Annotated in this window: 61 protein-coding genes, 1 tRNA gene and 1 pseudogene (2 of these 63 cut by a window edge); 17 read left to right on the forward strand and 46 right to left on the reverse strand. The window is 58.8% G+C overall.

Annotated features, from left to right (window positions below):
* Positions 1-571, reverse strand: partial view of an ORF6N domain-containing protein gene (locus ACG97_RS18220; RefSeq protein ID WP_369793020.1) — the 5' portion only. Its footprint begins 29 nt before the window's first position; only the first 571 of its 600 coding nucleotides appear in the window; the start codon lies at positions 569-571; the stop codon falls past the left edge of the window.
* A 45-nt stretch (positions 572-616) separates the two neighbouring features.
* Positions 617-1,108: pseudogene (locus tag ACG97_RS18225) on the reverse strand (Bro-N domain-containing protein); the annotation flags it as partial.
* A 224-nt stretch (positions 1,109-1,332) separates the two neighbouring features.
* Here ACG97_RS18225 and ACG97_RS17065 point away from each other — a divergent pair.
* Positions 1,333-3,099 (forward strand): ATP-binding protein, encoded by a 1,767-nt coding sequence (locus ACG97_RS17065; RefSeq protein WP_082133596.1) that lies wholly within the window; start codon positions 1,333-1,335, stop codon positions 3,097-3,099.
* A gap of 4 nt (positions 3,100-3,103) precedes the next feature.
* Here ACG97_RS17065 and ACG97_RS01065 read toward each other — a convergent pair whose 3' ends face one another.
* From ACG97_RS01065 to ACG97_RS01075, 3 genes are all read right to left on the reverse strand, one after another.
* Complete coding sequence (locus tag ACG97_RS01065; RefSeq protein WP_047965446.1) at positions 3,104-3,373, reverse strand: hypothetical protein; 270 nt, start codon at positions 3,371-3,373, stop codon at positions 3,104-3,106.
* Positions 3,374-3,826: 453 nt separating this feature from the next.
* Positions 3,827-4,267: a DUF2846 domain-containing protein gene (locus ACG97_RS01070; RefSeq protein WP_047965447.1), complete on the reverse strand. Its 441-nt coding sequence runs from the start codon at positions 4,265-4,267 to the stop codon at positions 3,827-3,829.
* Positions 4,268-4,390: 123 nt separating this feature from the next.
* Positions 4,391-4,852, reverse strand: a complete 462-nt coding sequence (locus ACG97_RS01075; protein WP_156167832.1) for a DUF805 domain-containing protein — start codon at positions 4,850-4,852, stop codon at positions 4,391-4,393.
* A 207-nt stretch (positions 4,853-5,059) separates the two neighbouring features.
* Here ACG97_RS01075 and ACG97_RS17905 point away from each other — a divergent pair, with 207 nt between their 5' ends.
* Complete coding sequence (locus ACG97_RS17905) at positions 5,060-5,764, forward strand: thermonuclease family protein (RefSeq protein ID WP_047965448.1); 705 nt, start codon at positions 5,060-5,062, stop codon at positions 5,762-5,764.
* A 204-nt stretch (positions 5,765-5,968) separates the two neighbouring features.
* On the opposite strand, the gene ACG97_RS17435 is transcribed toward ACG97_RS17905, so the two are convergent.
* The 8 genes from ACG97_RS17435 to ACG97_RS01115 form a co-directional block, all read right to left on the reverse strand.
* Positions 5,969-6,874, reverse strand: a complete 906-nt coding sequence (locus tag ACG97_RS17435; RefSeq protein WP_156167833.1) for a hypothetical protein — start codon at positions 6,872-6,874, stop codon at positions 5,969-5,971.
* A 313-nt stretch (positions 6,875-7,187) separates the two neighbouring features.
* On the reverse strand, positions 7,188-7,709 hold the full coding sequence (locus tag ACG97_RS01085) for a lysis system i-spanin subunit Rz (protein WP_047965449.1): 522 nt from the start codon (positions 7,707-7,709) through the stop codon (positions 7,188-7,190).
* The gene (locus tag ACG97_RS01090; protein WP_047965450.1) at positions 7,706-8,203 is read right to left on the reverse strand and encodes a glycoside hydrolase family 104 protein; all 498 of its coding nucleotides are present in this window, start codon (positions 8,201-8,203) and stop codon (positions 7,706-7,708) included. The genes ACG97_RS01085 and ACG97_RS01090 overlap by 4 nt, the downstream gene beginning before the upstream one ends.
* A 59-nt stretch (positions 8,204-8,262) precedes the next feature.
* Positions 8,263-8,541: a phage holin family protein gene (locus tag ACG97_RS01095; protein WP_047965451.1), complete on the reverse strand. Its 279-nt coding sequence runs from the start codon at positions 8,539-8,541 to the stop codon at positions 8,263-8,265.
* 54 nt (positions 8,542-8,595) lie between these two features.
* Positions 8,596-9,645 (reverse strand): phage late control D family protein, encoded by a 1,050-nt coding sequence (locus ACG97_RS01100; RefSeq protein ID WP_047965452.1) that lies wholly within the window; start codon positions 9,643-9,645, stop codon positions 8,596-8,598.
* A 3-nt stretch (positions 9,646-9,648) separates the two neighbouring features.
* Positions 9,649-9,855, reverse strand: a complete 207-nt coding sequence (locus ACG97_RS01105; RefSeq protein ID WP_047965453.1) for a tail protein X — start codon at positions 9,853-9,855, stop codon at positions 9,649-9,651.
* The gene (locus ACG97_RS01110; protein ID WP_053068016.1) at positions 9,830-10,699 is read right to left on the reverse strand and encodes a phage tail protein; all 870 of its coding nucleotides are present in this window, start codon (positions 10,697-10,699) and stop codon (positions 9,830-9,832) included. The genes ACG97_RS01105 and ACG97_RS01110 overlap by 26 nt, the downstream gene beginning before the upstream one ends.
* Before the next feature lies 1 nt (position 10,700).
* On the reverse strand, positions 10,701-13,637 hold the full coding sequence (locus ACG97_RS01115; RefSeq protein ID WP_047965454.1) for a phage tail tape measure protein: 2,937 nt from the start codon (positions 13,635-13,637) through the stop codon (positions 10,701-10,703).
* Between the two features lie 12 nt (positions 13,638-13,649).
* Here ACG97_RS01115 and ACG97_RS01120 point away from each other — a divergent pair, with 12 nt between their 5' ends.
* Positions 13,650-13,847, forward strand: a complete 198-nt coding sequence (locus ACG97_RS01120; RefSeq protein WP_047965455.1) for a hypothetical protein — start codon at positions 13,650-13,652, stop codon at positions 13,845-13,847.
* 84 nt (positions 13,848-13,931) lie between these two features.
* On the opposite strand, the gene ACG97_RS01125 is transcribed toward ACG97_RS01120, so the two are convergent.
* The 26 genes from ACG97_RS01125 to ACG97_RS17080 form a co-directional block, all read right to left on the reverse strand.
* A complete protein-coding gene (locus ACG97_RS01125; RefSeq protein ID WP_053068017.1) occupies positions 13,932-14,237 on the reverse strand; it encodes a phage tail assembly protein in 306 nt (101 codons plus the stop codon).
* A gap of 62 nt (positions 14,238-14,299) precedes the next feature.
* A complete protein-coding gene (locus ACG97_RS01130; RefSeq protein ID WP_047965456.1) occupies positions 14,300-14,803 on the reverse strand; it encodes a phage major tail tube protein in 504 nt (167 codons plus the stop codon).
* 12 nt (positions 14,804-14,815) lie between these two features.
* Positions 14,816-15,982: a phage tail sheath family protein gene (locus ACG97_RS01135; RefSeq protein ID WP_047965457.1), complete on the reverse strand. Its 1,167-nt coding sequence runs from the start codon at positions 15,980-15,982 to the stop codon at positions 14,816-14,818.
* 86 nt (positions 15,983-16,068) lie between these two features.
* Positions 16,069-16,383 carry a hypothetical protein gene (locus ACG97_RS01140; RefSeq protein ID WP_082133598.1) on the reverse strand — a complete coding sequence of 105 codons (315 nt, stop codon included), beginning with the start codon at positions 16,381-16,383 and terminating at the stop codon, positions 16,069-16,071.
* Positions 16,371-16,829 (reverse strand): hypothetical protein, encoded by a 459-nt coding sequence (locus ACG97_RS01145; protein WP_156167835.1) that lies wholly within the window; start codon positions 16,827-16,829, stop codon positions 16,371-16,373. Before ACG97_RS01145 ends, ACG97_RS01140 begins: the two co-directional genes overlap by 13 nt.
* A 23-nt stretch (positions 16,830-16,852) precedes the next feature.
* On the reverse strand, positions 16,853-19,075 hold the full coding sequence (locus tag ACG97_RS17830; RefSeq protein WP_053068018.1) for a hypothetical protein: 2,223 nt from the start codon (positions 19,073-19,075) through the stop codon (positions 16,853-16,855).
* Positions 19,072-19,638 (reverse strand): phage tail protein I, encoded by a 567-nt coding sequence (locus tag ACG97_RS01155; RefSeq protein ID WP_047965458.1) that lies wholly within the window; start codon positions 19,636-19,638, stop codon positions 19,072-19,074. Before ACG97_RS01155 ends, ACG97_RS17830 begins: the two co-directional genes overlap by 4 nt.
* Positions 19,639-19,640: 2 nt before the next feature.
* Positions 19,641-20,570, reverse strand: coding sequence for a baseplate J/gp47 family protein (locus ACG97_RS01160; protein WP_047965459.1), 930 nt, complete (start codon positions 20,568-20,570; stop codon positions 19,641-19,643).
* Positions 20,567-20,899 (reverse strand): GPW/gp25 family protein, encoded by a 333-nt coding sequence (locus ACG97_RS01165; RefSeq protein ID WP_047965460.1) that lies wholly within the window; start codon positions 20,897-20,899, stop codon positions 20,567-20,569. Before ACG97_RS01165 ends, ACG97_RS01160 begins: the two co-directional genes overlap by 4 nt.
* Positions 20,900-20,904: 5 nt before the next feature.
* Complete coding sequence (locus ACG97_RS01170) at positions 20,905-21,114, reverse strand: hypothetical protein (RefSeq protein ID WP_047965461.1); 210 nt, start codon at positions 21,112-21,114, stop codon at positions 20,905-20,907.
* Positions 21,115-21,178: 64 nt separating this feature from the next.
* The gene (locus tag ACG97_RS01175) at positions 21,179-21,814 is read right to left on the reverse strand and encodes a phage baseplate assembly protein V (protein WP_047965462.1); all 636 of its coding nucleotides are present in this window, start codon (positions 21,812-21,814) and stop codon (positions 21,179-21,181) included.
* The gene (locus ACG97_RS01180; protein WP_047965463.1) at positions 21,811-22,302 is read right to left on the reverse strand and encodes a hypothetical protein; all 492 of its coding nucleotides are present in this window, start codon (positions 22,300-22,302) and stop codon (positions 21,811-21,813) included. The genes ACG97_RS01175 and ACG97_RS01180 overlap by 4 nt, the downstream gene beginning before the upstream one ends.
* A 9-nt stretch (positions 22,303-22,311) precedes the next feature.
* Positions 22,312-22,845 carry a hypothetical protein gene (locus ACG97_RS01185; protein WP_047965464.1) on the reverse strand — a complete coding sequence of 178 codons (534 nt, stop codon included), beginning with the start codon at positions 22,843-22,845 and terminating at the stop codon, positions 22,312-22,314.
* An 11-nt stretch (positions 22,846-22,856) separates the two neighbouring features.
* Positions 22,857-23,150, reverse strand: a complete 294-nt coding sequence (locus ACG97_RS01190; protein ID WP_047965465.1) for a hypothetical protein — start codon at positions 23,148-23,150, stop codon at positions 22,857-22,859.
* A 1-nt stretch (position 23,151) separates the two neighbouring features.
* Positions 23,152-24,156 carry a major capsid protein gene (locus tag ACG97_RS01195; protein WP_047965466.1) on the reverse strand — a complete coding sequence of 335 codons (1,005 nt, stop codon included), beginning with the start codon at positions 24,154-24,156 and terminating at the stop codon, positions 23,152-23,154.
* A 70-nt stretch (positions 24,157-24,226) separates the two neighbouring features.
* Positions 24,227-24,565 carry a head decoration protein gene (locus ACG97_RS01200; protein WP_047965467.1) on the reverse strand — a complete coding sequence of 113 codons (339 nt, stop codon included), beginning with the start codon at positions 24,563-24,565 and terminating at the stop codon, positions 24,227-24,229.
* Positions 24,562-25,707, reverse strand: coding sequence for a head maturation protease, ClpP-related (locus ACG97_RS01205; RefSeq protein WP_047965468.1), 1,146 nt, complete (start codon positions 25,705-25,707; stop codon positions 24,562-24,564). The genes ACG97_RS01200 and ACG97_RS01205 overlap by 4 nt, the downstream gene beginning before the upstream one ends.
* Positions 25,704-27,197: a phage portal protein gene (locus ACG97_RS01210; RefSeq protein WP_047965469.1), complete on the reverse strand. Its 1,494-nt coding sequence runs from the start codon at positions 27,195-27,197 to the stop codon at positions 25,704-25,706. Before ACG97_RS01210 ends, ACG97_RS01205 begins: the two co-directional genes overlap by 4 nt.
* A complete protein-coding gene (locus ACG97_RS01215) occupies positions 27,194-27,406 on the reverse strand; it encodes a phage head-tail joining protein (protein ID WP_047965470.1) in 213 nt (70 codons plus the stop codon). Before ACG97_RS01215 ends, ACG97_RS01210 begins: the two co-directional genes overlap by 4 nt.
* 1 nt (position 27,407) lies before the next feature.
* On the reverse strand, positions 27,408-29,357 hold the full coding sequence (locus tag ACG97_RS01220) for a phage terminase large subunit family protein (RefSeq protein ID WP_047965471.1): 1,950 nt from the start codon (positions 29,355-29,357) through the stop codon (positions 27,408-27,410).
* Complete coding sequence (locus ACG97_RS01225) at positions 29,354-29,923, reverse strand: hypothetical protein (protein ID WP_047965472.1); 570 nt, start codon at positions 29,921-29,923, stop codon at positions 29,354-29,356. The genes ACG97_RS01220 and ACG97_RS01225 overlap by 4 nt, the downstream gene beginning before the upstream one ends.
* Positions 29,924-30,233: 310 nt before the next feature.
* The gene (locus ACG97_RS01230; RefSeq protein ID WP_156167837.1) at positions 30,234-30,797 is read right to left on the reverse strand and encodes a hypothetical protein; all 564 of its coding nucleotides are present in this window, start codon (positions 30,795-30,797) and stop codon (positions 30,234-30,236) included.
* A gap of 83 nt (positions 30,798-30,880) precedes the next feature.
* A complete protein-coding gene (locus ACG97_RS16810; protein ID WP_053068021.1) occupies positions 30,881-31,876 on the reverse strand; it encodes a hypothetical protein in 996 nt (331 codons plus the stop codon).
* Positions 31,876-32,112 carry a hypothetical protein gene (locus ACG97_RS01240; protein ID WP_047965474.1) on the reverse strand — a complete coding sequence of 79 codons (237 nt, stop codon included), beginning with the start codon at positions 32,110-32,112 and terminating at the stop codon, positions 31,876-31,878. The genes ACG97_RS16810 and ACG97_RS01240 overlap by 1 nt, the downstream gene beginning before the upstream one ends.
* Before the next feature lie 128 nt (positions 32,113-32,240).
* Positions 32,241-32,699, reverse strand: coding sequence for a phage regulatory CII family protein (locus ACG97_RS01245; RefSeq protein ID WP_047965549.1), 459 nt, complete (start codon positions 32,697-32,699; stop codon positions 32,241-32,243).
* 88 nt (positions 32,700-32,787) lie between these two features.
* Positions 32,788-33,135 carry a YdaS family helix-turn-helix protein gene (locus tag ACG97_RS17080; protein WP_082133600.1) on the reverse strand — a complete coding sequence of 116 codons (348 nt, stop codon included), beginning with the start codon at positions 33,133-33,135 and terminating at the stop codon, positions 32,788-32,790.
* An 83-nt stretch (positions 33,136-33,218) separates the two neighbouring features.
* Here ACG97_RS17080 and ACG97_RS01250 point away from each other — a divergent pair, with 83 nt between their 5' ends.
* Positions 33,219-33,944 carry a S24 family peptidase gene (locus tag ACG97_RS01250; protein WP_047965475.1) on the forward strand — a complete coding sequence of 242 codons (726 nt, stop codon included), beginning with the start codon at positions 33,219-33,221 and terminating at the stop codon, positions 33,942-33,944.
* 56 nt (positions 33,945-34,000) lie between these two features.
* Here ACG97_RS01250 and ACG97_RS17085 read toward each other — a convergent pair whose 3' ends face one another.
* Together ACG97_RS17085 and ACG97_RS17090 are read right to left on the reverse strand one after the other, a co-directional pair.
* Positions 34,001-36,010, reverse strand: a complete 2,010-nt coding sequence (locus ACG97_RS17085; RefSeq protein ID WP_082133601.1) for an ATP-binding protein — start codon at positions 36,008-36,010, stop codon at positions 34,001-34,003.
* Positions 36,011-36,066: 56 nt separating this feature from the next.
* Entirely contained in the window at positions 36,067-37,920 is a 1,854-nt protein-coding gene (locus ACG97_RS17090; RefSeq protein WP_082133602.1) for a hypothetical protein, read from the reverse strand.
* Positions 37,921-38,220: 300 nt separating this feature from the next.
* On the opposite strand from ACG97_RS17090, the gene ACG97_RS17750 reads away from it, so the two are divergent.
* Both ACG97_RS17750 and ACG97_RS01265 read left to right on the forward strand, forming a co-directional pair.
* A complete protein-coding gene (locus ACG97_RS17750; RefSeq protein WP_162198988.1) occupies positions 38,221-39,138 on the forward strand; it encodes an ORF6N domain-containing protein in 918 nt (305 codons plus the stop codon).
* 170 nt (positions 39,139-39,308) lie between these two features.
* On the forward strand, positions 39,309-40,565 hold the full coding sequence (locus tag ACG97_RS01265; RefSeq protein ID WP_082133603.1) for a Fic family protein: 1,257 nt from the start codon (positions 39,309-39,311) through the stop codon (positions 40,563-40,565).
* A 133-nt stretch (positions 40,566-40,698) separates the two neighbouring features.
* Here ACG97_RS01265 and ACG97_RS01270 read toward each other — a convergent pair whose 3' ends face one another.
* Positions 40,699-41,418 carry a hypothetical protein gene (locus tag ACG97_RS01270; protein ID WP_047965478.1) on the reverse strand — a complete coding sequence of 240 codons (720 nt, stop codon included), beginning with the start codon at positions 41,416-41,418 and terminating at the stop codon, positions 40,699-40,701.
* Between the two features lie 460 nt (positions 41,419-41,878).
* Here ACG97_RS01270 and ACG97_RS17440 point away from each other — a divergent pair, with 460 nt between their 5' ends.
* The 6 genes from ACG97_RS17440 (at position 41,879) to ACG97_RS01290 (ending at position 43,588) form a co-directional block, all read left to right on the forward strand.
* On the forward strand, positions 41,879-42,109 hold the full coding sequence (locus tag ACG97_RS17440) for a hypothetical protein (RefSeq protein ID WP_156167839.1): 231 nt from the start codon (positions 41,879-41,881) through the stop codon (positions 42,107-42,109).
* Between the two features lie 22 nt (positions 42,110-42,131).
* A complete protein-coding gene (locus ACG97_RS17445; RefSeq protein WP_156167841.1) occupies positions 42,132-42,305 on the forward strand; it encodes a hypothetical protein in 174 nt (57 codons plus the stop codon).
* Between the two features lie 112 nt (positions 42,306-42,417).
* Positions 42,418-42,750, forward strand: a complete 333-nt coding sequence (locus ACG97_RS01275) for a hypothetical protein (RefSeq protein ID WP_047965479.1) — start codon at positions 42,418-42,420, stop codon at positions 42,748-42,750.
* Between the two features lie 15 nt (positions 42,751-42,765).
* A complete protein-coding gene (locus tag ACG97_RS01280) occupies positions 42,766-43,071 on the forward strand; it encodes a DNA-binding transcriptional regulator (RefSeq protein ID WP_047965480.1) in 306 nt (101 codons plus the stop codon).
* Positions 43,068-43,259, forward strand: a complete 192-nt coding sequence (locus ACG97_RS01285) for a hypothetical protein (RefSeq protein WP_047965481.1) — start codon at positions 43,068-43,070, stop codon at positions 43,257-43,259. Before ACG97_RS01280 ends, ACG97_RS01285 begins: the two co-directional genes overlap by 4 nt.
* A gap of 41 nt (positions 43,260-43,300) precedes the next feature.
* On the forward strand, positions 43,301-43,588 hold the full coding sequence (locus ACG97_RS01290) for an AlpA family transcriptional regulator (protein ID WP_047965482.1): 288 nt from the start codon (positions 43,301-43,303) through the stop codon (positions 43,586-43,588).
* Here ACG97_RS01290 and ACG97_RS01295 read toward each other — a convergent pair.
* Together ACG97_RS01295 and ACG97_RS01300 are read right to left on the reverse strand one after the other, a co-directional pair.
* Positions 43,585-44,583, reverse strand: coding sequence for a site-specific integrase (locus ACG97_RS01295; RefSeq protein WP_047965483.1), 999 nt, complete (start codon positions 44,581-44,583; stop codon positions 43,585-43,587). The genes ACG97_RS01290 and ACG97_RS01295 overlap by 4 nt on opposite strands.
* Positions 44,584-44,735: 152 nt before the next feature.
* A tRNA-Leu gene (locus ACG97_RS01300) sits at positions 44,736-44,820 on the reverse strand.
* A gap of 158 nt (positions 44,821-44,978) precedes the next feature.
* Between ACG97_RS01300 and ACG97_RS01305 the strand changes: the two genes are divergently transcribed.
* A complete protein-coding gene (locus ACG97_RS01305) occupies positions 44,979-45,668 on the forward strand; it encodes a Bax inhibitor-1/YccA family protein (protein WP_047965484.1) in 690 nt (229 codons plus the stop codon).
* A gap of 132 nt (positions 45,669-45,800) precedes the next feature.
* Here ACG97_RS01305 and purL read toward each other — a convergent pair whose 3' ends face one another.
* Positions 45,801-49,682 (reverse strand): phosphoribosylformylglycinamidine synthase, encoded by a 3,882-nt coding sequence (gene purL / locus ACG97_RS01310; RefSeq protein ID WP_047965485.1) that lies wholly within the window; start codon positions 49,680-49,682, stop codon positions 45,801-45,803.
* 149 nt (positions 49,683-49,831) lie between these two features.
* Between purL and ACG97_RS01315 the strand changes: the two genes are divergently transcribed.
* Positions 49,832-50,170 (forward strand): P-II family nitrogen regulator, encoded by a 339-nt coding sequence (locus ACG97_RS01315; protein ID WP_047965486.1) that lies wholly within the window; start codon positions 49,832-49,834, stop codon positions 50,168-50,170.
* A gap of 74 nt (positions 50,171-50,244) precedes the next feature.
* Here the strand turns inward: ACG97_RS01315 and ACG97_RS01320 are convergent, their stop codons facing one another.
* Positions 50,245-51,036: an outer membrane protein assembly factor BamD gene (locus tag ACG97_RS01320; protein ID WP_047965487.1), complete on the reverse strand. Its 792-nt coding sequence runs from the start codon at positions 51,034-51,036 to the stop codon at positions 50,245-50,247.
* Between the two features lie 145 nt (positions 51,037-51,181).
* On the opposite strand from ACG97_RS01320, the gene rluD reads away from it, so the two are divergent.
* From rluD to ACG97_RS01335, 3 genes are all read left to right on the forward strand, one after another.
* Complete coding sequence (gene rluD, locus ACG97_RS01325) at positions 51,182-52,300, forward strand: 23S rRNA pseudouridine(1911/1915/1917) synthase RluD (RefSeq protein ID WP_082133604.1); 1,119 nt, start codon at positions 51,182-51,184, stop codon at positions 52,298-52,300.
* A complete protein-coding gene (gene pgeF, locus ACG97_RS01330) occupies positions 52,275-53,054 on the forward strand; it encodes a peptidoglycan editing factor PgeF (protein ID WP_082133605.1) in 780 nt (259 codons plus the stop codon). The genes rluD and pgeF overlap by 26 nt, the downstream gene beginning before the upstream one ends.
* A 470-nt stretch (positions 53,055-53,524) precedes the next feature.
* Positions 53,525-54,590 carry the 5' end (the start) of a ribonucleoside-diphosphate reductase subunit alpha gene (locus ACG97_RS01335; protein ID WP_255348016.1) on the forward strand. The gene runs 1,793 nt beyond the window's last position, so 1,066 of the gene's 2,859 nt are visible here — the first part of the coding sequence; its start codon is at positions 53,525-53,527; its stop codon lies off the right edge, out of view.

Here is a 54,590-nt window from a genome sequence, read left to right on the forward strand (position 1 = left end):
CGGCGGCGCCGATGGCGTGCAGATCGTCGCGGGTCCACATCACATCCGGCGCGGCGAGCTGTTTGGCCAGCTCCGCCGCTGTCGCCACAAACGCCTCGGTCGGTACCGGCTCCGCCTGCAGCACACCGCGATGGTTCATGCTCAGCAACACTCGCCCGCCCATCGCCAGATCAGCCGGCGACACCGGCCAAGGCATCGATGCCCCTGGCGCCTGCACAGCCGTGGCGGCAGACACTGGCGCGCTGGCCGATGGCGCCGCCTCGCCCCGCAAGTATGCCTTCACCGCGGCCAACCCTGCCTTGCCCTGCGTCGGCGCAAAGCACGCCGCGTGCATCTGCGCGCCCGCCTCTGTCCACACGATCATGCTGCGCCCGAAATTGCGTGACACCTCGCCGGTGTGCAGGTTGGCCAGCCCGAAGCGGCGCAGCGCGTCACCCTCCAGCCGGAACCAGTGCACGCCGTGGACAAACCGCTCCGGGAACAGCTCGCGGTTGCGCCGGATCGGATCGATGCTCATGCCGAAGCATGCGGCCAACCTTTGCATGGTCAGCACCGGCACATCATCCAGCATCGCCACGCCAGGCGCCGCAACGTTGGCCGCAGCCGACGGCAAGGCGTAGCTGCCGGACTTGCGCAACGACGGTAGCACCTCGTGCGTTACCCAGCGCTTGAAGCGCTTTGCTTCCGGTTTGCGGCTTTTGAGGATGGCCGAGTACAGGCCGGACTCGTTGATGATCCTGACCTCACGGCACTGCTCGACACCGTTGTCAGACCTGATACTCAGAATGTGAGTATCAGCCTCATCATCGTCAAGGGAGCGAACCATGTTGGCTGCATCTCGGTAATCCAGCGCGACAGCAACGTCGGACGCAACAAACCACACCTCGCCATCAAGGTCGAGCGTGCGGACATCGAAAGAATCAAAAGAGAAAACAGTTGGTGCGGACGCACCGAGGGTATGGGTTTGAGCAGCCATGATGGCCTCCGTGTAGGGCGGTTCCAAACCTGCCGCCCCCGCGGCCAAGCAAGGGTGGCAGACCAAGGCGGGGTTGGCCGACCGGCTACACGAAACCGGCACACCCGAAGGTGTCCCCACCCGGCCCGCCATTGATTGCGCGCACGAGTGTTGCAAAACAAAAAGCCGCAATGGCGGCTTTTGTCTGCCGTGTAAGTCACCGGGCGGCCAAGCCCGTTCACGCTATTGAACGTGATATGGACATATTAGTCACTCCATACAATTTCGTCAAATCCATCTGCCCCTCGCTTTAAAAAGATAAATTGCATTCAATATAGACTTTTGTCATAATATGTAAAGTACAAATAGGAGATTATATGAAATTTCTAGGATTTGGGTTCGCAGGCTTTCGAAGCTACGGCAACGACATCACAAAAGTTGGACCATTAAATAAAATCAATTTTATCATTGGCGCAAACAACTCCGGAAAATCCAACATAATATCTTTTCTGATTAAAAATTATAACTTACTGCTACACAAATGTAACGACGATTTATCATTTACCAGAAAAGAAGAAGTCACATACGGCCACACTGATAAATGCCTAACTGAAGAGAGTACGCACGCTAAAATTAGCTTCCCCATCAGAAAAGATGATTACGAGAAAATTATCTTCGAAAAACATCCAAGAATAAACAAAGAAAGGCATATTAATCTAATTAGAGCCATCTACAATAGTTACTATGAATTTGATGGTGAATGCATTTGGTTTAATCATGAGTTTAATATTGCATCCAAAACAATGAAGCCGATATTAAACTCCAGCAAAGATCAATTGGGATTTAGTGGCACAGAATGGGAAAGTCTTTGGCGAGCGATAACAAATACATCGGGCGGTGGATTGCAACAACACTGGATACCTACTAGTGTTGAAGAATTAAAATATACCCCTTCAGATTATCCAAATTTTATTCTGGTTCCCGCCATTAGAAAAATTGGCGAAGCAAGCACAACCCCTGACGATTATAGTGGCACTGGAATTATTGAACGGCTGGCCGCCATACAACACCCACCATTAGAAAACTGGAAAGATAAAGAAAAATTCGAAAAGATTAATAAGTTCCTAAAAACCGTTTTAGACAAAGATGAAGTTTCAATTGAAATACCACATGACAAATCAATGATTTTAGTAGGAATGGACAACAAAGTACTGCCTTTAGAGTCCCTTGGAACAGGGATCCACGAGGTTATAATTTTAGCAGCGGTTTCGACAATAGCATCAGAGAGCATTATCTGCATTGAAGAACCAGAACTTCATCTACACCCATTGCTGCAAAAAAAATTAATAAAATATCTAGAAGCAGAAACTGACAATCAATATTTATTTACAACCCACTCAGCCCATTTGCTTGATGCTACCAACGCACAAATTCTCCACATAAAAAACAATGGATCAACATCAAAGTGCCATTTAATATCTTCAACAAAATCAAAGTTCGAGCTTTGTGCCGAATTAGGGTACCGAGCATCCGATATTTTGCAAACGAATTGCATCATATGGGTAGAAGGCCCATCGGATCGAATTTATGTTAACAGCTGGATAAAAAATACAGATGAAAAACTATTAGAAGGAATTCATTACAGCGTAATGTTTTACGGGGGGCGTTTGGCAAGTCATCTATCTGCACTGCAGATAGATGATGAAGATAGAATTGCTGACGATCTAATTTCGTTGCGCTCACTAAATGGCAATTGCGTAATCATCATAGACAGTGACAAGGCATCACCAAGAGCATCGATCAACAGTACAAAGAAGAGGCTTGTCGAAGAGTTCAATAAAGGCCCAGGTTTTGCCTGGGTGACACACGGCAGGGAAATAGAAAACTATCTTGAGCATGAAAAAGTGTTATCAATTATCAAAGAAACACATCCCAGCGCAAGAGTATTCTCAGAAAATGGAAAGTACGAAAACTGGCTTAACTACAAAAACAAATCAGGCGAAAACAAAACCGCATCGAAAGTCAAGATTGCCCAAAAATATATAGAAACACATGACAATACATCATTCGATGCAGAACTAAGAGGGCAACTTATAAAGTTAGTAGATTTTATCAATAATTCAAACGGGCAAAAAACAGTTTAAGACACTACCACCACGGCCACGGCAACCCCGTAGGCTCAACCCAAGGCGTCCAGGAGAAGGCATAGGCCGGCAGTAGCAGCGTGAACCAACCGAGTGCTGAGCCGGCCAGCACTCCGGCGGCGACTAGCCGTAGTGCGATGTGGCGACCAAAGCGTGCAAGCAGCCCGCCAAGCAGCGCACCTCCCGCCAGCAGCGCGAGTACGCCCCATCCGCCCGCCCAGTCGTACAGGCTCAGCAGCACAAAGGGGATCCACATGATTTCGTTGGAGGCCATGACAACGCCTTGCGTGTGGTTGACGTTGTATTTTGGTCTGGCCGCTTTTTTATTTCAATGACATTGCGCAGATTTGTGCTTGCCGTTTGGCTGGCGGCTGCTACATCTAGGGGATGGCAGGCCCTGGCGTTTGCCGGCGCTGCGCCTGTCGTTGTTTCCGGCAGGTGAAGGAGTGCGTGATGGCTAAAGGTGGCGGTGGTTCAGGAGCAGGTAAAGGCGGCGGGACATCCGGCGGGAGAGGCACCAGCGGCGGGCGTGGCCAGTCCAGCCACCCCGGTCCGGGTGGCAACTGGCCGAGCACGACTGGCGCCCCGTCCGGTACCGGACACGGCAATGCACCGCCCGGCAGCGGGACGCCGAGGTGAGGCGTGAGGGTGGTTCGTGACAAGGGCAAGCCGCATGGCTTGCCCTTTTGCTTTGCGGCCAACGTTGGGGCTGGCCAGGTGCGGCGGTTTATTTTGCGAGGCTGGATTCAAGGACGTTTTTCTTGCCCTCTTCTTCCGAGACTTGCTTGACGTTGGCACCACCGACAAAGACGCCCATGCGGATGTATTGTTCTACAAAGTAGTTTTTGCCGCCTTCGGTAATCAGGTTGATTTCGTTGTCACTGAATTCGGATTCGGTGGAGATTTTGTTGGTGCCGGGTGGGACCTGACGGTAGAAGTAGACTTTGTTGGCCGACTCACCCACCAGTTCGCCATTGACGTAGACGTTTTTCTTCAGTGCCTGGCCGACAAAGGTATTGCGGTAAATGTAGACAGCGGCTTTGTCTGCTGGTGGTGCGGTGAAGGTTTTGAGTGCGGCGTCTTGTTCTTTCGGCGCCAGTGCTACGGATGCGCAGCCGGTGAAGATGGTGCTCGCGGCGAGAATGGCGATGGCGAGTGTTTTGTTCATGGGTTTCTCCCTGTTCGTTTGGCGACTATTTTTGTGTAGCGCCAGCCAAGCTTGGCACTTGGCTGACGGGGTGGTGTTCTTTATGCGAGGTTGGCCGCGACCAATCTTTTTCGCGTTGGACGCTTAAACCGGCTGGCCATAATCGTTGCGGTGCGGATCGCCTTTGCTGCACATCCAGATCAGGAGCGGGATAAGGCCAATGACGGTGATAGCAAGCAACTGCCACCAACCACTGCGGTTGCCATCGTGCAGTCGACGCGTTGCCGCTGCCAAGGACGGCAGGAAGAAAACCAGCGTCAGTATGTTTGCGAGCACTTCGGAAGGGTCAATGATGAGGGCGACGAGGGACACCAGGCAGGTAAACAGGATAAACCACCAGTATTCCGCCCGTGTTGCGCGTCCTTTGAAGTCGGCGTACTTGGACAGGCAGGTGGAGATTGCCTTGCCAAAAGTCATCTGGTCCGGCATCGGGCCCGCGCTGAAGGTCATTTCACTTGGCATCGCCACACTGCCAAGGCTGGTGCCACAGCGGCTGCAGAATTTGGCCAAGTCTTGATTGTTCTGGCCACATTTTTGACAAAACATGCTCATCTCCCTTTGACTGGAAACCGTTATCCAGTTGCAATGACATGGGATTATTACGCACTTTGTGAGTGTTTTACCATGCCATAAAGATGGTTTTGTCACACTTGGCATAAAGTCCGGAGGTGCTGGCGAGCGAGCTAGCTACAAGCATCGACACCGACGGGACTGGCTTTGCCAGAATTGACATGGTTCTGGCATGATCCGGCCATGAAACTGTTATCTATTCTCTCTTTTGTTCTTGCGGCCAACGTGATGGCCGCGGATATCTCGTGCAAGGTGGTGGGTGTGTCGGATGGCGATACGCTGACTTGCCTGGCTGCCGGCAATCAATCCATCAAGGTGCGCCTGGCGCAGATCGACGCGCCGGAGAAAAACCAGCCGTTCGGCGAGCGGTCGAAACAGGCTCTGTCGGCGATGGTGTATGGCAAGCAGGTGGTGCTGCAGCCGGAGACGCGCGACCGCTACGGCCGGACGGTGGCGAAGGTGTTTGTAGGGGATCTGGATGTGAACCGCCAGCAGCTGCGCAAGGGCATGGCGTGGGTGTACCGGCAGTATTCGCGTGACAGCGGCTATGACGGCGCGGAGGCTTTCGCGAAGAGTTACGGCACGGGGCTGTGGGCGGACCCGAATCCGGTAGCGCCGTGGGTGTGGCGCCACGAGAAACGGCAGATGCCGGCGGCGTCTGCACCTTCCCGCCCGATTGCCCTGCCCGCACCAAGCGCCCCTGCTTCATCGATGCCCGATCCAATCCTGAAGCCGCGCCGTTCTGCCGCGGGTTTCAGCTGCTCGGGGAAGGTACATTGCAGCCAGATGGTGAGCTGCGAGGAGGCAAAGTATTACCTGCGGTATTGCCCGAACGTGAAGATCGACGGGGATCACGATGGCGTGCCGTGCGAGAAGATGTGCAGGTGAGCGCGAAGTGCCATCCGATGGCACAACCTGTTGTTGCGGGCACTGGTGGTTGCACCTGACCAGTGCGCTGGTGCCCGCTGGCCAACGTAGTGCAGACATACTTAGACGAAGATGTGTGCTTCTGCAATCGACCCATAGCGGCCATTTGAGAATAGTACATCTCAGCCCTAAATGAACTAGCACGCGCCTAGCGTTCTAATCTGGCTAGTCTTTGATAGCGACTTTAAGGTTTGCAGCCTCAAGAGCTTCTTCAATAGTCGTGAACTGAGTATATGAGTTGTCCCCTCTCGATAAATCCCGCTGAAGACCAAAATTTTTGCACACTAGAACATACTCCAATACGTCAACTGGGCGAGCGGGAATATTCGGATACGAAGGTGCAGCCACCCTATTGGGGGTTTTCAGTATCGTCATGGAGTTTGGCCTGCTCCGAAACTGAAAATACGCTATTTCACAGGACCAGACTCGATGCGCCAGGTGGCATTGCCCGCTATGCTCTGAAGTATTTTTCAATTTCTCAACTCGGAGGACTTGGTTTTCGTGCCAGAGAGCTAGTGCATTTGATTTTAAGGTTCTTCCTTGATCCCAAAAAATGACAAATAAAAATTTCTTACCTATATCAATACCGAGCACGCCAGTGTACGCGCAATGAATTAAGTCGAAATGGTCTTCCGGGGTCAACGAGTCGAGGATAAACACGCTCCCGAATGGCGATGGATCAGTAGATCCACCATTAGCCCAATTCTGGTACAAAGTGCGAAATACATTTACATGATAATCAAATCCATTTAAATCAATTATAGTTTTTGATTTTGGGTCTTTGATATCATTTTTGAGGGTTGAGTCCCTAGCCAGAAGTCCTAAGTGAATCTTTAGTGCCCAAAGGTAAACCTCTTCGTTTTTCAAGATTCCTTGAGATATTCTCGTTTCAATTTCCGAGAACTTTGTATTGTGCGAGCTTTTCGCGGGAACTACTGCATGCTTGTACTGTAAATAAGAATTATTTGGGAGCTTGAAAGTTTCTTTCCCAAGCTTCATTCTTTTTTGAAGCCATGTCGGCACGACATGTTCTTTGGTATCAGGATCGTCACCGCTAAATAAGCACTTCACAAGCAATTCCCTATATAAATTTAGAGCCTCCTCAGTTCGAGGGCTTAACCATTCTGTTTTTTGTCTTCAATGCTCGAACTGTGCACCGGCGGAAGCCATAGCGATATTAAAAATGAGTCAGATCGAGAATTTTAAGGATACTACAAATGACTGCTTTTGGCCGAAGTGCGACACAGCAAGCCATCTATCTTGCCGATAGCATATCAATCGAAAGCGATCTCCACCAGCGCTGGTTCCATGAAACGGAAAGAGTGCGCCGGCACCAGTGGTCAGCTGCGCAGGCATCCGCAGTTTTCCGACGAAGCCATTTTCCCTAACTGCCCTCCTCTTTTATTAAAAGCCTTTCGTTCATATCCACCCTATCCGCACATCGGTTCAACTCTACGGCGACTGCGTCGGCTTCGGCGGCGAGGCCGACAAGAAACTCTGCAGCCTCGTTAGAAAGTTCGGCGCGTGGCGCTGGATCGGCGCCGTCGCCGGCAAGGTTGGCCGCAGGGCTTGCAGCTGTGCAGCTGGCAGCTTTGACGGGGACTGACAGCCGGGCAGTGCCAGCAGCATGACCAGCAAGAATGCGGGCTTTTTGCGTTTGAACATCTAACAGACCTTTCTGGTAGCGGGTTTCGGCGGCCAGCAACTGGCTGGCGCCGGCGGACTCGGCTCGGCGCAGCTGCTGCTGCAGGTCGTTGATCGCGGCGTTATCGTCACGCTCGCGAGTGACCGCGGCGAGCTGCTGGTCTTGTCGCTCGGCAGACTGGCCAGACCAGTACGCGAGGCCGTGCGACAGCCCGAGCAGCGCCACCACAACGATGATGGGAGCGAGTTTGCTATCGATCATGCCAAGCGACCTCCTGCCATCTCATACACGGCCAGTAGCGTTTGGGCGTTGTGCTCGTTCTGGCCATAGCCAGCCCCCGGCAGCGATGCCCAGCGGCTGCGGCACTTGCTGATGGCGGTGGCGATGTTGCCGCGCTGGATGTCGTCCAGAGCGCGGCACTCGCGGATCAGCTGCAGCGCGATGCGGTCCTGATTGATGGCGCCGAAGTTGCTGAGACCCAGCTGCTTGCGGTAGGCGTCGTAATAGCGCGCCAGGATCTGGTAACGGCCGGCGGCGCTGGACTTGATGCCCAGCTTCGGCAAATCAATAACGCGCCGCGGGTGATCGCTATAGCTGCTGAACAGCAACGGTGCTTTTACGGTGCTCCCGACGATGACGTTGTAACCGTCGTCGCTGGCGGCGATCAGGCCACGCCCCAGCTCGGAAACGGCGATCATGTCGAGAAAGGCAAGGACATTGCGGCCACCGGCCTCTTGCTCCGAAATGCGAGCCATGTGACTCCTTCCATAAAAAAACCCGCCTCATGGGCGGGTGTGGTCCTCGGTGGTAATGGTCAGGCAGAAATCTTGTCTGCGCGGCGCTTGAGCCAGGCTTCCAGGTACTGGGCACCAACAATGCCCAGACCGGCGCCAATCCCCACCAGCGCCGGTAGCGGTAGTGCGGGAAACTGCATCAACGCGACGCCAGCAATGGTGGAGGTACCGGCACCCAGAATGGCGCGGCCAAAGATCAGGCGCGTGGTGATGGCTTCATCGCTGGACAGCAGCTTGCCCAGCCCGATCAGCGACCCTACGCACAGCAACCACAACAGTCCTTTTTCATGTTCCTGCATTACAACCCCCTAAAAAGTGAACCCCGCGGAATCGCGGGGCTGGAGTGAAACAAGTCACGGCGCCAATGCCACTAGCACCTTGGGTTTTTTCTGTCCTGCTTTCTTCTTCCCCTTCTTCGCCGGCTCGGCTTTCTTGTTCAGGATCAGTTCCAGACTGGTTTCCCAGCCGCCACTGCTGAAATCATGCGTCACGCTGTCGATGGTCCAGAGGTGGTCGACGCCGTCCTTGATGCCCTGTGTGCGCAGTTTGCGCTCAGCCACGATGTCGGCGCGACCGGCCATGGTGATACTCATGGTGATTTCCGACCGTGCCGCGCGGTTGCTGGCTGCCTTGGCTGCCGCCGCCGCCGTACCTTTGCTACTCGCCGTGTGACGGATCACCCGCGGCGGCGCACTCGGGTTGTCCGGATTGGGCACCAGCACCGATTGCGTCTTGCCGGTGGCATTGTCGTGGTGGCGTACGATGGCGCCGCCAAAGGCGTTGCGATCACTGGACTTGAAATGCCAGCCCTTGATGTCCTTGCGGTGGAGCACCAGCGTGTGCAGCGTCTTGCCGGTGACACTGGCAGTCTGGCCGCCACGCGGCAGCACCAGGATCTGCCCACCCTTCACTGTCGCGGTGGCGTCGTACTGGCCAGCCAGGCGGGTGATGAAGTGCAGATCGGATTCGTTCATCTGATCAGCCCGGGCCACGGTGGCCTTGACCTTGCACATCGCCTTGAGCTTGTTGCGGGTGGCGATGTCCTTCACGACTTGCTCCAGCGTGGCACCTTCCCACGAATGGCGCCGCGGCTGCTTGATCTTGCCGGACATGTCCGCCGGCCGCCCACGAAACACGATGATCTGCGGAGGACCACTGGACTCGACTTCGTCAACCCGGTATTGCCCGATGCGAGTCAGCCCAGTTTCGACATAACCCAGGCTGACATCGAGCATTGCGCCGCGCGGCGGCAGGCCGACGGCGCCGTTTCGGTCGTCCAGGGTAACGGTCAGCTCGTCGGAATCCAGCCCGGCCTTGTCGGTAATGCTGATCGAGATCAGGCGGTCTTGCAGGGTCGCGGTAATGTCCTGACCATTGGCCAGGATACGAAAGGTTGGCCGCATGGTTTACTCCCACAGCGTGACGGTTTCAGTTGTGGCGCTGGCAATGTCCGGCATGGCGATATAGATGCCCTGAGGATACGGCTGTGCCTGCCCGGCCAGATCCACGTTGGCGGCCAGCACCGCCTCAACAGTACCGTTGAGGTGGCCATAGTGCGCGTGGCAGAGACTGTCCAGGCAGTCTCCGTCAGACGTTCTGATAATCTTCGCCATAGCGAGACAGCTCCAGCGTGAAGGCTTGCTTGCGCGGTGCACCGTCGACAAACAGATACGCCTGTTCTTCGTTCAATTGCGCCAGGTACCAGCGCCCCAGGTGCTCACCGTAACCAGTGGTCAGTGTCAGCGGCTGCAGCGCATCACCCAGCTCGCGCAGGCGGTCGATATGTCCGGCACCATGCTGAGCCAGGAAGATCGCCCCCTTCAGCGTGATGCGGTCACCGCCCTTGCTCACCGCCTGCTCTGCCGACCGGCGCGTCAAGCGTTCCTGGCTGGCGATGTTGAACTGGGTGGCACGAGACAGCGTGTCAAACGCGGCCTGCCCCAAAGCAAATCGGAACGGTACGCCCAGCTCCGGCGCCAGCTCCAGCAGGTAGCCCCGAGCCGGCGAGCCACTCATGTCCAGCCCCGCAGCCAGTGCGCCGCCGAATGACTGCACCAGCGAGGTGGCACTGCCACCGCCCATGCGCATGGCGAGGGCGCGCGCGTCTTTCGGTAGCCGCGCATAGGCGGTAAGCGAGTAACCCAGCGCCTGTTTCAGCTTGCTGTTGCTGGCCGCCAGTGCACTACCCGCCGCGTGCAGCAGGTTATTGCTGGAGCCGGTCAGGTCCTTGGCGGCCAACGTCAGCAGCCCGGCCGCACGCTGCACCGTCCTGCTGCTGGCGCCGGTCAGTGGTGCACCAGCCGACAACAGCGCGGCGGCCTTTTCTACCTGCACCGCCGCGCCGGTGGCACTCTTCACCGCCGACGTGACATCGGCCACCGCCCGCGGCAGGTTGGCAACGCCGGCAGCGCGGCTGGCGCCATCAACGGCCAGCCGCAATACTGTTTCAAGCTCCATGTCACCCTCCTACCGGGTCGTACAGACCGCCGCCGCTTGACTTGGCTTTGGCGGACCATTGGTCAAACAACCGCTTCAGGTGCGGCGCCAGCTGCGCGGCGATCTCTGCCGGGTTCTTGGCATCGCCCAGCACCTTGACGTCGATTTTTGGTGAGAAGGTAAAGTGCTGCACGACGGGCGGCGGTGGCGCCTTGGCCGGCGCCGGCTTGGCCGCGGGTATGGCAGCCGGTGCTTTGGCTGCCGCTTCCGGCTTCGCTGTCGCCCCAACCGCAACAGGCCGCTTGATGACCGTCGGCACCAGCAGTTTGGCCTCCTCGTCACCATGCAGCTTGTCGTACAGCCAGCCGCCCAGGGTCTGCTTGCGGCCACCGTTGGCCGCCGTCAGCCCTGCCGTAATGCCGGCATTGATCGCGGTACCGACGCCGTAGCCAGCCACGCCCGCTGCGGCAACCATGCCGGTAGCGGCCGCCGCTGTTGCGGCACCGCCTGTTGCTACGGCACCCAGCGTCGGTGAGGCCATGGCGGCACGACCTGCCGTCACCGTCCCGCCCAGCGAATTACGCACCGCCGCACCGACACGCGTCAGCTTGCCCGGTGGTTTGCCTTTGCTGTCCGGCGCCCCCGGCAAGTCCGGCAGGCCGCCACGCGGCATGTTGGTGACGAACACCTGCTGCACACCGGCGCCAGGCTTGCCACCACCCAACACCTCAGAGAGCACACCGGGCAGACCGCCCTTGCCTGCCGCTGCCCCAGCTTTGCCACCCAGCGTGGTCAGCACCTTGCCGGCGCCCCACTGCACAGCACCACCGACAATGCGCTTGGCCGCAATGCCCAGCGTCACCACGCCCGCGGCCAGCCCCAGCGTCGATGCTTCCGGATGACTCTGCGCAAAACTGGTACCAAGCTGCAGCAGCGATGACGCCAGATCGGCCGCACCGTTGGTCACCGGCCGGATGGCATCCCCGACGGCGATCATGCTGGCGTTAAAGTCCGCCGCCACCGCCTCCCAACGGCTGTTCGATGTGTCGTCGCGAGCGGCTTTGTCCCCTTCCAGTTTCTTGCCACCATCCGTGCTCTGGATCTTGGTCAGGTCGCTCTTGATCTGGCCACCGTACTTGATCTGTGCCAGCGCGCCGGAGCGCGCCTGCTGGTCGGTCAGGATGTCGGCCAGGCCGGCCATTTTCAGGTAGGCATCCAGCGCCTCGTTCTCTTGCTGCTTGTTGCCGCCGCTGTTCTTGATCCTGGCTTTCAGATCCGCCAGCTTCTTCGCCTGCGCCGGGTCCTGCTTGGCGGTGAGCTTTTCCGTCAGCGCGATAAAGGCCTCAACCGGGTTGTAACCGGCCTTCATGTACGCCTTCATCGACTCCTGCAGTGACACGCCAGCATCGGCAAACTTCTTGTCGGTATCCGGCGCGGTGATCTTGGCCAGCAGGTTCTTGAAGTTGTTGGCAGCGCTGTCCGGGTCACCGGTCAGCTTGACCTGCGCCTGCAGGCTGGCGGCGATGTAGCGCACCGCGTCCGGGCCCTGAAAACCCAGCGCGCCGGTGGTAGCCAGCAGCTCCGGCATGAAGCGGGCCATCTTGTCCGACTCGAACGCGCCCAGATCGCCGGCGACGGCCACCTCGCCCATGGTCTTGCGCATGTCTTTCTGCGACACGCCGTTCTGGCCGAAGGAGTAGATCAGTTTGGAAGCGTCTTCCGGCGCCATCTTCTGGCCTTTGACCAGCTCGGCCAGCAGGCTGCCGTGGCCAATGGCTTCCTGCCACCCCATACCTTGTGTCACCAGACCATTGATGGCCTGCGCCAGCTGGGTGCGGTCCATCTTCTGGTCGGCGGCAATCTGCATGATGCCGCTGACCAGCTCCTTCTCGCCGGCCTTGTTCGCGATACCAGACTTGATCGCGATGTCGCGGGTCTCTGCCTGGAAATCACCGCTGATCTTGGTAGGCACGGCGGCGGCACCGATGGTGGTCACCCCGGCAGTTTTGCCCAGCTCGATGCCGGACTGGATCTGGCCGATACCATGCTGCTGCCACTGCATGCCCTTTTCGGTCTGCTGCAGCTTGCGCATGGCCTTGTCGAGGTTGCCGACCTCAATACCCATATCGCGCAGCTTGGCGGTGTTCGCCGCCAGTTTGTCGCGCAGCGGTACGTTGGCCAGCTGCTGCTGGCCCTGGGCGGCCTGTTTGGCCGCCTCCCCTAGTTTGACGGTCTGGCGGGTTGTATCTCCGACTGCGGTACCGGTGTTGCGCAGCTCGCTGCGGGTGGTCTGCAGCGTGGCACGCTTGCCCTCGAACGCCGCTTTGGCCGCAGCGGCCGCGCGCTGTGCCTTGCCCAGCTCGCTGGTCAGCCGAGCTTCTTCCGATGTGGCCGCCTTGGCCGCATCGATCTGGGCTTTCTTGGCAACGGCCAGCGCCTTGGCCTGCTGAGAGGCACCACGGGCGGCATCGGCCTCATCCTTCAGCGCCAGCACCTGCTGGCGGGTCAAGGCGCTGTTGTTCTTGCCGTCCTGCCACGCTGCACGCTTGATGTCGGCATGTGCCGCGGCCAATCTTGCCGACTCCGACAGCGCACGGTGTTCGGCTTCCAGCGCCGGCACCGCCGCGGCTTGGCCGGCGGCGGCCTGCTTGGCGGTGTTCAGCGCCCGGGCCAGCTCGCCGACACGGGCGGTGGACGCCTGCCAATCTTTCTCCAGCCCGCCCAGCTCGCCCCGCAATTGGCGTACGCTTTCCAGCCCGATCCGGCGCCCGGCCTTGTCTGCCTCGGCCAGTTCGCGCTGCAGGCGTTGGGTCTCACCAATCAGGCTCTTGATGCCCTTGGTGTCCGCCATGCCCTTTTGCAGGCCTTCCACCGATTTCTGCGTCTTGCCGACGGCGGCGCCCAGCGTTGCGGATACGGCGCCACCGATTACAATACCAATGGCAACATCTTTAGACATACGGGCCCTTCAATGCACGCAGGCAAATGGTTTGATCTGATCGGAACGGCAGTGGTCTTGCTGATGGCCGCCGGTGGCGCGCTATACGGCATCAGCCAGCACGGGCTATCCACCGTGACCGTGCTGTACGGCGCGCTGGCTGGGGTGCTGGTGGGCTGCACCCCGATCGTGGCCATCGCCTTGCTGCTGTACTGGCTGTCCCGCCGCTAATCCGACGACTCATCCACTGCCAGCCATTGCGCCAGCTCGGACACAGGTACCGCGCGGATCTCGTCCCGGCCCCAGCCGTAGCGCTCAGCCAGCCGGCGTGACCACACCCACCACAGCGGACTGTTTCCCGTCGGCAGCTGGTTCTTCCGCAGACAGCCGAAGATAGGCTTTCTGCAACTTGCCGTAATCGCGCAGCGTCACCTGGCGCAGATCGTCCGGCGCGCAACCGGCCATATTCGCCAGCATGGTCATTTCAAACTTCGCGTCATCATTGCCCGCCAACTGGCGGGCATCGAGCTGATCGCCGACCGTCGGTTCGCGCAGCACGACTTGATTGGTTGGCAAGCCATTGATGGTGACCGGGGTAGACAGCTTGATGGTTTCGTTCATGGGGTTGTCCTGAAATGACAACGCCCCGCACAAGGCGGGGCGTCAAAGGTTGGCCGCGAGGGTTACAGGCCCAGCGCGGCACGTTCGGCAGCGAGTTCGTCCACACCATCAATGATGCGGATCAGGCCAACCGGATCGATCTCGTACACCACGGCGCCATCGACTTCCAGCTTGTAGTAGTCCGGCGTGAGGGTGTACTTGGTTTCGTTCTTTTTGCCGGCCTCCCAGTTGCCCATGTCGACTTCGGTGAGCAGGCCGCGCAGGGTGCAGACGGCACCGACGACCTTCCCCTTCCTGTCAGTAAATGCACCGCGGAAAGTACCATTGAAGGCACTGCCATCGGCCAGGCCGAACATCGCCAGCGACGCCTTGTCGATACCGGTCAGCGTAAAGCCGGCCTCCATTTTTTCCAGCCCGATGGCAAAGTCGATTTCGGCATCCATGCCGCCGCCGCGCCAGGCCTCGGTCTTGCGCTTGAGCTTGGGCAGCTGCACCTGCGAGGCCTTGCCGGCGTAGCTGGTGCCCCCCAGGGCCAGGGTAAAGTTGGTGAGTGTTTGCGGAACCATGATTTTTCCTTGTTAAGCAGCCAGCACTTCGGTGATCCACTGGTTCGTCACTTCCACACGGAAGATCGGGTTCTCAGCCGGTGGCACGTCGGTAAAGCGGATGTTCCAGTACACCTTGCCCTCTTCCAGCTGCGAGGCCGTATTCAGCACCGGGTCCGGGTAAACCTCGAAGTTGATGATGGCGCCGGCATTGCGCAGGTCGCGCATGAACGCATCCAGCCCTACGGTCACATCATGCACATAGGTCTTGGTGATGCCCTTGTCGACCGCCCACTGGTGGCCGCGCAGGATGGCATCCATCACCATATCGGTGGTGCGCACGCGGGTGACAAACGACCACTTCGGATCGGCCGACAGCGTGCGGTTGCCCCACAGGCGGAAGCCGCCCTCGCGGATGATGGTGGACACATACGCCTGGTTCAGCAGGTTGGCGCGGCAGGTCGGATCGCCATACAGGTATTCCACCGGACGGCCGGTGCCCAACACTTCGGCAAACTCGGTGTTGGATGGCGACGCCCAGAAACCGACCTCGGCATCCTTGGCCGCGAACAGGCCAGCAACGGCACCCGACGACGGCAGCAGGATTTCGCTGCTGCTGGTGGTATCCCACACCTTGTTGCCGCCGGCATCGACCAGGTACAGCCGCTTGCTGCCAAAGTTAGCCGCGTAGGCAATGGCGGCATCATCGGTGGTGTTGGGGCCGTCGATGATGCCGATGGCGCGCAGCTTGCCGGCCAGGCTATCTATGGCGCTGGCTACCGCCTGCGTCGACGAGTGGCCCGGCGCCACCAACAGCCGCGGCTGCAAATTGACTGCGGACTTACCATCCAGCAGCGCCTGCAGGCCGGTACGCACCCCGCCGGCAGTCACACCGCCGATGATGGCACTGGTCTGCAGCGCAGGATCGGCATTGGCCTCGACACCGACAGCGACGATGGCCGCGCGGGTCTTGCTGTAGATGGCCTTGAGCTGGCGGAACATCGGGCTGTTCTCGCCAAACGCTGCCGCCGCCTCGCGATCATTGGTGATCTTCACCGGCTGGTTTGGCGTCGCCAGACCAGCCCCCGGCGTGAAGGTGTCGGCGATACCGATGATCGACGACGACGGCAGCGCAATGGTGCGCGGCCCGCTGTCGACCAGCGTGACGGTAACACCGTGGAACAACGACTCGTTAGCCATATCTTCTCCCAAATGGGCGTAAAAAAACCCGCCAGTGGCGGGTACATGTGATTGGTTGGTGTTTAGCTGGGTCAGCCTGTTTCTATTCAGCGATTCGTCGCTATCACGTCACCTTCATCGGCTTCGATGCTCTTCTGGCAGTGACCGGGATCCAGCCAATCCAGCACACGGCACAGTAGGCACCAGTGCCAGACGCCACGGCGCGCGCCTTTGCCGGCTCGCGAGCTGATAGTCTCGTCTTCACTACCGCCGATGGCTGCGTTCGCAGCCTGATCCAGCGCCACTGCCACACGTTGCGTCCGTTGACTGCCGACCAGCGCGGAAGGCAAAGCCCACGCCATGGCGAATAGGCCGGCTACCGTTGCAGCGAACCACAGACCCAACAGCTTCAGGCGGGCCATTTGATTGCCTCCAGCCGCTCGGTCGCATCCGGCGCATACAGGTCGATCGCCATCATGGTTGCTTCCAGTACCGCCTTGCACTGGATGGCGACGATGATCGCGGACTTGCCATCAATGCCTACCTGCTGGATCTGCGTGGCGGAGTGTGGGCGCATTGCCCAGTTGCCATTTTCGTCAGCACACCAGAATGGCGTGGCCCAGTCGATCGGCAGATTCGGCATCAACGATGAGAGCACCGACGATGCAAGGTTCTGCTGGTCAGTATCCTTGGCTGGATAGGTGTGGACGTTACCGAGCGCCGCAGAGGCGAAACCTGCGATGATGGCATTACTGCAATCCCGCTCGAGCTCGGCCAGTTTGGCCGCACGCGCGGCACCGAATTGCTGCCGGGTAATTTCTTCAACGGAGGCGGCGCGGTCACCTGGTTGGCAGTCCCCTTCGTACATGTTCCCTTGACGGTCAACCCACATTAGAAGGCCCTCTCATCTGTCACAAAAATTCGCCAGTTGCCCGGAGTCAGCGAAGCTGCCGCGCCTGTCGTTCTGTTAATCGAATACAACCCGCCAGAGGCACCAGTCGTCACACTCATCGAGTTTCGATCTTCAAGAGTGAACTGATTACCCTGGATATAGTTCGCGTTTACACCCAGTTGCGGCACCGTCACCATGCCTGGTGTAAACCCGTACTCTGCTATGTAATTTCGGACATGGAATTTGCCCTTCCGAAGGTCCGCAGGCACGCCAATGTTGGATGAAAATGCGGTGCGGACACCGCTGGCCGGCACGGCTGTATCCGCAGACTTGTACTTGCCCTGGTACGCATAGCTCACCACGCTGGACACGCCGGCCGCCCCAGTGATTACCTCACCTACGTACAGTTTGTTGCTGACGGTGAATGCGGGACTGCTACCGTCGCCGGGGCTGGCTGCCGCAGGCGATTTCATCGTCCAGGTGGCCAAGTCGAACCAGTCGGACGCGTAGCCAGGGGCGGCGATCGACTTGGCCGCAGTCGGCACAGCGTAGGCAGTGCCGCCCGGGTGGTCGCAATACGGCAGGAACTCGAACTCGTCGATGTAGCCGGGGAAAAAGATGGCCGTGTTGCCGGCGCCAACCGTGGCCATCGTCACCGGGCAGATGCGCAGCGCACTCGCCGTACTGGCCTCTTGGGCACCATTGACGTACAGCCGGTAGTAGCCGGCAACGGCGTCATAGGTCAGTTCAACGAAATACGCCGTCCCCACGATGGGCGTCGTCGAACCAAAGGTTGCGTTGGTAATGTCGTTCGACGTGCCATTGGACGACAGGGCATAGCCAAACTTGATGGAGCCACCCATGTTGCCGATGTAGAGCTGCACCCCGAGGCTGCTGGCGTTGAACATACCCGCCAGGCAGAACGAGATACCATTCCCAGGCAGCGCGCTCGGGTTGAACCAGCCGCGAATAGCCCAGCTTCCACCCCCTAGGCCAGTGAAATTCGTCGATTTGATGAAGTCACCGGCACCGTTCAACGCATTGTTCACTCCGCTACCGCCGAGTGCCGTGCCACCGAACTTCGACCAAGAACTCTGCAGCTTCGCGCCACCATGTGCTACCCAAGTGTTGCCGAAGTCGTCCAGTATTGAGGCACTACCTGCTGCACCATCAAAGTGCAACAGTGCTTGGGCTGCCTGGTTGTAGGTGTAGCCATACTGCACTGGCGCCAGTGTGGCACTAGCGCTTAGGTTACCGGCACCATTACGGGCGATGGCCAGAAAGTTCAGGCTATTGGCCGGCAGGTTCGACCAGTAGCCAGCGGCATCCGCAGTGATCCGCTCGATGTAGTCGACCGATCCGCCTTGGCCGAAACCGGCAGAAAAGGCAAGGGTTAACGCAGCGGCCGTCGCGCTAAGGTTGACCGCAAGTCCAGCGCCGGCGCTGATGAAATTGGCGCGGCCATTAACATCAGTCACACCACACAGCACCGTCTGGCGCACCGGTACCGACTGCGCTGCCAGCTGGACAAACTCGGTAGTCGCCAGCTTGGTCGAATTGTCGCCCTGTGGCTGTGTCGGCGCCGTCGGGAGTCCTGTAAGCGCTGGACTCGCAAGCGGCGCCTTTAGCGCGAGCGCGTTGGTAATTGTGGTGGCGAAGTTCGCGTCATTACCGAGTGCTGCCGCCAGCTCAGTCAAGGTATCGAGCGCAGCAGGGGCTGATGCAACAAATGCTGCAAGGGCGGCCTGCACGAATGCGGTGTTGGCGAGTTGCGTGGTGTTGGTGCCGGGGTCCGCAGTTGGTGCGGTCGGCGTGCCAGATAGCGCAGCATTGGCCGGCAGGTCAGCAGACTGTAGCGCCCGGGCAGCTGTCACACGGCCCTTGCTATCGATGGTCACCACCGGGTAAGTGCCGGCAGCCACGCCAGTATTGGCCAGCGTCATCGCCGCGGAGACGTTGCCACCGCCGTCGAAGGTCACTACCCAGCTGCCATCGCCGGTCATGGCGATGCTGCGACCCGTTTTGAGGCGATTGGCAAATTCGATTGTCAGCGCACCGCTGACTACGTCGTCGATTTTCTTCTTGAGGAACTCGGAGCGCTCCAGCAGTTCCAGTGGTGCCCGGTTGAGCGGGCCACCATCGCCGCCGAGCAGGCGTTCCAACACCTCGAACCGGGTGACGTCCGGCCAGCCTGGCACGGCCGGTGCATTCAGTTTTGTCATGTGTTAACTACTCCAGCGGTATAGCTGCCATCGGCGATGGCAAGGCCGTTTGCGATAAGGGAAGCTCCGGTAAAGTCGATGCCCCACAGCACACTGCGGGCGGGAGCTACATCGGCAAGGACGGCGCGGGCGACCCGGGATTGCTCGACCGACAGTAGCTTGTCGATTTGCACGCGGTATTCCACCCAGCCGTCCGGGTCGCCGCCGGTACCAAAGCCATCCGCCGTCAGGGTTCCATCGGCGATGTAGTGGTGGTTGCCCTCCTGGATGACTACCTCGCCCAGCCCAAGCGACCGGAAAACATCGCGCACGGCGGATACAGTTCCCTTGCGGCGATGCACGCTGATTGAGTTCTTGATCAGGTTGCGCTGCTGCTCCTCGTTGATGGCGTCGTCAAAGTTCTCGACCGAGCGTTCCCAGGCCAACCACGGCAGTTGTGCTGCGGGGCTGCGCGTGGAGTCGGCAATGCCACGTAGCTGGGTGACATCCACATCCAAAAACGTCGCATCGGCCAGAGCGGCTTCGAAGGGGGTGCGGTTCGGGGGTAGGAGGTAGCGGCTCATGGTCAGTTCAGTGGCACTTTCTTATCCAGTGTGATGACCGTGCAGAGCGGAAACTCGCCGACACCTCCAGCGATGGTTGTGAGCGGTGACAGTAGGGTCACGTCATGAACACCTGGCACCCTGATGGCGGTAATCAAGGCGGAGGTCGGCAAGCCGGATGCTGCGTGTCCGGTACCGAGCTTGCGTGCCGAGGCGAGCAAGGCTTCAACTCGTTCTTGTGCTCCCGACAGCCCGCCGGACAGCGCTTCGCCGCCTTCAGTGAATTCAAGCTGCGCGTGGATTCCGAAGGTCACAGGCTTGCCCGCCTTGGGCGTCACTGTGTCATTAAGGGGGCGGACATCTTCAGCAGAGAGTGAGGCAGCTACGGCATCCAGCAGATCTTGATCCGGTACGCCATCGGCGCGGACATCGAGTAACCAGACATGAATTTCACCAGGGGCCGGCGAGTCGACGCGCAGCGGGCCAAAACCTCGGGAGTCGATGAAGGCGTCGGCGACGTTGGCCGAAGCGGACAGAGCGTGGAACAGGTAAGCGCCACGGCTGCCGGCAACAGTTATGCCTTCCATCGCCATCTGCGCTCGATATCTCAGTCGATCATCGTCTTCCCATTCCGCATCAACTGGCGGAGTGGCATCGGGATCGGCGGGAGTGATCAACAGACGGGTGACGCCATAGTCGGCCGCGCGGTTGTCGAGGTCGGCGCCAGTGGCGTAGGCCAGCATGGTGGCCTTGGCGGCATCGTTGATGCGGGCTCGCAGCATCATTTCGTCGTACGCCGCAAGCTCCAGCAGTTTCACGACCGGGTCGGACTCCAGCGCCGCACTGTAGTCGGGGTATAGCGACTGAAACCGCGCCAGCTTGTTGGCATAGATGGTTTCAAAATCGAGTTCCTCGATCACCGCAGGTGCGGGCAGTTGGGTCAGGTCAATCATGCTGTCACGTCCAGTATCTGGGTTTCACCGATGTAGTCGCCTTCGATGCGGAACACCGGGCGCCCATCGATCAGGGAGATCAGCGACACGCGCTTGAGCTTGATCCGCGGCTCCCAGCGGGCAAGCGCCCTGGCCGCCTCGCTCTGCACTGCAGCGATCCAACCGGGATTGACCGGCTGGTCGACCATGCGCGGGATGTTGCTGCCGTACTCTGGCCGCATCCGCCTGCTGCCGATCGGGGTGCTCAGGATGTCAGCCAGCGACTGCCGCAGGTGCTCGATGCCGCTCACCGGCTGGCCGGTGTCCCGGTTCATGCCAGTGAGGCTCATCGGGTTTACTCCGCAGCGCTGTCAGCCGTTGCCGGCTGACGGGCAAAGTCGGCGTGGCTATCCAGAAACGCAATCACGTCCTTGTCGGACGTGGTCACGGTGTAGTTATCTACCGGTACCGCGCGGCCATCTTTCAGGACCAGGGTGCGCGACTTGAATGCCTTGTCGCAGAAGACTTGCTCGGCAACAGTGACTGGCGGGGTTGGTTTACTCATGACGGCTCCAGAAATGAAAAAACCCGCCAGCGGCGGGTGGGTGGTTCAATTGCAAACGGGTAAATCATGTCGGCGGGCCAACTGGTGCGCCATCGCCCTGCTCTACGTGGCTATGCCCACCCAAACTGATGTCACCAGCGGTGACGTCAGCATCGGAGTGGATATCGCCCTTGGCCTCAATAGCGCCGCCAAAGCTTGCCTTGGCGCCACCATTGGCCAAGTGGTTGATGGCAGCGCCGACGGTCAGGTTGTTGGTCACCATGACGTCCTGCGCATCCAGCGTGATGGTGGTGGTCTTCACCGTCACGCTGTCGGCCGCATTCACGTTGACGGTTTTGACACCGTCCACCAGCAGTGCGCCAGCGGCGTGGTCGTACTCCATCACCGCACCATCCGGCATCAGCCAGCCGACCACGCCGGGGCGGCCATCGCCATCAAACTCACCGGTATAGAAACCGATGATGGCAACACCCTGCGCCGGATCACCGGACGGGCTCAGCAGCACAGCCTGTTCGCCAATGCTGGGCGGCCGCCAGTGGCGGGCTCGCCCTGCTGCCACCGCATTCCACATCACCCAGTCCGATGTCCAGCCGTCGGACTCGATGCGCACGCGTGGCGGCTTCATCTGCACCGCCGCCACATTACCCAGCATGATCAGGCTGGAGAGCTGACGGTCCATTTCCGACTGTTCATAGCTCATGGCGTCACTACCGACTCTGTATCTCCGTCGACGGACCACTGCACCTCGCGCGGCTCGAACGACGGCAATGCGATGTCGGAGGGTTCGCCGACTTCCAGCTCGTGCACCCACTCCACCAGCCACACCAGGTAGCCATCCAGCTCGGCATGGTGAAAACCATCCGGCCCGATCTGGCGAAGTTTGGCGGGCGTCACCGGTTGGTCGAAAGTCGTGGCCGCGTGTACCTGCGCCGCCACGCGCGCGGCCAGCTGACGCACAGCCAGCTCGGCCTTGGCCGCGGTCGGATCACACACCACCCGGGCCTGAATAATGGCGACCAGCGCCAGCTCGCCGGTGCCGGGGTCGGTGCCTGGCTCAAATTCAGCCAGCTCCAGCACCAGCAATGGCAGGCTGACGCGCTCGCCCAGCTCCGGGTAAAACTGAACATCCACTTCCGGCAGGGCTGCGGCCAACCTTTGTTCGATGGCGTCGTGTAGTGCTTCAATCATCAGGGGGTCCTATTTCGTCAGCTTGCTGACTTCCCAACGCAGCTCCTGCGCCAGGATCTCGAACAACCGCTCCTGCGCCCGGGCAGCAACAGCGCGAAAAGCACGCTCGCCAGCCTCATCCCACTCAAACCGTACCTGCTCGTACGGCGTGCGCGCGCGCCCAACCCGGCGGAACACCCCGCCATCGTTCGGGCTGCCGCGTTTACTGCGATACAGCCACGCACCGTCAAAGCGGTGCCGGCCGACCGTGACGCCGCGCCGGGTCTGGCGAGCCTTGCCGAGGCGGGCGGCCTCGATCGCGTTGATACCCAGCCAGACCTTGCCCTCCTTCGCCGAGCGCAAGAAGAAGTACAGCCGCTGCTTGAGCACCTTCTGCGGCACCTTGATCTCGCTGGAAAGCGAACGGGCGACATGGGTTTTAATCCAGTCGCCCGTCTTGCGCAGTGCCCGCCGCCAGGCATTGCTGACCGCCACTTGAGACAGCCCGTTGACCAGCTGCAGCACGGGGCGGATGTCAATTTCGGCCTTGATCGCAACTGGCATGCTCTCTCCTGCTATTTGGCTCGCAGTACCAGCGTGCTGCGGCCGGTACCGTCCGGCTCGATGCTGACGACGGCGTAGTCACCCTGCCCCATCACCTGTACCTCGGCGCCCTTGCTCACCCCGACAGCATCGGCATCCAGCACCACCAGATGTGGCTCACGGATGCTGGTATTGAGCTTGCCCAGTGCCGGCTGCAGCCACGGTGCGTAGAACATGCCGGAGACCGGCTTGCCCTGCACTGTGGCGGCATCGCCCAGGACGTCGAATACCGTAGCGTCGATGTCGGCCATTAGGTCACGGAACATGTCAGGCTGCTTTCAGTTTCAGGCGGACCACGGCTGCCGGGCGGGTGTTCAGGTTCAGTACGTTGGACTGGGACAGCATGTCCACGCCCTTGCCGTGCTTCAGCAGCTCCAGCGAGGTGTAATACGGCAGGCCCATGGTGCCGACGGCATCGACATGATCAGCCGGCGCGAAACGGGTAATGAACATGTCCGGCACACCTTCCGGCACCACGTAGGCCAGATCCGGATCAATAAAGGCGATGGTGCCGACCTTGCCGGTATAACGCTCCCACACCATGCCACCGAACTCAATGGTGTCGCGTGGATCGCCGCGCAAGGCGGCTGCCTGCGGCCCGTACTTGAAGGTTTCTTCCAGGTACTTGTTGGCCACCAGCGCAGCCCAGATGTTCTTGCCGCAGAACACGCGCACACCGGTGCTGGAAGCCGAGCCCAGCGCCGCTTCGACGGCTTCCACCACGGCCAGGCACTGGCCACGCAGGTTCGGCCCCATCGCACTCAGGTTGATTTCGATCTCGGTCTGAACGATCTGGAAGTGCTGGTAGGTATCCAACAGTACACGCTGGCCATCGGCATCCATCACCAGCCCCTTGATGGCACCAATGCGGTGGTACTCGGTAGTGGCATCCAGCTGGCGCTTGTGCTTGTTCTGGCGCTTCGACACCACTGCCTGCACCGTTTCGACCTCGGTTTCACTGCCGAAGGCACGCAGGTTGGTCACTTCGTCGGCGCGGATGACGCTCTGTTGCGGCAGGTGGATGGTGCCAAAGTGCAGCAGGCTGCGCTTGTCACCACCGACCTGCTGGCCGGGACCGCCGCGTTCGCCAGCCGCCACCAGCGACAGGGTATTACCCTCTTTCTCGATCTCCACCGTGGTAGTGGTAATCCCTTCTTCTTCGAACAGCCCCAGCGCGGCCAGGCGGCCCGGGGTCTGGGGGCCTTCGTTGATCGCGGCAGTCAGCGTCGACAGCGAAAAGGCGTCATCTTCAAAAATGGCAAGGGTAGGCATGGTTCAGCTCCTGAAATGCAAAAGGCGCCGACCTTGCGGGCAGCGCCTTGAATGATGGGTGGCGGATGGTTTAGCGGACGACGATGAACAGACTGCCAAAGTCGAAACGGGCATTCGCATCCAAGCCGGTGAGCAGGTCGCCCTGCACCTCTGCCAGACGGCCGGTGACGACCACGCGGGTGGACTCAGTGCGGGCTGGCGCCGGCGCATACAGCACGGCAGCCGCGACACCGGCAGTTGCGCTGGCGTTGTCGTAGGGCACATACAGTTGCTGCACCGAGTCGTAAGCCAGCACCTGGCCGGCGGGCAACGCGGCACCGGCAGCCAGGTCGACGATGTCATTGCTGATCTGGCCAACGGTGGAAATCAGGTGTTCGCCGGTCCGGCCTGCTTGATGAAGGGTGCTCATACATTACCTCGCTGTGGGTTGGCCGCACGGGCACGGCGGCTTGCATAAATGTCGCGGGCCGATGGGCCCTTGTTTTTCGGGGTGGACGGATCGTCTGCCGGTGGCAGGTTGTCCAGCTCTTCGCCGGCTCCGGCCACCATCTTGTCAAACAGCCGCGCTCGGGCAGATTCCACATCCAGCCCACTGGCGATCAGGCTGTTGGCCAGATCCGGCAGCTTGGCGGTCTTGCACAGGTCGCGGATCTCGGTGGCCTGGGCCACTGCGCTGCGGATGGCACTGTCACTTGCCAGGGCGCTGACGGTGATCACACTGTCAACGGCAACGGCCGGCAGCGAGGCCTCGTTGCACAGTCTCGCCGCCAGCTTCGCCATCGCCACCGGGTCTGCCGCGGCGAGTGGCGCCGGATCAGGAGCCGGAGCTGGGGCTGGAGCCGGATCAGCGGGCGGTGTAGCGGGCTCGTCCAGCGCCTGCAACAGGGCCGGTGGCGCGTTCTTCAGCCGTCCCAGACCGGCGCGCAGGTTGGCGCTGGCTTTTAGTGGCACGAGGTCGGTGACTTCGTCCACCAGCCCCAGCGCCAGCGCTTCTTGCGCGGTCAACCAGGTGGTGTCATCCAGCATTTTGATCAGCTCGTCGGCACTCAGCGCCGGCGCCTTGGCGCGATAGCAGCCAACCAGGTTGTCGCGCACCTTGTCCATCATGTCGGCGGTGGCCCGCAGATCCTCGGCCTCGCCCATCGCAAACGTCCACGGGTTGTGGATCATCATCATGCTGTTGGCCGGCATCACCACACGGTGGGCGCCAACGGCGATGATGCTGGCGATACTGGCCGCCACGCTGTCGATACGTGCGGTAACGCGATTGCCCAGTCGGCGCAAGGTGTTGTGGATGGCAAGGCCGTCGAACACGTCGCCACCAAGGCTGCTGATGGCGATCACGATTGGGCGCTGGCCATCGTCGGCGGCCTTCAGGTCACGGATGAAGTCGGCAGCACGAATACCCCAGACGCCGATGTCGTCATACAGCTCGACTTCCAGTGACTGATCAGCAGCAAGGTTGGCCGCATTGCTGATGCGGTACCAGCTGCCGCTGGCCGCCGGCGCGGGTGCCGGGCCGTTGAAAATGCGGGGGGTTGCAGGGTTCATGGTTGTTCCTTTTTTGCGTCGTCATCACGATCATCGACGATGATTTCGCCCTGGTCGTCACGCTGGCGCGGGTCGGAGTCGTAGGCCAGCCCCAGCCCGTCGGCGCGGGCGTTATCGGCGGCGTTTTCGGTGTCGATCGTTTCGGCATCTGCGCCACGCTTGAGCGCGACTTCGCTGCGGCTGGTGAAGCCGCTGCGCACGGCCAGGCGATCCGCCTGCACGTCCTGCACCGGATGGATATACGCCCAGCCCTGCGGAACCCAGCGCGCGCGCTGGAACGGCCGAGGGTTGGCCGCATAGCCTGGCAGGCTGATGGCACCGGACAGCACCGCCATATTCAGCACCGCACGCCATACCGGCTTGCACAGCTGATGCACAAAGATGGCGTGCTGGCGCTGCTCTACGCGGCGGCGGAATTCATTCAGAATGACGCGGATCACGCGGTCGCTGATGTTGCGCAGGTCACCGGTCAGCAGCTCGTACGGCAGCCCCATACCGGCTGCGATGGCCGCCAGCTGCTGCCGCATGAAGTCCTGATAGTTGTTGCCGGCGTCGGGCGGGTCGCTGAACTCGACTTCCTCGCCCGGTGCCAGCTCCTGCATGGTTCCCGGCTCCAGCCCGACCAGCGGTGCAAAATCGGCGTCAACCTGCTGGCCCGGCTCGCCGGGGAATGCTGACTCGGCGCTTGGCTTGCGGATGAAGCCGGCAAACAGGTTGGCGACTTCTTGCCGGAACAGCACCGCGTCGTCGAACTCGTCCAGCGTCTTGAGGCGTAGCAGCACGGTGGCCAGCATCGGCACGCCGCGCAGCTGGCCGGGGCGGGTCGGCTCGTACACATGCAGCACCTGCTCAGCCGGTACCCGCACCAGGCTGTTGAAGCTGCCTTCGCCAGCACGTTCACCGGGGTGGCTCTTGTACATCCAGTAGGCAACACGCTTGCCGATGGCGTCGAACTCGATGCCCTGCCGGATGCGGTTGCCGTTCGGCGCGGTACCGGTCTTGTCGTGTGGCACGAACTCCGGCTCCAGCAGCTGGATCTGCAGCGGCACGGCCAGGCCGTCTTCCAGTCGCCGCGGACGCAGCCGGACGAAACACTCGCCGCTTTCAAACAAGCCTTGTGCAGCCAGCGCCTGCTGGCCGTAGAAATCCAGCACGCCATCTGCATCGGACTCCTCGCACCAGTCGTCCCACACCTCCTGCAACATTTGCCGGATGTCTGCATCCGGGTGCCGCGGCTTGGGTGCGACGCCGGTACCGATATGGTTGGAGACCTGCGTGTCCAGCGCCTTGAAGGCATACGGGTCATTGCGTGCAGCGTGGCGGCTACGGTTGCGCAGGGTTTGCAGGCCGCTGCCGGTGGTGCTGACCGGCCCACTACTGCCGGGTTGCCAGTTGTTGGCACGCCGCCCCTGCCCCGCACCTTCGTAACTGTTCTTCAGCCGGGTCGGCATCAGAAAGCCGCGGCCACGCAGTGTCGGGAAACCGCTCATCTGATCCCCTTTCCTGCGTGGTACAGCCGATGGCTGCGGCTACGTGACTGGCCGTTCTGCTGCGACAGATCGCGCTTGATGGTGTTACGCAGCTCGATCAGCTCCGCAACGCTGCGGTACTCAACGCGCCGGTCAGCGTATTGCACGACACGTTCGCCCCGTGCCAGGGCTTTTTCGATCGCGTCCAGCTGGGTTTGAGTGAATGCCATGTCATCGCCGTTTCAGGTAGCCCGACTGCGCCCGGCGGCGCTGTGGGGCGGGTAAAGCAGAAGACCCCGCTTTGGGGGCGGGGTCTTTTGCGGTTGCAGGGTTGGTCACAGTGGGCGGCGCCTGATCAAACAGGCCGGTCTGCGCGTACTTGATCTTGAGCCGTTCCCAGTCTGCCGCCTGATAGCGATGCAGGCCCAGGTAGTGCGCCATAGCCAGGTTGTAAACGTTCAAGTCCAGCACCTCGTTGCGCTCGGACTTCGGCTTGACCCAGTCAGTCACGGCACGGCCTTTGACGTAGCGGATCAGCTTGCGCTCGGCGGTAAGCTGATCGAAGTGCTCGGCCGGCAGGTCTTTGCTGAAGTGCTGCGCTCCCGGGCCTTCCAGTAGCTTGAAGCGGTTGTAGAGCCAGTCCTTGGCAGTATCGGTGCCGATCAGCCACAGCTCACAGCCGCCCTTTTCGGTGGTGCCACGCCAGGTGACATCGACCTTGCTCGGCCGCTGAGGCAGTACCGGCTTGCCGCGCTTGGATTCCCCCTTGATCGCCAGAATATGACGCCAGCGACGCAGGCGGCAGAACTGGTAGACCTCTTGCGTATGGTTACCGCCCGAGTCCACTGCGCCGGCCGCGATGGTCATGCGGCGGCCAGACGGGTGGATGAACTCGGCCTTCAGCTCTTCGTCCAGTGTGTCCCAGGTGCGCTGCTCGGCAGGGTCGCCCATGATCACGCGGTGGTCGATGGTCCAGCTTTCCAGCCCTTCGCCCCAGCCCTTGATCAGCAGCTCCAGGCGGTTCGCCTGGGTATCGACCGCCGCCGTCAGCATCAGCACACCGGCCGGGATAGTACGCAGGGCATAGTCTTCAACGCGAGCGAGCAGATCGGCACCGCGGGTGCGTTCCTGGGCGTTGTCCCACACTCTGGACAGCCGGGTGTTGTAGAACACCTGCATCGGCTCCGGATCACCCTTCTGCAAGGCGACTTCGGCTTTCTCGTGCTGTTTCAGCAGCGCGGCCCACGATACCCAGCCCAGCGGCATGTACAGCGCCGAAATGTGGTACGACTCGGTTTCGCCATCGCCCTCGGCCGTTGCTCGCCAGTCATCGCTGGCCAGCATGGTGCTCTTGTGGTGCTCCTCGATACAGCAGCCGTTCTCGATGCAGACATAGTGTGCGGCAGTGCGATCCGCATTCCATTTCAGCTGCTCGAACTCCAGCGTCTGGCTTTCGCCGCAATGCGGGCATGGCACGTAGTAACGCTGCTGGTTGCCTTCCTTGTACAGTTCGGCAATCCGGCTGGCACCGTCGACCGTCGGCGAGCTGGAGTAGTAAATCTTGGCGTTGCGGCCAAAGGTGGAGGTTCGCGCTTCAGCCAGCACAACCGGATCGCCCTCGTTATTGACGTTGCGATCCCATCGATCGATCTCGTCGCCGTACAGGTAGCGTGCGGACACCTCAGCCAGGTTGGCCGCAGCACCAGCCGTGGTGATCATCAGCGTACCGCCGGTGAATTCCTTGGTGTCGATCGTGTTGCGGCTATCACGGCTGCGCGGTGCCGCAACGCGGTCTCGTAACGCAGGGATAGCATCCAGGTTTTTACCAATGCGTCCGGACAGTCGTTTGGCCAGATTAAGCGAAGGCTCCAGCGCCAGGATGTTACTCGGCGCCATATGAATCAACGCACAGATCCAGTTCAGGAAAACTTGCGTCTTCAGCATCTGCGAGGCCCCCATCACCACTACGCGGCGGCAGGGGTGCTCCGGCGACAATGCCCGCATCACGCCGCGCGCATAGGGCGTGCGGTCAGTTTGGTATTTGCCTGGTTCTGCTGCACCTGCGTCGGCAGGAATGCGCTGATGCTCATCGGCCCACTGATCAATCCAAAGCGCAGGATCAGGACGCAAACCAGAAACAAAACCCTTCACATACGCGACAAAGCCGCTTGCATATTTCATTCTGTCATCGCCTTGTTCAGGTCATCTTCGCCCAGCTTGGTGACATCCTCCAGCATCTTGCGCAGGCGGTCGCTCAGCTCGCGTTCCAGCTTCCAGGGATCGGAGATCGCAGCCAGGTCGGACGATATCTGCTTGGGCAAACCCATCACCGAATCACGCAACAACCTGGCGTAGCGGTATGTGGCCTCTTCGACGACCTGCCGCTCCACCGTGTTGCCGCAGACCTTGTCATATTCAGCCTGTGCCAGGAGCGCTAGGTATTTCTCGCGACTAGCCTTGTGCGTGTAGTAGTCGGAACTGCCGCCCTGCGACTCGGCTGTGTCCGGTGCATCCGCAGTCACCTGGCTGCGGACATCACGCTGCGTGCGGGTGTCGACATGCCGCTGGCGAACACCTTCTTTCGATGGGTCGGCGGTCTTGCCGAGTTTGGCCAGCGTTGCGTCAACATCGACTGACTTGCCATCCGGCGACATGATCAGCCGCCCCTGTGATCCCAGCTTGGTCACATAGCTGGGCGACCAACCCTGCGAATCCGCAAAGGCCTTTCTGCTCAAATATGTGCGCATGGTTTCACCATCATTTCACTAGATTTCACCGTGGGTGAATTTCACTAACTTCACAGCGCAGCCACTAAAAAAGAATCGCGAGTCTCCAGCCTCGTACCGGGCGCAGAATCGCTAGGGTCCCCGTCTCTCCCAGATCGGCAGTACAAAAAGACAGCGCCCCGATCAACAGACCGGGGCGCCGCAAAGCACAACACAGAGGAGAAACGACCACGCAAACACCGCAGAAACGCAAAAAGCCCGCTTTCGCGGGCTCTTGACGGAATTTTCAGCCGTATCTGAAAACGGATATTAGTCCGGTCAAACCGGACAGTCAACACACAGCTTCAACTTCCTGGCAATGATCGATATAACCCGACGCGATCAGCCAGTCAGAAATCTTTGCCTGCGCCGCGTGCTCCACCGCCCGCAAAGCCCCGGCCACCTTGTTGTTGATTTTGCGGACCTGATCAGCCGAACAACCATACCGGCCACCAAGCATCTCGAACGTCAAACGTTTATCGCCAAAATGCCGCATCGTCAGATCAAGCGCCAGCTTCTCATGGCATGAACTGGCGGCCCCCATCGCCACACCAGACAACAACACGCAGCACCCCAGCCACTCGGCAGCCGGCGCATCCGCCATGCAGCAAGGACACGCCGCCACCCGTTCGCTGAATCGTGCCTGCAACGCAGCCGCCTGCACCTTCGGCAGATCCCCGATCAGCCGTTTGATATTGCCGGCCTCGCCCGCGCCATCCAGCCCGACCAACCCCCGGCCAGACCCGATAGACACCGCCCCTGGCACAGAAGCCCCCTTCACAGACGCCTTGAACAAAAAGGCAAACCGCAGCGCCTGACCTACCGAATCAAACAAAACATCACCAGCAACAGACATAAATTTCCCGATCACCCCTGACCGGATACCACACCAAAGCGCTGCGGCCTCTGCGGGCCTGCTCAGCGCACCACAACCAACACCTACGCGAAATCCACCACCCCGCGGCGATACTCCGCCTCAGACAAACCAGCCAGCGAAAACACCTCCTGCTTCCACAGCCCAAGAGGCACCCCCGGAGGCGGCGCAAAACCCAGCTCCATCGCCTTCAGCTCGATCCCCTTCGCCGTCAGAAACCAAGGCCGGCCGTTTGACACCCCTGCAGACCGCGCCGCAGGCGCCAAACCCTTCGCAGGCGCACGGCTGCCAGAAGCCGCCCGGAACTGCACCGCATTCACCAACCACTTGCGGAACCTCGCCTGCCAATCCGGCGACAACACCGGCCTGCTGCAGCCCAGGTAATACGACACAAACCCCACCTGCTCCGTCGCCACATCCAGTCCATAGCCCTTAGCCAGCGCCACCGCCTGCTCATCAGCCACAAAATCCACCGGCACGCGAGAGCCACGCGCCGCAGGCCGCGACACAGCACCAGCCTTGCCGCCAACACACTCACGCTTTTTACGGATAACCGGAGAAGCGGAAGTGTGCCCCTCATCGGCACCACCACCGTCAACCATCACCCCGGCACCACCCTCATCCACAACGTTGGCCGCAACCGCCAAAACCTTACCAGCACTGGCTTTCCAGCCATTCGAAACCGGCCGCTGAACACCACCGCCAGCCGTGCGCTCATTGGCCCCAGATTGGCCCCTCATGTTTTGGACAAGCTTATCCGTCAACGCACAAGGCAACTCGAAAACGAAGTTCCCGCAGTCCACCAGCAAGCCCAGCGAACACAACCGCGCAATCGCAGCACGCCAACGCTTGCGCGTCACCGGCGGCGGCGTATGCCGGCCACGCACCGCATCCACTGTCAGCAAGTCACGGAACACCTGCTCCTTCAGACGCGTCACCAAGCCCACCACACCGGACGCAAAATCCATCCGGCGGCGCAGCCCCACATACAGCTTAAGCAGATCCCCCGGCTCACCCGCCAGGCAATCCCACTCAGCATCCGTCAACACAATAGAAGGCATCACCCACCCCGAACAAAAGGCCGCGTCGCCACCCGGCGAACAGCCAAATCCAAACCCAACGCCTGCAAACGCAGCCCCAGCGCCGCCATATAGTCATCCCCATACAGCGACCTCAGCCGGCGCTCCTCGCGGCGCTTCAACTCCAGCCAACCCGCAGCGGACAACGCCGCCAAAAACGCTGCATCACTTGGCAAACGGCCGCTCTCCTGCAGCCACTCCAGCACCACCAGAGTCATTGCGGCCAACCTTGCTATCCAGCAAACGGATCAACGTCTTTAACAAAGCAGCGCCGGCCGCATGCCGATCATCCGGATGCGCACAACGCACCCGGTAAGCCTTGCGCTGCAACACCTGCAACACCGGATCAGGCCGGCGCATGACACACACCCCGGCGACGCGCCGCGCGCAGCGCACCCGCCAGCGAATGCAAACGCGTAACGTTGGCCGCAATCGCATCCTCGATCGCATCCATCTCCGACGCACTGATCCGGCCATCCGCCAGCGCAGACGCCACCTGGACGCCCACATCACCATGCGCCTCCATCAGCGACGACAACCCCATCAGCGGCGACACCTCCGAAATCGAACCATCGCAAGGCATACACACAAAACCGCACTCGCTCGCAAACGAAAACAACATCCGGAAATCACCCGACAACTGGCTGATCCGTACTGCAGACAACAACCCCAACACATGCGTCGGGATATTCGGATTCACCTGGCTGCGCAACGTCGAAGCCGCCATGCCCAGCCGGACAGCCAATGCCTCCGCACCGCCCGGATAGTCATGCACCACAGAATGAGCAACATCCAAAACAGACATGATCGACTCCCGCCAAAACGACCGTGGACGACGCGGCAACCCCGCACCTAGACTCACAGCCAGATCAAACAAATAAAAAACGCCCGGCTCAGCCGGGCAAACCCAAGCCATCAGGGGCATTGGCTTGAAAACTTGAAAGAGACAGCTGCTCGGGAAACCGGGCCGCCCTCACCCGCACCAGATCGGGCAAGGCTTCAACACCACCAGCATGGCCACACACCAGAACAGCAGCGGACTGCCAAGGGAAATCCGGCGACAACACCTCGCAGGAAATCCCCGAATGCAGCTCAATTAGCACCGCAAGCGCCGGCGACACCCGGCACTTGCCACGAAGAATCTTGCAAAGCGCAGGCTGCGAAATGCCGATCAGCCGGGCGGCAGCAGATTGGCCACCAACCGACTTCACCCATGCCGTGATAACTGAACGAGTATCCATGGCCGCAATTATACCCAAAGTTATCTAAACGACAATGCCTAATGTTGTTTGACGATAAATAACCTCAGGAATAAGCTGCAGAAATGACACGACTTGGCGAACACATCAAACTGGCGCGCGAACTGCGCGGCATGACACAAGCAGAGCTGGCGGCCAAAGTGCCGATCAGCCAGCCCGGCCTGCAAAAAATCGAGGCCGGCGGCACCACGCGCAAAATCCTCGAAATCGCCAAGGCACTCGGCCTGACCGCCGAACAGCTCAGCAACGGCGATGTCCACCTGCAAAAAGACCCCGCCAGCCAGCCACTCACCGGCAGCCAGGGCAATGCAGGCATACGGCACATCACCGTTTGGGACAACGAAGACCAGCTCCCGCAGGACGAATACATCTTCCTGCCGGCCATCGACATCAAACTCTCCGCCGGCGGCGGCTCGCTGGTCTGGCACGTCGATGAAAAAGGCCAGCGCCAGGCCTACACTCGCCGCTGGGCCGATCGCATGAACATCAACCCCGACACCGCCGCCACCATGGTCGTCAGTGGCGACAGCATGGAACCGCGCCTGCTCGACGGCGACAGTATCGTTGTCGACTACAGCCAGAACGGCCACATTATCGACGGCAAGGTCTACGCCATCGCCCTGGAAGAACAGCTCTTCATCAAGCGCCTGTTCAAGGAAGTCGGCGGCGGCATCCGCATCGTCAGCGACAACGACAACAAGCGCATCTACCCCGACAAAGTAGTCGCGCCAGAACATCTGCACCTGCTACGCATCATTGGCCGTGTGGTGGCCGTCAGCGGCGGCGTGTAAGCCGATGGCCAGACGCAAAAAAGCCCACTCGGTTGAGTGGGCTTTTTAAATTTTTGCTAAGCATCAATCTCTGAAATAATGTCATTAAAATCAGTTACCGGCTTATTCTGCAGAATATCAAGCTGGGGAATAAACTTTGAGTGCGTCGCAAGCAAATACTCCCTAGAAGAATCCGAATCAACTTCATAATTAAGTTGCTTATTAATATATAATAGTTTTGATTTTGCCTCGTTGATTATATCAGACCATGTCTTTACCCAGGCGGTCACTTGAGTCCCATTGTCCGGCTCAAATATCAAGCCAAAAGGCTTGTTTTTTTGAGTTGCTTCACTTCTTGCATAATCATCAATTTCATTAGAAACAGCCAAAAAAGTCCATCGAACCTTTATACCATGAAACCGCTCATCACTAGATACCGCCATTGCATATTTTTTAATTTGCGTAATAACATCGGAATCTATTTTTTTTGATGGCCGTTTCAATTCAACTATAAGATAATCATACTCCCCAGCCCTAGGACTAATAGCCTTGTGCAAGAGTAAATCAACACGCCCCGACCTTCCATCACTTAGCTCAATCGGATCTAATTTATCTTCTCTTTCACCGAGTAAATGGATATGCTGCTGAAGAACATTTTCAAGACTTTTCTCAGATCCTGCAAGCGTGAATTCCTCATTAAAAATCCATGCCTCAGAATTTAGAATCTTGTGCAGCTGATCCCTTTCGAGTAACTTCTTCTTTCCTTCCTTGTCAAATATAACTTGATGCAACCCATCAAGAAAGTTTAATCTATTAGAAACAACTTTTGCAGCACTTATTATTGAGGAAAGTGTTGTTTTTTTTAACAAACCAGCAAGATCATCTTGCGCCTCTTTTTTTAACCCCAAAACTTCATTTATAATAACTTGAACAGATTCTGGATTTTGCTTTATTGCCTGAGACAATAATTTGAATGTGAATTTCTTTGACTTGACATCTGATTTTTCAAAATTCGGCAAGTAATTTTGCACATTGACAGCAATAATATCAAAGACTTGTCTTTCGGCCACCTCAACAGGCCCAATGTCATCTTTATCTTCATAGGGATAAATTTTCTGTTTTTTCCATTCAGCAACAACTTCACTACTTTTCTCTGCCAAGCGTTCACGAAAGTGCGCTCTAACTTTTGAGATAGCATCGTCAATCAATTGCTGAGCATCACGATCAAGTTCCGCCACATCCAAGAGATTGGCTTCATCAAGCTTTTGGAAATAATCTGAATTTATATAAACCGTAAAATTAAAACCTGGCGCTCGAATATTTTTTTTGCTAGAAATCTCATGCAAAACAAATCCGCTCCTACTACAAAGATGAATTGTTCTGTCAGTTCTAGTTTTCCATTCAACAATAGAAACAATAACTTTATACTTATCATCAGTTGCTTGATATAGATCGTAATTATAAACCCCAACTTGAGCATCTTTTGGGTTTATGATATCACCATCATAAACAAGCGTTGTTTCAGGATAATCAACAAGGTAAGTTGCAAATAGCTTTGCTAAAGAATTTTTAGCCGATCCATCCTGGAGAGATGTAAAATTTTTTGATAATCCACTTACTACAACTGTAGTACCACAAACGGCTGAATCAACAACCACAGGCAATGTTATCTGAAAATCATCCAATTCATTTGCAACACCCACAATCGTATAACGATAATACACATCATCTAACTTATATACAGTATGCCACTCAACCTTCTGCCCAAGCGAGAAGGCTTTAAAGCGACCTCGTCCATTTCGCCCATGTAGCATTCGACCTTGGTTTTTAATTTTTAATTTCTTCCAAGAACTACCCAAACTCCCAAAAAGTCCCTCAACATTTGAAAAATCAATGCCAGAGCCAAAATCTTGAACTGTAATGGAGTGCAAGCCGTCCATCTCATCATACTGAAGAGAGACCTCAACCTCATCAGAGCCAGAATCAAATCCATTCCAAATCAACTCAGCCAAGGCAGGCAAAGGCCTTGATGATGTTGTTACCGATTGAATAAAGTCTTTCTGTGCAACAACTTTAATTTTTCTCATTAATATTCCAGTTGGTCATCAATTAAATTAACAAGATACTAGCGCTAAAAATTAGATTAACCATCAGACACAGCACCGCCATGCTCTGTCTTTGAATCATTTTTTTCAAAAGATGCGAGTTTTTCTTTTAGCATTTCATTCTCTCTTTTTAATCTATTAATTTCCAACTCTTTTTTATTTTCCTTTTTAGGGATATTGAATAGCATTTCCAGTTCGTCCTTATAAGGCATCAGAGGCTGATACAGCTTATGGAAAGCCGAGCCAACGGCGCCACGGAATAGCATTAATTCAGGACTACCAGAACCAACATTTAAAATATGTGTTGTCGCAATGCCTGGATATGGATCTATGTATACAATCTTACTAATCCCAAGTTGATATGCTTTTTTAGCACACAACTCACATGGACTAGCAGTAGTAAACAAAACCCCACCTTTAAGCATTTGCCCACCATGCTTTGAAATTTGGAGAAATGCGTTCTCTTCTGCATGAAGTGAGCGTGTATGCACTTGGTTTTTCTCGCCCTCTATGCTGTTTTGCATATCTTTAAAGCAAAATGCCAAATTACGACCATTCTTTTCAGCTTTCGGTCTAATTTCAACATACTTACTCACTAAATGCTCTCGAAAAATCCTATCATTTTTTTCATAAAAACTATATGCAAAACTATCGGAACCATCTAAAAGATTCTCCGCGCTCCTTAATAAGCATGGAACCTGTCCTTGAGCTGTGTTATTCCAGCCGACGGCCTTTGTTGCATATGAGCTATCAGTTACTACTGCACCAACTTGTCTAGAAATACAACCTGAATTTATTTTTACGCCATAGGCAATTTGCATGCAACTTTCAATAGAAGTCGGCATCACAAGCCCAGGATGAAGCATTAAAGCGACATACCACGCTAGCTGACTGGCTAACTCACTTGTTGCAAAATCTGAATGTTTTGGGTTGTTTATATGAACATCCGCAATTTCTATGCACTTCTGTATATTCTGTGAACAGTATTTTTGATAGCCAACAAGCTTTTCAGGATACTCCTTGTCATCCAGCGCCTTTATTTGCAAATCAGTGAACTTATGACTTTCCTTTAGATGCTTTAGTCTATTTTCGTTTTTTGTGTTAATAGAAACCAAATAAAAGCCGGCATATCTATCACGCAAAAAAGTAGCCTCATATGGATTCCTAATTGCATCGATAACAATAAAGCACGACTTTTTATCCTTGCCAAAATAGTGCCTAGCCGATTTAATAACCTTGTTTATCAAGTTGGCAAAGGAGAATAGCTTGGATGGATTAAATGATTTTGAATTCACCTTGCCAGATGCACGAATATTATCACCAGCCAGTTGGTAAATTGCCGTATAAGCCGCAGGACTTAACTTGCTCAGTATGCTTTTTATTTTATCTGAAAAAATCGGCAAGTATTTGAAGTAAAATTCATAAGCAGCTTCTTTCTTTTTTGCGATTTCATCAGAAGAATTCTCTGGCATATCATGCATGGACTTGGCTTTTAAAAACGCCTCATCATAATTAGCTTTAAATTCATCAACCTGTACCCCAACCTCCACCAATGGAATTTCTATTGCTTGAGATACAAAATTCTTAAATTCAGCAAAATTTAAATCAAGTATACATCTTGTAATAACACTTCTAACTTGCAGAACGACAAAAGGCCGCCATTGTTTTTCAAGAAATTTTTTTATAATTCTATATTTTCTCTTTTCATTGCCTTCGTAATGAGAGTCACCAGAGTCTGGAAGCTTAATATTTTCAGAACTCAAAATATTCGCACTTGTTGTGCATCCAGAGCCAGTTCGTCCCGTCAAACCAATCACAACGAATTTCTCAGAATCGTCCAGTAAATTTTTAGTGGCTTCAGCAACCTTATCCGCTACATTCTCTTTTTCCATTTTACCCCCTAAAATTAGTAGCTTACGATCTTGACAAAAATCTAATTTAATAACTATGATCTACCTGACCCGTTCAATCACGGGTCACAGGTTTGGCGACCTGGTATTCAACGGCAGACAAAGCCGCCCATGCGGCTGTTTTTGTCTGCGGCGTCCGTACGCGTCCTTTCTATGGCGGGTCGGGCGGGGAGACCTTCGGGTCTGCCGGTTTCGTTGAGCCGGTTCGCCAACCCCGTTCGGCTTGCCACCCCCGTTTGGCGACGTGGGTGGCGGATAAAACCGCTATCAACGGAGGCCATCATGGCTGCTCAATCCCTTGTTTTTCAGAACATCGCATTCGACATCACCGACCATTGCGGCCAACCTTGGTTAAGGGGCTTCCAAATTGGAAGTGCCTTGGGCTACAAAAATCCATCCGCTGACATTCCAAAACTTTTCGAACGAAATGCAGATGAGTTCAGTGACGACATGACCGCACTGGTTGAGCTGGATACAGCCGGCGGCAAACAGTCGGTACGGATCTTCTCGCTGCGCGGCGCTCACCTTCTTGGCATGCTGGCCAAAACCGATCAGGCAAAGGCATTCCGTCGTTGGGTACTCGATGTGCTAACGCAAAAGCATAATTCCGACGATTATATTGTGTCGTCATCGCAACTGTCTTCGGATGTAACGAAATTTAACGGCCAAGCGGTACTGACTGTGCGAAGGTTGGCCGCTTGCTTTGGTCTAAGCCCAACTGCGATCCGCGACTACGCCCGCGAACACGCCTCGCACCTGCTCGAAAACACCCACTACTTCCAGCTCACCGGCGAAACGCAACGCCACTTCCGCCTCGATAATCGCAGCTCCCCCGATACGCCATCACGCAACCAGCCCTCCCTCACCGTCTGGACAGAGGCCGGCGCGCTGCAGCTGGCACAATGCATCTCGCCCACCTTCGCCACCCAGGCTATGCCAGCCGTTCAGCGCTATCTGTACGCCGCAGCCCCGGCACAGCCCGGCACCGTGCGGCCAACCTTGGCCACGCCCCCTGATGGCAGCCGCCTGCTGCTAAGCACAGACCGCCACGGCAAAATCCAGTCTGAGCCGGTACCGCTGGATGCCTTCGTCGTCCGCCGCGAAGAACTGGCCGCCCGCATCGCGGCACGCGACGAAATCTGGACACGCGCCGAACTGGCCGCCATCCTCACCGCCGCGGCAAATCGCCTGGCTGGCTGAAGCTCCGCGCCAGATGCAAAAAAAGCCGGACAGCGAGGACTGTTCGGCTTTTTCGATCAAACATCGGCAGAAAGATCGGCAATATTTCGTCGCCACCTTCAAGACTTCGCCAGTAAACCATTGTTGATACTGGTTTATACTCGTCAAAACATCGGCAGAAAGATCGGCAAATGACCGAAGGAAAACTGGAATTTTACGATCATCCATCACAAATGGAACCCATGGTGATCGAAGACTCGCGCCCGCTATTCGGTGAGCTGGTGGGGTTGGCTCATGACCTGTGCCTGGAGTCGGCACGGCTTGATGCCAAGATCCACAAGCAGACCGCGCGCGGACTGGCGGAGTTGGTTTCAGGGATGAACTGCTATTACAGCAACTTGATCGAAGGCCACAAGACTTTGCCGATTGATATCGACAAGGCAATACAGGACACGGCGCGCTTTGGCGCAGACAAAGACCACCAGAGCCTGGCACGTGCGCATATCGTGGCGGATCGCTGGGCGAGAAGCTGGCAGCTGACACAACACAATCTGCCTTTCTTCCTGCAGGAGACTCACCGGCTATTTTGTGATCACCTGCCCACCATAATGCTCATCCTGGAAGATGGCTCGGTGATGACGCCGGGCGAATTCCGTCAGCGCGAAGTGCGAGTCGGGCGCCACGTGCCACCAAAGAGCGAACACCTCGGCGTGTTCCTGAGCCGCTACACCGAGGTGTACGGCCGGCGGCTGGCATGGGCAGACAAGGGCGGCATTTCCCGGCTGACCAGCATTGTTGCCACATTAGCCGCTCACCACCGCCTGGTGTGGATTCACCCGTTTGCGGATGGCAATGGCCGCGTTGCGCGCATCACACTGGATGCCATGCTCAGAGCCTGTGGTGTAAACGGCACTTCGCTATGGTCAATGTCTCGCGGTCTGGCCAAGCAGGCCGACACCTACAAATCACTGCTGGCTCAGGCAGATGAGCCACGTCATGGCGATCTGGATGGCCGCGGCAACCTGACCGAACGCGGGCTGGCGGAGTTCTGCCGCTTTGGCCTGCAGGTTGGCGTTGATCAGGCCAGGTTCATGGCCAGCATGTTCGATCTGGATAGCTTCGGCGCCAGAGTAGACACGTACTTCCGACAAATTCGCAGCACCATGCTGCGGCCGGAATCAGCCTACCTGTACATGCATGCCTTCACCATGGGCGAGTTTGAGCGTGGAGAAGCCGCACGGCTAACCGGCTTGAGCGAGCGCACAGCACGTACCGTACTAGGCCAGCTGGTCACCGAAGGCTTTCTGGCTTCAGACACCCCCAAGGGCAAGGTTCGGGTCGGCTTTCCAGTCCACGCCATGTCTTTCCTGCTGCCAAACCTTTACCCGCATGGCGACATCGACGTCACAGAGCAGACCTTACGGGCGCTGCATGCCAAAAAAGGCTGACAACATCCTGCTGGCCACCGGGAGGATGCAAACGGAACCTTCACTGCCGGCAGCATGACAGCGGCCAACCTGGACGGCTGGCCTGCTGCTCCAGACGCAAAAAAGCCGGACAGCGAGGGCCGTCCAGCTTTGTCTATTTCACGTCGGGCTTTGTGCCCTTGCTGGGGCTGGTACGCTCGTGCAGCAAATACCAGTCATTCTTGCGCGGCATAACCTTTACGCCCTGTGCCGTGTACAGAACGATATTTTTATCAGTACTGCCAACCAAAACCCCCTCATACAGTACCTTGCCCTTCGCGTCCGTAATCTTGACGCAATTTCCCCAGCCATCGCTGGTTTGGCGATGACACCCTAACGCATTGAAATCCGATATTTTTTCCTGAGCATCGTCACGACCTTGCTTCGATGCAGACAGGGGGATTTGCCACCAAAACAGAGCCATGGTACCGACTGCGGTTAAAAGCAACACAGCCGCATAGGAAATCGCCACCGTCATGATTGATACAAGCGTTACATCGTTCTTACTCGGGTGAAGCCATCGCACGAATCGGTTCAGTAGATGATGGCTGGGCAAGTTTGCCAACCAGCGGATCAGTCGTAGTAGCCCGTAGAGCCCCACCCATCCCGCCGCCACATATACAAGCATCAACAGCGGTCGCTGCCAGTCAACAAAGCTCACCAATGCCTCTGCCACCTTGAGCAGAAAGATGCCAACCAGTTTGTATGCATGCACATAGAGGACAGATGTGCTGACCGGCAAGTCCTCTACCCGAACGCCAAAGGCCTCCACATAGCCTTCGTAGTAGTACGTCCCGATAAGAAAGGCACCAGGCGCGATGATGGCAGTCAGCACGGCCCACAGCTTGACCTGATAGAGAAAGCTGGATGGCTGCTGGATGCTGCTTGCACTGGAAGAACGCCTCCGCCTTCGACGGTAAGTTGGCTTGCCCACGTTATTGCCCTATCGCTTGAGTAGTTAATTGGCATGTTAATCGATAAGTCACACCTCAACCCACAAGCCTGACCCACGAATAGCAGTCCGACTACCAGCCCCCTCAACGCCGGCGTGACACTTTTGCCACATCGCACCACCACAAAAATAACAACGGTTATTTACAAAATAATCCTCATGGCTATAATGACACCAAGTTAACCATAGTTATTAACCAACCGACTAACACCCCTTCAGCCTGGGCAAACGCTGCGCCTCACTGCGCCGCGCGGTGGTGGACTAGCCAACCCCACCCGCCCTCGCCCATGCCGTGCACGCTTCACCGCACCGCGCCGAAGGGGACACCAACAAGGAGGCCGCCATGTCCCGAATTTGTCTGCTGTTACTGCTGTGCCACCTGCCCGGCCTTAGCCATGCAGAGTGGAACAAGCGCGCCGTGCGCATCAAGGCGCCCACAGCGCAGAACCTGACGAATGAGCAGCCTGCTCGCGGTGAATATCGCCAGATCGTGGCGGCGCGCCGGCCTGCTGCCTCATGCCTGGAAATTTTGACGCCAAGTGCGGGCAGCACGCCTGTCTGGGCATGTCCTTGAAGCAAGGAAAACAGGGAGAGCAATGATGCAACCGTCTTTCAAAGAAACCCTGATCGGCCATGTGCCGGAGGCGCTGGCGGAGCAGTTCCGCGAGCGAGGTTACAGCCTTCGCTTCATCGGCTGGGGCATGCTTGGCCTGCCGGTGCACGAGGTGCGCAAGCTCCAGCGGCCACAGCCGGCCGGAAAGGTGGCGTGATGCGCGCGGAACTTAAGCAGGATCTGCTGGCCATGGGAAAAGCCTTTACACGCGGCATGGGCACCTGCGCCGCGTTCATCGCCCTGCTGACCTTGGCTGACTGGATTGCGAGATGAATACGCTACATGTCGACACCCTGATCCGGCTGGGCGAGCAGTTTGCCCACGCTGTAGCCACGCTAGCAGCCCACAGGAAGGACTTTGACCGCGCAGACCAGCTAGTAGACCACCTGTCGCTCTGCGGCGTGCCAGCGGTCGCTGTGCCGCCCAGCTGGCCACTAACTGCCTACGCACCGCTGATCGTCGTCAACAGCATCGAGCATGCCGTGCCGGCGATAGAGGCCACCGGCCACATCGTCATCAACAACCAGGGCAAATATCTGATCAACCCGCCGGAGGGTGCCACGATCGACGCATTCACATTCCGACTGGAACAACGCACCTAACAACAGGAGAACACCATGAACTTTGCCACCATCGCCGACCCTCGCGAGATCCGTCACAACCTTGGCCTGAACCAGAGTGAATTCTGGAGCCGCGTCGGCGTTACCCAGTCCGGCGGCTCTCGCTACGAATCCGGCCGCAACATGCCAAAAGCCGTCCGCGAGCTGGTACGCCTGGTGCACGTCGAGCAGATCGATCTGGCCAAGGTGAACAACACCGACCTGGCCGTGATGGAGTACCTGAAGAAAAGCCACGCCGATCTGTACCAGAGCCTGAAGAAAGCCGTCCAGGCACAGCAATCAACGGCAGGCAGCGTGGCATGAGCCGCGACCCGCGCAAGCAACCACAGCCGGGAGACGTGCTGCGCCGTTTCGGTGTAACGCGACACGTCACCGGCGTGCTGCAGAACCAGCGCGGCACGCTGACCCATGTGCAATTCAATCAGGATCAGCAAACCACGATCAGCGCCTGGCGCAGCTGGGCAAATCAGGATTGCGAAGTGTTGGGTTAACGGTCGACACGCACCGCAACCATCTTGGAAAGGAAAGCAGAATGAATTCGACGATCGACACGGCCGAGCTGGTGCAGAGCATCAAGCAGCTCATCTACACGCTGGCCACACCGCGGCCGGTGATTCCGGCAGACAAGCAGCTTTGGGATGCCGCCGCTTGCGCCGAATACCTGGGCGTCAGCTCGCAGCACTTCATGCAGCGGATCGCCGTCAGCCCCGATTTTCCGCGAGCGATCAACATCGCCACCGGCACCAGCCGCAACCGCCGCTGGAAGGTCGCCGAAATCATGCGCTGGGCGGATGCCCGCCAGGAAAAGAAGCGCGCCTAATCCAGCAGCGCCACCACGTCGGCCATGTCCGGCGCGTAGTAAGTGTTTTGCAGTATCCGCAAGTCACGATGACCACTGATTTTCGCCAGGGTCATCACATCCACTTTCTTGGCCAGCCGGGTCAGTGCCTCACGCCGGCTGTCATGAAAGTGCAGATCCTCGATCAGCGCCTGCGCCTTCGCCTTCCTGAACAGCGAATCCAGCAACGAAGGCCGCAGGCCGAACACCGGCCCATCCGGTACCGCCTCCATCACCTGCCTCAGCAGGCGCACCGCCTCGACAGATAGCGGCACATCCCGGGCATGGCCGTTCTTCGTCATCGCCAGGTGCGTCAGACGCCGATCAAAATCGATCGACTCCCGCGTCAGGCCGCAGATCTCGGAAGCCCGCATACCCGTCTCAATCGCAAACAACCACGCCGCACCAACCCGGGCAGTCATCAGAAACGGGGGCATCTCGTGGTGATAGCCGGTGGCCAGCAAAATTGCCTCCGACTCCAGATCAGTCGGCCGGCGAGTGCGCGCCTTCGCCGCCGCCGGCTTGGTCAGGGAATCAAGCGGGCTCGATTTGATCCAGCCCCACTCCTTCACCGCAATATTCAGCGCGTGCTGCAGCAGCGCCCACTCGCGACGAACACTGGCCGCGCTGACCATCTTCAGCCGCTGATCACGCCAATCGGAAAAGTGATGATTGCTGAGGCTGGCCAGCTTCACCGCCATCAACACCGGGAACTCGCGCTGGTAGAGCGCGATGCGCATCTGCTCCGCCCGCTCGCCACGTTTGCGCGGCGAAACCTCCTCAGCGTAGCGTGCAAGCAACTCGCCAAAGGTTTTGTCCGGGATCAGGCCAGCGGCCTGCGCAGAGATTTCGGCTTCTTTCTTCACCGCCCAGGCTTCCGCCTCGCGCTTGGTGCGGAAACCTGATTCAGACAGGCTTACCCCGCCCTTGCGAATCTTGACGCGCCACGCGTCACCACGTTTCTCATACGTCGCCATGGGACAAACCTCGGGACAAATATGGGACACATGGTAGCGTTAAATTGTATTTTCTTGGGGGATTTTGCATTTTGAGTAGACAACAAAAAACCGCCGAAACCTTTGCTGTGCTTGGGTTTGAGCGGTTTAGTGTTTTCCATGAAGCAATGTAGTGGTGCGAAAGGAGAGACTCGAACTCTCACGCCTCGCGGCGCTGGAACCTAAATCCAGTGCGTCTACCAATTCCGCCACTTTCGCGACTCACTGCCTTGCTTCAGCAGAGTGCGCATAATAGTAGACAAGCCCACGCTAGGCAAGATCCCGCCCCAAATATTTTTTGATGGCGAAACTATCCTACAGGTATATTGTCCATGACCTGCATTACCCAAACAACAACAGCAAGGAGTCTCTTCGCCATGCAACCCAATTTGCACACCGCCTACCAAAGCACTGCACTGAGTGGCAGCCGTCACAAGGTGCTGCGCAATACTTACGCCCTGCTCGGCCTGTCGATGATACCGACCGTCATCGGCGCGGCAGTGGGCGCCAACATGAGCTTCGCCTTCATGGCAGGCAGTCCGATCATGAGCATGATCGCCATCCTGGCGCTGTTCTACGGCCTGACCTTCGCCATCGAAGCCAACCGCAACAACGCACTGGGCGTGCCGCTGATGCTGCTGTTCACCCTGCTGATGGGCGTCCTGCTCGGCCCCTTGCTGCAAGCCGCGTTCAAGCTGGCCAATGGCTCGCAGCTGATCATGGTTGCCGGTGGCGCGACCACGCTGGTTTTCGCCGTGATGGCTGGCATCGCCACCACCACCAAGCGCGACCTGAGCGGTATGGGCAAATTCCTGATGGTCGGCGCCATCGTGCTGATGGTGGCGGTGGTTGCCAACATCTTCCTGCAGCTGCCACTGATGTCGCTGGTGATTTCCGCCGCCTTCGCGCTGTTCAGCTCGCTGATGATCCTGTGGCAAGTCAAAACCATCGTTGACGGTGGCGAGACCAGCTACATTTCCGCGGCGCTGGGCATCTACATCAGCATCTACAACCTGTTCACCAGCCTGCTGCACCTGCTGATGGCTTTCGCTGGCGACCGCGACTAACCCCGCCCCGCCTACAACAACGCCGGCCATGTGGCCGGCGTTTTTTATTGCGGCCAACCTTGTGTTATCGGTAGGCACCATAAAAAACACCCCGCAGTGGCGGGGTGTTTTGTCTGCATCGCGGCGAATCGCTTAGCCGATCCAGCGACGGGCACTGGCGAACATGCGGAACCAGGCGCCGTTTTCGTCCCACTCCGCCGGATGCCAGCTGTTCTGCAATGTGCGGAACACGCGCTCAGGGTGCGGCATCATAATGGTGAAGCGGCCGTCCGGCGTGGTAACGCCGGTGATACCTGCCGGCGAGCCGTTCGGGTTCATCGGATAGGTCTCGGTCGGCTGGCCGTTGAAGTCCACATAGCGCAGCGCGGTCAGCACCTGCTCCTGTGCGCCCGGGGCAAACACCGCGCGGCCTTCACCGTGCGACACCACCACCGGCAGTTTGGAGCCGATCATGTCCTGCAGGAAGATCGACGGCGATTCGGTGACTTCCACCATCGCGAAGCGGGCTTCGAACTGCTCGGAAGCGTTGCGGTTCAGCTTCGGCCAGTACTGCGCGCCCGGAATGATATCCGACAGGTTGGACATCATCTGGCAACCGTTGCACACCCCCAGCGCGAAGGTATCACCGCGACCGAAGAAGGCTTCGAACTGCTCGCGCGCCTGCGCGTTGAACAGGATGCTCTTCGCCCAGCCCTCGCCGGCGCCCAGCACGTCGCCGTAGCTGAAGCCGCCGCACGCCGCCAGACCCTTGAAATCGGCCAGCCGGATACGGCCGGCGATCACGTCGGACATGTGCACATCGACCGCCTCGAAACCGGCGCGGGTAAACGCCGCGCCCATCTCGATCTGGCCGTTGACGCCCTGCTCGCGCAGGATGGCGATGCGCGGACGCGCGCCGGTGGCGATGAACGGCGCCGCCGGATTGTCCTTGGTGTCGAAAGTCAGCTCGGCAAACAGGCCGCGCGAGGCGGTGTCGGCGATCTGCGCATACTCGCTGTCGGCGCCGGCAGGGTTGTCACGCAGGCGTTGCAGACGGTAGCTGGTCTCGGACCAGGCTTGCTGCAGCGCGACGCGCGATTCGGCCAGCACCACTTCTTCGCCATGCAACAGGGTCAGGGTGTTGTCGTCGGTTGGCACGCCGATGACGCTGGTTTCGGCGCCGAGACCGGCGGCGGCAAAGCGCGCCAGCACTTCGTCGATCTGGTCGACGGCAACCTGCATCACCGCGCCCAGCTCTTCGTTGAACAGCACCGCGTTGACGTTGGCCGCAGTGTCGTCGGTCAGTACCGACAACTCGACTTGTGCGCCAAGGTGACCGGCGAAGCACATTTCCGCCAGCGTGGCGAACAGGCCGCCGTCAGAGCGGTCGTGATAAGCCAGCAGCAGCTCGTCCTGCACCAGCGACTGGATGGTGTGGAAGGCAGCAGCCAGTTTGGCCGCCTGATCCACGTCCGGTGTCTGGCCGTTCATGTCGTTCCACACCTGGCCGAAGATCGAACCGCCGAGGCGGTTGCGACCGGCACCCAGATCCAGCAGCAGCAGCGCGCTGTCGGCGGCCTGCAGCTGCGGCGTCACCGTCTTGCGCACGTCGGCCACCGGGGCAAACGCGGAGATGATCAGCGACAGCGGTGCGGTCACCGACTTCTTCTCGCCCTGGTCTTCCCATACCGTCTTCATTGACAGCGAATCCTTGCCTACCGGAATGCTGACGTCGATGTCGATACAGATGTCGGACACCGCTTTCACGGTGGCGTACAGATTGGCATCCTCGCCCGGGTGACCGGCAGCGGCCATCCAGTTGGCGGATAGCTTGACGTTGCCCAGCTCGCCAACGTTGGCCGCGGCCAGGTTCAGCAGCGACTCGCCCACCGACATGCGGCCGGCGGCCGGGGCCGAGAACAACGCCGCCGGCGTACGCTCGCCCATCGCCATCGCTTCGCCCTTGGTGGTGTTGAAGCCCATCGCGGTCACGGCAACGTCAGCCACCGGCACCTGCCACGGGCCAACCATCTGGTCGCGCGCGGTCATGCCGCCCACGGTACGGTCGCCGATGGTGATCAGGAAGGACTTGTCGGCCACGGTCGGGTTACGCAGCACGCGGTACGCCGATTCCTTGGTGTCGTATTGCGCGGCGTCGAAGGCGTCGGTCACCACGACACGGGTAGTCACGTCGCGGGTCATGCGCGGCGGCTTGCCCAGCAGCACTTCCAGCGGCATGTCGACCGGGTTGTTGTCGAAATGATCGTCACGCACCTGCAGGTGGCCGTCATCGGTGGCCACGCCCAGCACCGCGAACGGGCAACGCTCGCGCTCGCAGATGGCAGTGAACAGCTCCAGGTCGGCCGGCATCACGGCCATCACGTAGCGCTCTTGCGATTCGTTGGACCAGATCTGCATCGGGGTCATGCCTTTTTCTTCCAGATGCACCTTGCGCAAATGGAAGATGGCACCACGACCGGCGTCGTTCACCAGCTCGGGGAAGGCATTGGACAGGCCGCCGGCACCGACGTCGTGAATCGACACGATCGGGTTGGCCGCGCCGCGCTGCCAGCAGCGGTCGATCACTTCCTGGCAACGGCGTTCGATTTCCGGGTTGCCGCGCTGTACCGAATCGAAGTCCAGGTTTTCGCTGTTGGCACCGGTATCCATCGACGATGCCGCGCCGCCACCCAGACCGATCAGCAGGCTCGGGCCACCAAGCTGGATCAGCAGCGCGCCTTCCGGAATCTCGTTCTTGAAGATCTGCTGTTCCTGGATGCTGCCCAGGCCGCCGGCGATCATGATCGGCTTGTGGTAGCCGCGACGCTCGCCCTGGAAGTTGTCTTCAAAGGTACGGAAGTAGCCGGCCAGGTTCGGGCGGCCGAATTCGTTGTTGAACGCGGCGCCGCCGATCGGGCCTTCGAGCATGATGTCGAGTGCCGAGGCGATGCGGCCCGGCTTGCCGTAGCTGGCGTCTTCCCACGGCTGCTGGAAGCCCGGAATGTTCAGGTTGGAGACAGTAAAACCGGACAGGCCAGCCTTCGGGCGCGAGCCGCGACCGGTAGCGCCTTCGTCACGGATTTCGCCACCGTTACCGGTCGAGGCGCCGGGGAACGGCGAGATCGCGGTCGGGTGGTTGTGCGTTTCCACTTTCATCAGAATGTGGGTCGGCTCTTCGCTGTAGGCGTAGGTATTGCTGTCCGGCTGCGGATAGAAGCGCTCGATGGTGGCGCCGTCGATTACCGAGGCGTTGTCCTTGTAGGCCACGCGGGTGCCTTGCGGATGCGCGTCGTGGGTGTCACGGATCATGCGGAACAGCGACTTGCCCTGCTCTACGCCATCGACGATGAACTGCGCATTGAAAATCTTGTGACGGCAGTGCTCGGAGTTGGCCTGCGCGAACATCATCAGTTCGACGTCGGTCGGGTTGCGCTCCAGCTTGATGAAGTTTTCGACCAGATAGTCGACTTCATCCGGCGACAGCGCCAGGCCCATGTCAAGGTTGGCCGCATCCAGCGCCGCCTTGCCGCCGCCGAGGATGTCGACGGTGGACAGCGGTTGTGGCTCGATGTGCACGAACAGGCGCTCGGCATCGGCCAGCGACGGCAGCACGGTTTCGGTCATGCGATCGTGCAAGAGGCCCGCCAGACGTTGACGAGCCTCTTCGGTCAATGGGGTGGCTGCGGTGACGTGGAAGGCAATACCGCGCTCGATGCGCAATACCTGCTCCAGACCGCAGTGGCGTGCGATATCGGTAGCCTTGGAAGCCCATGGCGACAGCGTGCCAAGACGCGGCGTAACCAGGAAAAGATCGCCGGTAGGCTGCTGCGCCAGCGGCGGTTCGCCGTAGGTCAGCAATTTTTCCAGCACGGCGACTTGCGCCTCGCTCAGTGGCGCTTCACTTTCGGTAAAGTGCCAGTACTCTGCCGCAATAGTCAGATCGGGTAGACCTGCTTCGCGAGCAGCAGCAAGAAGTTTATCGAGTCGGAACTGGGACAGGGCGACACCGCCCCGCAGCTTGAGAACGTGCGACATTGGATACCCGCAACAATGAAGACAAGGATCAGGGAAGCGCGTCATAATACACGAAACCCCCTGTCTTTATAAGGCCAGAATTCGTATTTTGTCTGACAGCAGGCGCCGTTCGAACGCGCTTACCCGCAAAAATTCAAGGAGTTACTTCAATGAAGAAAGTCGAAGCGATCATCAAGCCGTTCAAACTGGACGAAGTGCGCGAAGCGCTGTCCGAAATCGGCATCAATGGCCTGACCGTCACCGAGGTCAAGGGCTTCGGCCGCCAGAAGGGACACACCGAACTATACCGCGGTGCCGAGTACGTGGTCGACTTCCTGCCCAAGGTCAAGATCGAGGTGGTCATCGCCGACGACCTGGTGGAACGCGCCATCGAATCCATCGTCAGCACCGCCCGCACCGGCAAGATCGGTGACGGCAAGATTTTCGTGACCGCGGTGGAACAGGTGGTCCGTATCCGTACCGGCGAAACCAACGAAGACGCTGTATAAGCCACTGACACAGCAATGAAAAACGGCACCCGCAGGTGCCGTTTTTCATGGAGCCAAGGTTGGCCGCAAGGGCATCAACCCCAGAACTTCCACCACGACTGCTCGCGCACCTGCCACGGCGTCTGCAGATAGTTGCTCTGCGGGAAGTTCAGCTGCAGCACGCGACGGGCATCGGCCGCCATGTCTTTCATCCCCAGCTGCTCGTAGGCCACCACGATGATGGCCAACGCTTCTTCATTGTGCCCTGTGTTGGCGTACTCCTTCACCACCGTCTGCGCGCGATTGATGGCCGCCAGCCAGGCGCCACGCTTCATGTAGTAGCGGGCGACGTGCACTTCGCTGGCCCCCAGCGCGTTGATCAGGCGCACCATCTTCTCGGTGGCATCTGCGCTGTACTGGCTCTGCGGGAAGCGTGCCACCAGCTCCTGGAAGGCCTGGTAGGATTCGCGCGCCGCTTTCGGATCGCGCTCGCTCATGTCCTGACCGGACAGGCGCGACATCCACGAGCTGTCCTCGTTGAAGTACACCAGACCCTTCAGGTAGTACATGTAGTCCAGGTTCGGATGCGACGGGTACAGGCGGATGAAGCGGTTGGCCGAGGCAATCGCCAGCTCCGGCTCGGCATCCTTGTAATGGGTATAGGCTTCGTCCATCAGCGCCTGCTGCGCGTAGCGCCCGTACGGGAAGCGCGCCTGCAAGGTTTCATACAGTTTCAGCGAACGCTGATAGTTGCCACCATCCAGCTCTTCGCGCGCCGTGGCGTAGATGCGTTCTACCGTCCAGCCGCGGGTTTCATCTTTGGTGTCCACCGTGGCGCAACCTGCCATCAACACGACGGCCAGCAAGGCTACAAAACTATTTTTCATGAGGTGTCCTTGTTTGACTGCCGTCGATTATAACCAAAACAGCATTTTGCGCACCCCCGCCGTTTCGGGCGGCGCGCAAACAGCAACGGGACAATCCCGCCCGACTCCTTTAAAATCACCCGATTTACCTCACGCCAGCAAAGACATGAACGAACACGACACCCATCCCGACGAGCTACTGGACGACGAAACCCTGGATAGCGAAGCGGAAACCGGCGGCGAGGCCAAACAGTTTACCGTGCCTTACGAGCTGTCCGGCGAACGCCTGGACGCCGCACTGGCCAAGATGCTGCCGGACTACTCACGCAGCCGCATGACCCAATGGATCAAGGACGACAAGGTCAGCGTCGACGGCAAGCACGTACCCGGCAAGACCAAGCTGCTGGGCGGCGAGATCGTGCGCGTGGAAGTGGTTGCCGCACCGGAAGCGCTGTCCTACGTGCCGGAAGACGTACCCTTCCCGGTCATCTATGAAGACGAGCACCTGCTGGTGGTCAACAAGCCGGCCGGCATGGTGGTCCATCCGGCGGTCGGCAACTGGAGCGGCACCCTGCTCAACGGCCTGCTGTTCCGCCATCCGGAACTCGCGCACATCCCGCGCGCCGGCATCGTGCACCGCCTCGACAAGGACACCTCCGGCCTGATGGTCGTCGCCAAGACGCTGCAGGCGCAGACCGACCTGGTGCGCCAGCTGCAGGCGCGCACCGTGAAGCGCATCTACCGCGCGGTCGCCACCGGCGTGGTGCCCTACGACGGCAAGATCGAAACCCTGATCGGCCGCGACCCGCACAACCGCCTGCGCATGGCGGTGGTGCGTTTCGGCGGCAAGCCGGCGATCACCCACCTGCGCGTACTGGAACGCTACGACGACTTCAGCTACGTGGAATGCAAGCTGGAAACCGGCCGCACCCACCAGATCCGCGTACACATGAAGGAAGCCAAGCACCCGCTGGCCGGCGATCCGCTGTACGGTAACGCCCGTCACCACGGCAGCGAAGCCGTCGACGAAGCGGTGCGCAGCCTCGGCCGCCAGGCGCTGCACGCCTACAAGCTGTCGCTGGTGCACCCGGTTACCGGCGCCACCCACAGCTGGAGCGCGCCGCTGCCGGACGACATGAAGGCGCTGCTGGCCATCCTGCGCGACGAGCGCGAGATCAAGCTGAACAAGGCCAAGGCACAGACGCCGCTCGGCGCAGCGATGGAAGACGACGACGATGACTGGGACGAGGACGACTACGATGTGGAAACCCATTACATCCGCTGACACCCCCGCCGAGCCGGCCGACCTGTCGTGGCGTGAGGCCGGCTGGCCGCTGGCCGGCAAGGTCGGCACGCTGATCACCAGCCGTGACGGCGGCGTCAGCCCGCCACCCTACGCCAGCCTGAACCTGGGCGACCACGTCGGCGACACTGCGGCCAACGTGGCCGCCAACCGCGCCCGCCTGCGCGAACGGCTGCAGGCGGAACCGGCCTGGCTGCAGCAGGTGCACGGCATCGCCGTGGTCGACGCCGCCACGGTTACTCCCGGTCAGCCACCGCAGGCGGACGCCAGCTTCAGCCGCACCCCCGGCGCGGTGTGCTGCATCATGACCGCCGACTGCCTGCCGGTACTGCTGGCCGATCGCGCCGGCAGCGTGGTCGGCGCCGCCCACGCCGGCTGGCGCGGCCTGCTGAACGGCGTCATCGAGGCCACCGTCAGTGCCATGAACGAGCCTGCGGCCAACCTTGTCGCCTGGCTCGGCCCCGCCATCGGCCCGGACGCGTTCGAAGTGGGCGCCGAAGTGCGCGAAGCCTTCCTCGCCCACGACGTGCACGCGGTGCAGGCGTTCGACCCGATCGGCGACGACAAATACCTGGCCGACATCTACCTGCTGGCACGGCAACGGCTGGCGGCCATCGGCATCAGCGAAGTCTACGGTGGCGACGAGTGCACGGTGATCGACCGCGAGCGCTACTTCTCCTACCGCCGCGACGGCGTCACCGGCCGCATGGCCAGCCTCATCTGGCTCAAACCGTAAACAAAAACACCAGATGTTGTGGTCAACGGGCAGCTGCAGCTGCCCTTTTTCTTTGGCAAAACGTCGCATCCATGCCACATCGCTATGATGTTGCAATGAAATGACAGCCGGCGCGGCAGCGGCAAACCCTTGTCTTTGCAAGGCATCCGCCAGCGGCGCCACAAGTGCCGAAAATTCCCGAAAATATTTCTGCCGCCGCAAAGCCAATAACGGCGCGGGTTTGCGCGTTTCCGTCGCCTGTCAAGACTTGTTCGGCACCGCCTTAACCACTAGAATTTGCGCCATTCTCGCGTCACGACAGTACATCTTGTGTTTGTACACAGCTCGCACACAGCTTTTCAACAGAGTTGTCCACAGCCGTGACAAACCCGAGCAACGCGGGCCACCCACCCGGCCAACCCGGGGCCGTCCGCTGTTGCAAGGCAGGCCGCAGGGTCATCCGAACAACCCCACCCCACCACGAGGGAAACATGACAATGCAAACCACTACTTTTGACGGGCAAATGGCTGCCGAACTGGGCCGCGCCGCCGCCCCCCAGGACGACTACAGCCAGTACAAGACCATCCGCCGCAACGGCGCCGTGGTCGCGTTCGAGCCGGTCAAGATCTCCATCGCCATGACCAAGACCTTCCTCGCGGTAATGGGCGCCCAGGGTGCCAACTCCGCCAGCATCCGCGACAAGGTCGCGCAGCTGACCGAAGGCGTGGTCAGCGCGCTGATGCGTCGCAAGCCGGAAGGCGGCGCCATCCACATCGAAGACATCCAGGATCAGGTTGAACTGTCGCTGATGCGCTCCGGTGAACACGACGTCGCCCGCGCCTACGTGCTGTACCGCGAGCAGCGCACCCAGGAGCGTGCCGCCCGTGGCGAAGCACTGCACCAGATCCAGATCAACGTGATCCGCAAGGACGGCCGCAAGCAGCCGCTGGACGTGGCCCGCCTGCGCGCCAGCATCGAATCCGCCTGCCAGGGCCTGGCCGCCACCGACGTGGACGCCATCCTGTCCGAGACACTGAAGAACATCTACGACGGCGTGCCGGAAGAAGAAGTCAACAAATCCGCCATCCTCGCCGCCCGTGCGCTGATCGAGCAGGACCCGGCCTACGACTACGTGACCGCCCGCCTGCTGCTGGGCAACATCCGCCTCGAGATCCTCGGCGAAGCCATCGCCCAGGAAGAAATGGGCAGCCACTACCCGCTGTACTTCCCGACCTTCATCAAGAAAGGTATCGAGGCAGAACTGCTGGACGAAAAGCTGGCCGAATTCGACCTGAAAAAACTCGGCGCCGCGCTGAAGCCGGAGCGCGACCTGCAGTTCGGCTACCTCGGCCTGCAAACCCTGTACGACCGCTACTTCCTGCACATCGACGGCACCCGCATCGAAATGCCGCAGGCGTTCTACATGCGCGTCGCCATGGGCCTGGCACTGAACGAAGTGGACCGCGAAAACCGCGCCATCGAGTTCTACAACGTGCTGTCCAGCTTCGACTTCATGTCGTCGACCCCGACCCTGTTCAACGCCGGCACCCGTCGCA

It is taken from the genome of Vogesella sp. EB, from assembly GCF_001037925.1.
In the GTDB taxonomy this organism is placed as follows: domain Bacteria; phylum Pseudomonadota; class Gammaproteobacteria; order Burkholderiales; family Chromobacteriaceae; genus Vogesella; species Vogesella indigofera.

What these genes read in the sequence shown, in the direction of transcription:
- ACG97_RS17065 (WP_082133596.1), top strand. Translation starts at nt 1,333, where the DNA reads ATGAAATTTCTAGGATTTGGGTTCGCAGGCTTTCGAAGCTACGGCAAC.
- ACG97_RS01065 (WP_047965446.1), bottom strand. Translation starts at nt 3,373, where the DNA reads ATGGCCTCCAACGAAATCATGTGGATCCCCTTTGTGCTGCTGAGCCTG.
- ACG97_RS01070 (WP_047965447.1), bottom strand. Translation starts at nt 4,267, where the DNA reads ATGAACAAAACACTCGCCATCGCCATTCTCGCCGCGAGCACCATCTTC.
- ACG97_RS01075 (WP_156167832.1), bottom strand. Translation starts at nt 4,852, where the DNA reads ATGTTTTGTCAAAAATGTGGCCAGAACAATCAAGACTTGGCCAAATTC.
- ACG97_RS17905 (WP_047965448.1), top strand. Translation starts at nt 5,060, where the DNA reads ATGAAACTGTTATCTATTCTCTCTTTTGTTCTTGCGGCCAACGTGATG.
- ACG97_RS01085 (WP_047965449.1), bottom strand. Translation starts at nt 7,709, where the DNA reads ATGATCGATAGCAAACTCGCTCCCATCATCGTTGTGGTGGCGCTGCTC.
- ACG97_RS01090 (WP_047965450.1), bottom strand. Translation starts at nt 8,203, where the DNA reads ATGGCTCGCATTTCGGAGCAAGAGGCCGGTGGCCGCAATGTCCTTGCC.
- ACG97_RS01095 (WP_047965451.1), bottom strand. Translation starts at nt 8,541, where the DNA reads ATGCAGGAACATGAAAAAGGACTGTTGTGGTTGCTGTGCGTAGGGTCG.
- ACG97_RS01100 (WP_047965452.1), bottom strand. Translation starts at nt 9,645, where the DNA reads ATGCGGCCAACCTTTCGTATCCTGGCCAATGGTCAGGACATTACCGCG.
- ACG97_RS01105 (WP_047965453.1), bottom strand. Translation starts at nt 9,855, where the DNA reads ATGGCGAAGATTATCAGAACGTCTGACGGAGACTGCCTGGACAGTCTC.
- ACG97_RS01110 (WP_053068016.1), bottom strand. Translation starts at nt 10,699, where the DNA reads ATGGAGCTTGAAACAGTATTGCGGCTGGCCGTTGATGGCGCCAGCCGC.
- ACG97_RS01115 (WP_047965454.1), bottom strand. Translation starts at nt 13,637, where the DNA reads ATGTCTAAAGATGTTGCCATTGGTATTGTAATCGGTGGCGCCGTATCC.
- ACG97_RS01120 (WP_047965455.1), top strand. Translation starts at nt 13,650, where the DNA reads ATGCACGCAGGCAAATGGTTTGATCTGATCGGAACGGCAGTGGTCTTG.
- ACG97_RS01125 (WP_053068017.1), bottom strand. Translation starts at nt 14,237, where the DNA reads ATGAACGAAACCATCAAGCTGTCTACCCCGGTCACCATCAATGGCTTG.
- ACG97_RS01130 (WP_047965456.1), bottom strand. Translation starts at nt 14,803, where the DNA reads ATGGTTCCGCAAACACTCACCAACTTTACCCTGGCCCTGGGGGGCACC.
- ACG97_RS01135 (WP_047965457.1), bottom strand. Translation starts at nt 15,982, where the DNA reads ATGGCTAACGAGTCGTTGTTCCACGGTGTTACCGTCACGCTGGTCGAC.
- ACG97_RS01140 (WP_082133598.1), bottom strand. Translation starts at nt 16,383, where the DNA reads ATGGCCCGCCTGAAGCTGTTGGGTCTGTGGTTCGCTGCAACGGTAGCC.
- ACG97_RS01145 (WP_156167835.1), bottom strand. Translation starts at nt 16,829, where the DNA reads ATGTACGAAGGGGACTGCCAACCAGGTGACCGCGCCGCCTCCGTTGAA.
- ACG97_RS17830 (WP_053068018.1), bottom strand. Translation starts at nt 19,075, where the DNA reads ATGACAAAACTGAATGCACCGGCCGTGCCAGGCTGGCCGGACGTCACC.
- ACG97_RS01155 (WP_047965458.1), bottom strand. Translation starts at nt 19,638, where the DNA reads ATGAGCCGCTACCTCCTACCCCCGAACCGCACCCCCTTCGAAGCCGCT.
- ACG97_RS01160 (WP_047965459.1), bottom strand. Translation starts at nt 20,570, where the DNA reads ATGATTGACCTGACCCAACTGCCCGCACCTGCGGTGATCGAGGAACTC.
- ACG97_RS01165 (WP_047965460.1), bottom strand. Translation starts at nt 20,899, where the DNA reads ATGAGCCTCACTGGCATGAACCGGGACACCGGCCAGCCGGTGAGCGGC.
- ACG97_RS01170 (WP_047965461.1), bottom strand. Translation starts at nt 21,114, where the DNA reads ATGAGTAAACCAACCCCGCCAGTCACTGTTGCCGAGCAAGTCTTCTGC.
- ACG97_RS01175 (WP_047965462.1), bottom strand. Translation starts at nt 21,814, where the DNA reads ATGAGCTATGAACAGTCGGAAATGGACCGTCAGCTCTCCAGCCTGATC.
- ACG97_RS01180 (WP_047965463.1), bottom strand. Translation starts at nt 22,302, where the DNA reads ATGATTGAAGCACTACACGACGCCATCGAACAAAGGTTGGCCGCAGCC.
- ACG97_RS01185 (WP_047965464.1), bottom strand. Translation starts at nt 22,845, where the DNA reads ATGCCAGTTGCGATCAAGGCCGAAATTGACATCCGCCCCGTGCTGCAG.
- ACG97_RS01190 (WP_047965465.1), bottom strand. Translation starts at nt 23,150, where the DNA reads ATGTTCCGTGACCTAATGGCCGACATCGACGCTACGGTATTCGACGTC.
- ACG97_RS01195 (WP_047965466.1), bottom strand. Translation starts at nt 24,156, where the DNA reads ATGCCTACCCTTGCCATTTTTGAAGATGACGCCTTTTCGCTGTCGACG.
- ACG97_RS01200 (WP_047965467.1), bottom strand. Translation starts at nt 24,565, where the DNA reads ATGAGCACCCTTCATCAAGCAGGCCGGACCGGCGAACACCTGATTTCC.
- ACG97_RS01205 (WP_047965468.1), bottom strand. Translation starts at nt 25,707, where the DNA reads ATGAACCCTGCAACCCCCCGCATTTTCAACGGCCCGGCACCCGCGCCG.
- ACG97_RS01210 (WP_047965469.1), bottom strand. Translation starts at nt 27,197, where the DNA reads ATGAGCGGTTTCCCGACACTGCGTGGCCGCGGCTTTCTGATGCCGACC.
- ACG97_RS01215 (WP_047965470.1), bottom strand. Translation starts at nt 27,406, where the DNA reads ATGGCATTCACTCAAACCCAGCTGGACGCGATCGAAAAAGCCCTGGCA.
- ACG97_RS01220 (WP_047965471.1), bottom strand. Translation starts at nt 29,357, where the DNA reads ATGAAATATGCAAGCGGCTTTGTCGCGTATGTGAAGGGTTTTGTTTCT.
- ACG97_RS01225 (WP_047965472.1), bottom strand. Translation starts at nt 29,923, where the DNA reads ATGCGCACATATTTGAGCAGAAAGGCCTTTGCGGATTCGCAGGGTTGG.
- ACG97_RS01230 (WP_156167837.1), bottom strand. Translation starts at nt 30,797, where the DNA reads ATGTCTGTTGCTGGTGATGTTTTGTTTGATTCGGTAGGTCAGGCGCTG.
- ACG97_RS16810 (WP_053068021.1), bottom strand. Translation starts at nt 31,876, where the DNA reads ATGCCTTCTATTGTGTTGACGGATGCTGAGTGGGATTGCCTGGCGGGT.
- ACG97_RS01240 (WP_047965474.1), bottom strand. Translation starts at nt 32,112, where the DNA reads ATGACTCTGGTGGTGCTGGAGTGGCTGCAGGAGAGCGGCCGTTTGCCA.
- ACG97_RS01245 (WP_047965549.1), bottom strand. Translation starts at nt 32,699, where the DNA reads ATGTCTGTTTTGGATGTTGCTCATTCTGTGGTGCATGACTATCCGGGC.
- ACG97_RS17080 (WP_082133600.1), bottom strand. Translation starts at nt 33,135, where the DNA reads ATGGATACTCGTTCAGTTATCACGGCATGGGTGAAGTCGGTTGGTGGC.
- ACG97_RS01250 (WP_047965475.1), top strand. Translation starts at nt 33,219, where the DNA reads ATGACACGACTTGGCGAACACATCAAACTGGCGCGCGAACTGCGCGGC.
- ACG97_RS17085 (WP_082133601.1), bottom strand. Translation starts at nt 36,010, where the DNA reads ATGAGAAAAATTAAAGTTGTTGCACAGAAAGACTTTATTCAATCGGTA.
- ACG97_RS17090 (WP_082133602.1), bottom strand. Translation starts at nt 37,920, where the DNA reads ATGGAAAAAGAGAATGTAGCGGATAAGGTTGCTGAAGCCACTAAAAAT.
- ACG97_RS17750 (WP_162198988.1), top strand. Translation starts at nt 38,221, where the DNA reads ATGGCTGCTCAATCCCTTGTTTTTCAGAACATCGCATTCGACATCACC.
- ACG97_RS01265 (WP_082133603.1), top strand. Translation starts at nt 39,309, where the DNA reads ATGACCGAAGGAAAACTGGAATTTTACGATCATCCATCACAAATGGAA.
- ACG97_RS17440 (WP_156167839.1), top strand. Translation starts at nt 41,879, where the DNA reads ATGTCCCGAATTTGTCTGCTGTTACTGCTGTGCCACCTGCCCGGCCTT.
- ACG97_RS17445 (WP_156167841.1), top strand. Translation starts at nt 42,132, where the DNA reads ATGATGCAACCGTCTTTCAAAGAAACCCTGATCGGCCATGTGCCGGAG.
- ACG97_RS01275 (WP_047965479.1), top strand. Translation starts at nt 42,418, where the DNA reads ATGAATACGCTACATGTCGACACCCTGATCCGGCTGGGCGAGCAGTTT.
- ACG97_RS01280 (WP_047965480.1), top strand. Translation starts at nt 42,766, where the DNA reads ATGAACTTTGCCACCATCGCCGACCCTCGCGAGATCCGTCACAACCTT.
- ACG97_RS01285 (WP_047965481.1), top strand. Translation starts at nt 43,068, where the DNA reads ATGAGCCGCGACCCGCGCAAGCAACCACAGCCGGGAGACGTGCTGCGC.
- ACG97_RS01290 (WP_047965482.1), top strand. Translation starts at nt 43,301, where the DNA reads ATGAATTCGACGATCGACACGGCCGAGCTGGTGCAGAGCATCAAGCAG.
- ACG97_RS01295 (WP_047965483.1), bottom strand. Translation starts at nt 44,583, where the DNA reads ATGGCGACGTATGAGAAACGTGGTGACGCGTGGCGCGTCAAGATTCGC.
- ACG97_RS01305 (WP_047965484.1), top strand. Translation starts at nt 44,979, where the DNA reads ATGCAACCCAATTTGCACACCGCCTACCAAAGCACTGCACTGAGTGGC.
- purL (WP_047965485.1), bottom strand. Translation starts at nt 49,682, where the DNA reads ATGTCGCACGTTCTCAAGCTGCGGGGCGGTGTCGCCCTGTCCCAGTTC.
- ACG97_RS01315 (WP_047965486.1), top strand. Translation starts at nt 49,832, where the DNA reads ATGAAGAAAGTCGAAGCGATCATCAAGCCGTTCAAACTGGACGAAGTG.
- ACG97_RS01320 (WP_047965487.1), bottom strand. Translation starts at nt 51,036, where the DNA reads ATGAAAAATAGTTTTGTAGCCTTGCTGGCCGTCGTGTTGATGGCAGGT.
- rluD (WP_082133604.1), top strand. Translation starts at nt 51,182, where the DNA reads ATGAACGAACACGACACCCATCCCGACGAGCTACTGGACGACGAAACC.
- pgeF (WP_082133605.1), top strand. Translation starts at nt 52,275, where the DNA reads ATGTGGAAACCCATTACATCCGCTGACACCCCCGCCGAGCCGGCCGAC.